The following is a 55,127-nucleotide window of genomic DNA, read 5'->3' as shown; positions in this document are numbered from 1 at the left end:
GTTTCTACGAACACGGAGCCGTCGACCTCAAGGGCATCCTGCGCGCGGTCAACCGCAACGCGCAGGAGGGCGGCGCGGCGCAGGGCGCCTCCACGCTGACCCAGCAGTACGTGAAGAACGTGTTCGTCGAAGAGGCCGGCGACGACGAGACCAAGGTGCGCGAGGCCCAGGAGAAGAGCCTCGGCCGCAAGATCCGCGAGCTGAAGTACGCGATCCAGGTCGAGGAGGAACTCGGGAAGAAGAAGATCCTCGAGAACTACCTCAACATCACGTACTTCGGCCAGCAGGCCTACGGAATCGAATCCGCGGCCCAGCGCTACTTCAGCAAGCCGGCCAAGGACCTGACCCTGGAGGAGTCCGCGCTGCTCGCGGGCGTCGTGCAGTCGCCTAGCCGGTACGACCCGGTGAACGACACCCAGGAGGCGATGAAGCGCCGCAACACCGTCCTGCAGCGGATGGCCGACACCAAGGACGTCTCGCAGGCCGAGGCGGACGCGGCGAAGGCGAAGCCGGTCACCCTGAAGGTGACGAGGCCGAGGAACGGCTGCATCACGGCGGAGAAGGGCGCGGGCTTCTTCTGCGACTACGTGCGCAACACCTTCCTGACCGACGTCGCCTTCGGCAAGACGCGCGAGGAGCGCGCGAAGGTCTGGAACCAGGGCGGTCTGACCGTGCGCACGACCCTGGACCCGCAGTCGCAGGACTCGGCCAACGAGTCGATCAAGGACCACGTCTACCAGGAGGACTCGATCGCCACGGCGGTGACCATGGTCCAGCCGGGCACCGGCCGGGTGCTGGCGATGGGTCAGTCCAAGCCGTACGGCTTCGGGAAGAACGAGACGCAGATCAACTACTCCGTGGACAAGCGGATGGGCGGCTCGAACTTCGGCTTCCAGGTCGGCTCGACCTTCAAGCCGTTCATCGCCGCCGCCGCGCTGGAGCGGGGCCTGCCGCCGACGAAGGTGTACCCGGCGCCGAACAAGCTGGACTACCCGAGCGGGATCCCCCGCTGTGACGGGTCCCAGTACGTCAACGTCAAGAACGAATCGGCGGAGAACGAGACCGAGGACGAGATCGGCCCCTACGCGCTGCGGACGGCGATGGAGAAGTCGATCAACACCTACTTCGTCGAGATGATCTCCGAGATCGGCCTGTGCCCGGTATCGGAGATGGCGGCGAAGCTCGGCGTGGTCCCGGCGAGCGGGGCGAAGCTGGCCGACGGCCCCGCCATCGCGCTCGGCTCGGAGGAGATGTCCCCGCTGACGATGGCCAACGCGTACGCGACCTTCGCCAACCGCGGCGTCTACTGCACCCCGGTCGCCATCGAGTCGATCACCGACGCGCACAACAAGGCCCTGACGGTGCCGAAGAGCAAGTGCGACCGGGCGATGTCGGAGACGACGGCCGACACCATCAACACCCTGCTGGGCGGAGTGATCGACTCCGGCACCGGTGAGCGGGCCGGTCTGACCGACCGCGAGAGCGCGGGCAAGACGGGTACGACGGACAACCGCTACAACGCCTGGTTCGTGGGCTACACCCCGAACATCTCCGGCGCGGTGTGGGTCGGCTCGGGCGGAGCGAAGAAGATCACGATGGAGAACATCGTGATCGGCGGCAAGCCCTACCTGAAGGTCTTCGGCGGCGGCCTGCCCGGCCCGATCTGGAAGGACGCGGTCACGGGCGCGCTCGACGGCCGCGAGGCCCTGCGTTTCGTCACGGTCAGCATCCCGGAATCGAACCTTCCGTCCGGCGGTCCCCGCGGCAACAAGCCGCCCACCACCACCCCGAGCCGGCCCGGCAAGCCGGGCGGCGGCGACGGAAAGCCCGGCGGGCGGCCCGGCGGCCAGAGCGCCGGAGGCGCCCAGGGCGCCACGGGCGGCGGCAATCCGCCGCCGCCGTTCCCCGGGATCACGATCGACCCGGGCGCCGTGATCGGCGGCCGCGACGACCGGTAGCGGTCGGCGCGCCACGCGAGGGAGGGCCCCAGCCGCAACCGGCTGGGGCCCTCCCTCTTTCTTCGTTCCCGGATCTAGGAGAGCTGCTGCTTGACGACGGCGGCGACGCGCCCGCCCTCCGCCAGCCCGGCGACCTTCGGGTTCACGATCTTCATGACGGCGCCCATGGCCCGCGGCCCCTCGGCACCCGCGGCCTTGGCCTCCTCGACGGCCTGCGCCACGATCGCGACGAGCTCGTCGTCGGTGAGCTGCTTGGGCAGGTAGGTGTCGAGGAACTCGCCCTCCGCGGTCTCCCGCGCGGCCTGCTCGGCACGGCCGCCCTGGGCGAAGGCCTCCGCGGCCTCGCGGCGCTTCTTCGCCTCCTTGGCGATCACCTTGAGGACTTCCTCGTCGGAGAGCACACGGGCCTCCTTGCCGGCGACCTCCTCCTTGGTGATGGCGGAGAGGGTCAGGCGCAGCGTGGACGAGTGCAGCTCGTCACGCGCCTTGATGGCGGTCGTGAGGTCTTCCTGGAGCTTGGCCTTGAGCGTGGTCATGGATGTGAGTCTGCCAGGTACGGGGGCAGTGGCGCTCACCGGTTTTCCGGGTCTGCGACGATGGGTCCATGCGTGCGCGTTACGGAGTACCCCTGAAAGCGGCTGCCGGAATCGCTGCGGTGGGGGCCGCGGGTGTGGCCTACGCCGCCGGTTTCGAGGCGAGGTCCTTCCGCCTGCGCCGGGTCACGGTGCCGGTCCTTCCCCGGGGGATGCGCCCGCTGCGCGTACTCCAGGTGTCCGACATCCACATGGTCGGCGGGCAGCGCAAGAAGCGCGCCTGGCTCCAGTCCCTCGCGGGCCTGCGCCCCGACTTCGTCGTCAACACGGGCGACAACCTCTCCGACACCGAGGGCGTCCCCGAGGTGCTCGACGCGCTGGGCCCCCTGATGTCCTTCCCGGGCGTGTACGTCTTCGGGTCGAACGACTACTACGGGCCGCGGCTGCGCAACCCCGGGCGCTACCTGCTGGAGAAGGCCCAGGGCCGGCACGGGCTGAACGGCAACAAGCCGGTCGTCGGCGCCGTCCACAACCCGTGGGAGGAGATGCGGGACGCCTTCGACGCGGCGGGCTGGCTGAACCTCACCAACACCCGGGGCCGGCTGAAGCTGGAAGGCCTGGAGCTGGCCTTCACCGGGCTCGACGACCCCCACATCAAGCGGGACCGCTACGAGATGGTCGCCGGCGGCCCGGACAAGGACGCGGACTTCTCGATGGCCGTGGTGCACGCCCCGTACCTGCGCGTCCTGGAGTCCTTCACCGCCGACCGCTACCCGCTGATCCTCGCCGGCCACACCCACGGCGGACAGCTGTGCATCCCCTTCTACGGCGCGCTCGTCACCAACTGCGACCTCGACACCAAGCGGGTGAAGGGCCTGTCCACGCACGAGGCGGCGGGACAGCAGGCCTACCTGCACGTCTCGGCGGGCTGCGGCACCAACCGCTACACCCCGGTCCGCTTCGCGTGCCCGCCGGAAGCGACGCTCCTGACCTTGACCCCGCAGGCCTAGCGCCCGCGGGCCGCCCCGCGAAAACCGGATTTCGTCTCCGGCGTGAGGTCCGCTAAAGTAATCGATGTCGCCAGGACAGCAAGTGCTGCAAGGCGGCGATCGGGGTGTAGCGCAGCTTGGCAGCGCGCTTCGTTCGGGACGAAGAGGTCGTGGGTTCAAATCCCGCCACCCCGACAGAGTAAGACCAGGTGAGAGCCGGTACAGAGCAATCTGTACCGGCTCTCTCTGCGTCTGGGTGACTAACTGAGTGACTACGCCTTCCGAGCGTCCTTGAAGATCTCGTCCATGGCCGTTGCCCCGGTCTGGATCACGGGCCTGATCTGCTTCCGGTAGACCGCCTCGGTGACGGCCGTCCCGGAGTGCCCGACCAGCCGGGAGATCTCTTCGAGCGGGACGCCCTTGTCGGACAGCAGCGACACGAAGCTGTGCCGCAGCTCCCTCGGCGTCCACTCACTCGCGTCGATTCCCTCGGCCCCAGTGATCGCCTGCCGGAAGGCACGCCGGACGTTGGTGGAGTCCAGCTCGGTCCCCGTCGCGGAGGAGAAGACGAGCCCCTTCTCCGTCCACTGATCACCGGCGGCTAGCCGGTCCCACCCCTGCTCCTCGAACTGCTGCCAGAGTGCGTCCACGCAGCGCGCCGGCAGAGCGATCGTTCGGCGAGACTTCTTCGTCTTGGTGTCCCCGGTGGAGCGGACCGACCGCCACACCGCGATGTGCGGCGGCACGGGCGGCACCGCGTCCGGGTCCCCCTTCAGGAAGACGTGATCCCAGGTGAGCGCCCGCATCTCCTCCGTCCGGGCGCCGGTGAGCAGGGCCACCACGATGTACGCGTGAGCGGACGTCCCTTCGGCGGCCTTGAGCACCGCCTCGGCCTCGGCCAGCCGGAGCGCTTTCGACGGCCGGCCCGGCTGGCCCGTCGGGATGGCGCACAGCTCCACGATGTTCCGCTTCACCTTGTCCCGGACCATGGCCCGCTTCACGGACCGGTTCAGGCACGAGTGCATCGCCTGAAGCGTGCGGGTGCTAAGCGTCTTGGCCTTCTCCGTCAGCCACTTGTCGACGTCTTCGCCGCTCAGCTCCCGAAGCTTCCGGGCGCCGAGGGCGGGGATCACGTGGATCCGGCTGAGGGAGGTGCAGGTGGCCACGGTCCGCGCGTCGCGGCCGGCCAGCCCGTACATGAGCCAGTCCTCCACAGCGTTGGCCACGGTGTAGTTGGTCGGCGCGACGGCCAGCCCGTCCTCGTGATCGCGGAGCACCTCCTTGAGCTTGGCCTTGGCCTCGGTCTTGGTCTTGCCACTCCCCTTCCGCACGACGCGCTTCCCGCTCGCGTCGAACCCCAGGGTCACGGTGGCGATCCACCGCTGCCGCTTCTCGTCCCAGTGCAGACCGCCGTCTCCCCTGCTGCGGCGCTTGGTCACTTGGTCTCCCCTGCCTCGCGCTCCAGGAGCGCGACGTACTCGTTGATGGCGGATCGGGTGATACGTCGGGCCCGGCCCTCGTTGACGGTGCGAAGGCGGCCGGATCGGATCAGTTCGTAGATGACGGATCGGCTCAGGCTCAGGGCGTGTACAGCGGCTTCGACCTTGAGCAGGACGGGTTCTGCGGGCGGCGTGGTCGTGGCGCTCACTGGTTCTCCTCCGAGGCGTGCGGGCCCGCGGTCCTGCTGGCCGCAGGCGTCGCGGTGCTGGGGCAGGTGTCGTATGTGTCCGAGGCGCGGATTTCTGCGTCATCGCGTCGTCTGTGTCATTCGCCGGTCTGACCTGCGGTTTTCGGTGACGTACCGGGTGGTGGCGTGTCACCCGCCTGTGTCACCCCCGTCCCCGGGTGACGTGGGCAGGTGACGTGGATGACGCGCGGTGACGCAGTCGTGGGCCGTCTGCGTCACCGCTGTGTCCGCACGTCAGGGGCGGTGTGTAGCTCGGGGGTGACACGGGTGACGCAGGGTCTCTTCTTTTAGGAAAAGGAGAGGGTGTTTGTGTTGTGGTGGGATGCGTCGTCGAGCGAAGAGCGGGGCCGCTGCGCGGCACGTCCCTTGCAGCGGCGGCAAGCCGCCGGAACAGCAAGAGGAGCACGCATCCCCGGGTGGCGGGTGCTCTTCTTGCTTGTGCCGGCACCGGTAGCGGTGGCGCCGGTTAGAACGCGGCCTGTTGCTCGCCGGGCGTCGGGGCGGCGGGCCGGATCATCTCGATGTAGCGAGCCGTCCGGGTACGACCCCAGTCGACGAGGACGCCCCGCGCGGCAAGGGTCGGCTGGAGCCGCTTGAGGCGGTCGGAGAAGACCTTCCCGGTGGTGGGCCACCCCTTGGGCAGGGCGCGGAAGTCCTCGCCGCTGTAGAGCTGGGTAAGGACGTGCAGCCACTCGGTAGAGGTCATCCGCGCTTCCTCGCCGGGTTCGAGACCGGCGGCGTGCTTGAGGACGGTCTGGGCGAGGAGGTCGCCTTCGATGACGTCGTCGTTGAGGTCGTCGAGGCTGGCCCGGTAGGCGTCCAGCGCGCCGAGCCCGTCCGCCGCGTCGAACTGGGCGCAGAGGTGGGCGAAGTCCGCCATCCGCAGGTCCGTGGGAATCTCGGCCGCGGTGGCCCGCACCTTCACCGTGAGGTCCAGCAGCGAGCCGAGGATGACCGGCAGCACCTGAGCGAACTCCGCCCATAGCTCCGCCTCCGTCCGCCGCACCCGGGGCCGCACCAGCCGCAGCGGCAAGAGCCGTTCGGCAAGGTCGGGGCGGATCACCCCGACGTCGATGCCGGTCAGCAACAGGGGGCGGCGGTAGCGGGAGCGGACGACGTCGCCATCGGTGAACAGGGCCCGCTTGATGCTCTCGGCACCAGTGACGATGCAGCACATCAGGTCGGACAGGTCCGGCGGCAGGTGCGACAGGTTGTCCAGCGCGGTGACCCATCCGGCGGCCACGGCCGTGATCAGGTTCTCCTCGTCCTTCGGAGCCCGGCGCAGGTCACCGGTCATGCCTTCAATGATCCTCACGAGCATCCGCCCGGCGGTGGATTTGCCGGCGCCCTGGGGGCCGGTCAGGAACGGTGCGGGGACGGGGACGGACGGTTCCAGGCAGCCGATCAGCCACGCCACGGCCAGGCACTCGCTCTCGGCGTTGGCGAAGTTGCACAGCCGCAGCAGAGCGTCGATGCCCTTGCCGTCGGTGTCCTTCTCGGGCAGGGGAAGTTCGCCGGTGAGTTGGGTGCGCCTCCAGCAGACCTCGCGGGGGTCGGGGGTGAGGATGTCCCAACCGGTGGGGTGGATGCGGACGGACTGGCCGTCGTTGCGGCCCAGGTCGAGCCAGGTCGCGCCGTCGAATCCGGGGGCCACGCGGATGTGGGTGGCCTGTACGTCCTGGCTGAGCGCGAGTGCTTCGATCAAGTCCAACGCCTCCTTGAGCGCACTGCCGTTGAATACGCCGAGCCCGTCGTTGAAGAGCCCGACCATGAGTTCCTGCCGGTGGCTGCCTGTCGTGCCCTGGGAGCGGATCGGGCGGGCGACGGGGTGGCCGTTCTTCTGGGCGTAGACGGTGCCTTCGGTGGTGCGGAAGTACCGGAAATGTGCCTGTGCGTAGTCGGTGATGATCTGACGGGCCGGGTTCTTCTCGTCCTCGGGCATCGCTACATCCCCAGCTTCATGCGGGCGTTGGTCCATGCGATCTCGCAGTGCCGCAGGGACTCGCCCTTGGCCTGCGCGGCGGTGAACAGCCGGATGATGTGCGTCTCGGTGAGGCAGCCGCACCAGCCATGCGCGGACAGCACTGCGAGGAACGTTCGGTACACGGTGGCGTGGACCGCGCTTGTGGCCTCGGTGATGCGCTGCTCGGCCATGGCGATCCCGCGTTCCAGGTAGGCGGGCGAGCGGTGGCGACACACCGCATCCCCGGGCCGAGCGGGCACCACAACGGCGGACGGTGCGGGCGCGGCTGCGGCGACCTCCTTCACGGCGAGGGCGCGCACGACATCGGGCAGCAGTGCCATGCGTCCTGTGCCGGGGCCGAGCCAGCGGGCGTAGGACCACGCGGACTTGATGTCCACGCCGGGCCGGATGCCGTTGTGGGAGGTCATGGTGCCGAGGTAGATCCAGTGCTCCCCCCGTGTCGTCGGCACGGTCTTGGTCGCGGGGAGGGTCTGGCGGGCCCACTCAACCGCGTCCGGGTTGTCGAGGTCGACGACGGTGAGCGCGCCGCCGCCGGGGTGATAGGCGACGGCCGCAGCCTGCCGCCATGCTCCGGCCCACGCGGGCGAGGTGAGGATGTCCGGGTCGGTGGTGGCGGCGGCCCAGCCGTGGCAGGGGGCAAGGCACTCGCACGGCCCGCCGGCCTTCATGTGCGGCCTGTCCCCACACGCCGAGCGGGTGCAGGCACGGCAGTTCCCGAAGGGGAGCTTGCCCTCCCGCAGCGGCATGGCGGGCAGGCCCAGTTCGGAGAGCTGGAGCGCGGTACGCAGGTGAGCGGGTAAGGCCTGACGCTTGTGGTCTCGCGGGATGTCGGTGGTGTGGGTCATGCTGGTCTCTCCAGTTCTTGGCGTTCTGGACGAGAGCGGCCCTGGTCTTGGCGGATGTGGGGCCGCTCTTGGCATGTCCGGGCGGATGAAGCGGAATCCCTGCCTCTCGGTGGACAGGGAGGCTGGGGCACCCCCTGTCGGGGTGCGTGTGGAGGGGGTTTCGGGCGTCTGACCTGCGGCGCCTCCCTGCCTCCCTGGTGGATCATTTCCGCAGGTCAAGCCCAGGGAGCCAGGTCGGGGAGGTGGTCAGGGAGTTCTCCCTGCCTCCCTGGCCTGATCCGGTAAAGGCTCCCTCTACTCGGCGGCGGAAGCGGAACCCTCGTCCGGCCGGTTGGCAAGGACGCGGGCGACGCGTTCGCGGCCGATGACCATGCGGCCGTCCGACTTGTACGGCTCGGCGCCGGTGCCGTCGAGGACGCGCTTGAGGTCGATGAACGACCAGCCGCCGTAAGCCTTCTCGTTCAGTGAGGCGAGCCGCTTGAGGACGTCCTGGGTGAGCACGCGCGGCGCGTCGCCGAGGACGGTCAGGATGTCCGCGAGCGGGTCGACCGCCGGGCCGTGGGCGATGGTGTGAGCGGTGGTGACCCCGTCGCGCTGGGCCTTCGCCCGCTCGGCGACCTGGGCGGCTTGCTCGGTGTCGATGTAGTGCGTGCGGACGGTGATGGAGGCCTGTCCGGCTGGGATGGCGATGCCGTCGGAGGCGACGACGACGGTTCCCTTGTCGAGGCCCTGCCGCAGCTGGTGTGGGGCGGCGCCGCCGTCGACGGCCTTGTCGCCCAGCGCCATGCGGGCCTGAGACTCGGTGCCGAGGACGAGGGAGGCCCGCGTGTGGGCGCCTTCGCGGACGAGCTTGGGAAGGTTCTGGTCGGTGGGGTCCTGCGTGCCTTCCCACAGGACGACGTCCACGGCTCGGCCCTGGTTGTGAATCTTGCGGACGGCCATGAAGTAGCGGGAGGTGGCCTTGGAGCCGCCGTAGGGGCGCTTGTCGTCGCCGACGGCCGGGCACATGAACGCGACCTGTGCTTCGTCCACGATGCCGACCAGCGGCGGGAACACGGTGCCGGGCGGCGCCTGGATCCGACGCTCCATTTCCGCGACCAACCCTTCGACCATCTCGGTCGCCTGGATCACGTGCTCGTCGGTCGGGCCCTGGATCAGGGTGGTGGCGAGCCCGTCGAACATGCCCCAGTCGCCCACACCCTTGAGGTCGGCGATCCGGAACTCCACCGTGCGGTCGAGGGCCAGCCAGAGGGCGAGCGCGCGCAGGGCGGCGGTCTTGCCCTGGTTCGACAGGCCGGTCACGAGGACGTGGCGCTGGTACAGGCTGATCAGTGCTGCGTCACCACGCAGGTCCTGACCCCACGGCGCCTTCCCCGTCTTGTAGTTCGCGGTCGCGGTCTCGTCGGTGACCAGCGGGGACGGGCCGATCGGCTCATCCAGGGCGCCGGAGTCGGCGATCCACAGCCGCACCGTGCGGGCGGCGGCCGGGAGGGTGATGAACACTTCGTGCTCGTGCCGGACGAGATTCTCGGCGAGCTTGCGCCGGCGTCCCTGGACCTCCTCCGTCGAGACGCCGGACGGGAGCGTGACGTCGACTTCCACGCCGCATCCGGCGATGCGGATCGGGCCGAGCATGGCGGCGCCGGCGTCGCCCATCTCCTTGATGGCCTTGCGGAGCGGAGCGATCCCCAGGTCGCGCAGGGCCATGACGACGATCGACGGGGTGATCGGTGCTCCGGCGTCATCCCGCTGCTGGGCAGGGAGGGCCCACTGCGGTGCGGTCTGCTGGTGGCGGCCTACTCCCCACAGAGTCAGTAAGGCAAGCCACGGCCCGACGGTGACGGCCGGTCCCCAGACGACGGTGGCGACGTAGACGACTGCTCCGATCGCGTCGATGACGGAGGCGATCGGGGCGAGGATCCAGGAGGCGTCCTTGTTGGCTATGGCCAGCACGACCCCCAACAGGAGCAGCCCACCGATGGTGAGGCCGGTGCCGTAGGCGGCGCTCTTCACCGCGTCCTGCGGGGCCTTCAACAGGTCCATGCGCCGGTGATGGCGGGCTGCCCGGAAGCGGGTGAGGCGGTCCTCCCACTCCTTGGCCTCCTCGAAGTTCCCCGCGGCTTCAGCCGCTCGGATCATCCGCTCGTAGCGGGATCCGGTCCGCCCGTCCCACGCCCGCTTGGCCGTGATCCGGGTACCGCCGATCACGTACAGGCCGTGGCGGGCCACCAGCCGCGCCGCCGTACGGGTCCGCTCGCTGGTGACGGCCGCACGCAGGCCGCGTGCGGAGCGCTTCCACACCCGCACCGGCCGCACCGCCCCCGGGGCAGCGGCAGCCGGGGCGGCCGGGGTGTCGCCGGGGAGTGTGTAGGTGCCGGTGGTGGGATCTTTGAAGAGGGGGACGACGTTGTCGGTCATGCTGAGAACTCCTGCTCTCGCTGACAAGCGGGTGGGTAGGGCCCGGGGCGGCCTGATTCCTTGGCCGGGACGGCCGCCCCGGGGCACAGCTACTTGGTCTTGAGGTTCTTGGCCCTGGCCTTACGGGCGGCCTTCTCGGCCTCCGCCACATCAGCGGCCTGCTGGGCTTCCCGTTCGCGGGCGCCGTCGATGATCCGATCGACCTTCTTCTGCAGGTCGCCGAGGTGGACGTTCTCCCCGGCGATACCGCGCTTGGCCATCCGGGCCGTGTACCAGCCGATCTGCGTGATCTCGCGAGCGGTGAACTTCGGGTCCTTCGCCATCACAGAACTCCTCGAAGAGCTGGGGCTTTGCGGGTCAGCCGCGCTTGCGGCGTGCCTTGCGCACGTTCTTCACGGCCGCCGTACCTTCCGGGCTGCCGACCGACTTCACGACGGTGTGGACGCCCCATCCCAGGACCAGGGCGAGGAACGCCAGGAACGCGAAGTTCGCGGCGATGGAGGTCAAAGCGGCCACCAGCAAAGGGCCGAAGTACACGCCGGCCGCGACCGCGCCGGCACCGACGCCGGAGCCGAGCGCGATGCGCTGCACGGTCTTGTCCGGGGCCGCCTGGTGGATGTGCTGGTACACGACCTGCGGCCCGGCATACGGGGCGGGCAACTGGTCGGGGGTGACGTAGACGTGGCGACCGTCGGGGAGCTGCACGACGCCGGACGGTCGGATGGGTTCGGGCAGGTGGTTCACGGGTGTCTCCCTTCGGAGCACGGTCAGGTCATGCACCAGCCGGAGTCACATCCGGGGTCGTTGTCGTCAAAGGGCAAGGTGTCGACGCCGTCCGGGATCGCGGCCCGCAAGGGCCGGCCGAACCGGGTCAGGTAGACGTGGTCCTTACCGAGGGCGTCGCGGCGTTGGTTGAGGATTTCTTCGAGCTGGCATGCCTTCTCGAAGAGTTCGGGCTGCTCTCGGCGCATGTCGTGCCAGGCCTCGGGCCGGTGGAAGGGACAGAACCAGCACGATGACTTGGGCGGGACGGGGAGGCCGGCGGAGCGGATGATGCGGGCGCAGTCGATGCGGCGGATCCCGTGTTCCAGCAGCGGGTATTCGATCTGCTCGTACGGCTCGCAGCGGCGCTTGTTGGCACGCCCGATCTCGTCCAGGCTGATGCCGATCCCGACCGTGGCCGGCTGGTCCTTGGTGGCGCCGCGACGCTTCAGCTCACGGCCGATGACCTTGATCTTGTAGTCGGCGGTGCAGGAGCGGGTGCCGGGGGCCCCGTTGCTCATCCGCACCGGGAGCTTCAAGGACTTTGAGCCCTCTCGGGTGAGCTCCCCGTAGAGGGTGCGGGTCTCTTTGGAGCGGACCATGACCCGGTCCAGGAGGACAAGCTCAAGCCCGTGCTCGGCGGCGTAGGGGCGGGCGTACTGGTCGAGGTAGGCCATGGTGCCGGGGTTCTCGGAGTCGTCTCCGACGTTGGCCATCAGGAACGTCCGGTAGTCGATCTCACCGGTTGCGGCGAGGACCATGGCGGCCATGGACTGCCAGCCGCCCCCGAAGCTGAATGCCTTCACCTGGGGTGTAGCGGCGGTGGTCATGAGACCACCGCCTGCGCCGTGGCGTTGGCGGTCCGCTCGGCCTTCAACGTCTCGCGCAGCACCCGGGCCTTGGCCGGCGAGGTGCGCAAAGCCTTGCGAATTGCCTCACCGGTCAGATCCTCGATCGACCACGACTCGGTGATGCTCCGAGCCTCGGAGAGAAGCTCCTCCGGGGTGCGGCTCGGTCGGGCCGATCGGGCGGCTACGGGCACTCGACCTGTCGCCCGACGAGGACGCGTCACCTCAGCCGCCGCGATCGGTGACCGCGTCTCGACGACGTCGATCGGATCGGCCGGCACCGGCGCCAGTGTGGGCACCGGGATGGGCGGCTCGATGAACGCTGCGACCGCCGGTTCACCCAGCTCACCACTCGATCGATTTACGACGATCTGCGGCGATTCGGGTTCGATCGAGTCGACCGCCGGACGGTGGTGGAGAACCTTGGCGACGAGATCGGAGCCGAAGTAGATCGACCCAACCGGCAGCGACGTCGCCAACAGCACGAGCGCCCAGTTCGTGAAGTCCCCGTCAGCCAGTCGACTCCAGCCGATCGACTCGGAGTGCAGCTCGGGCAGCAGTCCGTGCACGTAGTTCAGGACCAGCGACGCGAGCGTGTACCCCGCCAGGACCCGCAGCGCGAACCTGCGGGCCTCGTCGGTCAGCACGAGCGCGGCGACGAGCGCGAGAGCCATCAGGCCGTCGACGACGAACGGGTACAGCGTCGCCGCCATGTCGTCTGCGCCGATGGCTGTCGCGATGTCCCGAAGGGCATTCCAGGAGACCCGGAAGGCCATGGCGACCACGACGACCAGCGCGAGGACGAGCGCGGCTTTCGCCTTGCGGTTCATGCCGCGCCATCCGAGGAGGGAAGGTGGGCGGCCCGGTTCTCCAGAGCGGTCCGTGCGGCGAGCACCTGCCGGCGGGCCCGCCGGAGACGCTGCTCGTCCACCTCGGTCGGGGTCCGGTCCAGCGTCGTGATCTCCGCGTCGAGGAGGTCGCGTTCCGCCAGGATCAGCGGCAGCTCGATCTCGATCGCGTTCAGTTCCGCGTCCGTCGGCTCAAGGCCGTCGGACCACGGGGTAACGAGGTTTTGAAGTGCAGCGATAGACTTCACGGGTCTTGCTCCTTCGGTAGAGGAACGGGACCCAACAGCAGCCCCCGGCGTTCGAGCGCCGGGGGCTGCACTGGCGTTGGGGGTGAAGCGGAAAATTCCCGGCTCCCCTCAACCCCGCCCGTGCGAGACGGACGGAGGAGGCAACCGGCCGCGCCGAGAACGGCACGGAAGGTTGAGCAGTACGCATGTCTCCTTCAGGTCTGGGACCTGGCGTAGGCGTATGGAGACGTGACCTTTCGGTCTAAGCCCTCCGGTGAATGACCAGGACCCGGGTGCCCTCGGCCCGCTCTATCCCGGGCCCCTTGTGGGTTCAGGCAGGCCAAATACGCCTGCCGAGGGTGGCTTCTGTCCTAGGACTGGCTGCACCCAGGAAGACCATGACACTTCAGTCCTAGGACTGTCAATGTCCTAGGACTGTGGGAAACTGGCTCTGTCGAGAGGAGTGCCCAGTGGCACCGAAGTGGCGAGAGCTGGCCGACAGGCTGGCTGAGCAGATCAAGAACGGCGACTACACCCCTGGCCAACTACTGCCGCAGATTCGCGACCTAGTCGAGGCGGGCGAGGGTTCCAAGGCCACTGTCAACGCTGCCTACAAGGCCCTGGAGGCCGAGGGGCTCGTCACGTCTTCGCGCGGTGTGGGGACGATGGTTCGCGCACAGACGCCGCTGAAGCGCATCGGCATCAGCCGCTACGACAAAGCGAAGTGGCGCGACGGGGACGAGGTCGCCTTCATCGCGGACCGCGTCGCCTCCGGCCGTACGTACCGGCGCGGCGAGCAGACCCAGTCCGTCAGCCTCATCGATGCACCCGCCCCTGCGGCTGAGGCACATGGCCTGCCCGCCGGCGCCCAGGTGTACGCACGCGCTCGCCTCGTGAAAGAGGGTGAGCAGCCGACGCACACCCTCACCAGCTACTACCGCCCCGAACACGTCGAGGGAACGCGCATCGTCGATCCCACCCCGGGGCCCGCAGGCCGGGGCGGCGGCTTCCGGGTCCTCTACGACGCCGGATACGAGATCGACCACATGAAGGAACGCATCTTCGCGCGCGTCCCCACGGCCGACGAGGTCAAGCTCCTCAAGCTGCCGACGGGCGAGCCCGTGGTGGAGCTCCACCGCACGACGTACACCGCGGACGGAACGGTCGTCGAGTTCGCCATAGGGGTCCACGCCGCGTCGCGCTTCGCCTGGGAGTATGAGTTCAAAGTCCCGGACTCGGCCGAGGGTGGCAAACAGCAGTGATCTCTGAGCAGGCGTGGGCGGACGCGGAACTCATCTGGGATTTCCACCAGATGCACCACGAGCCGCGCCCCTGCTCAGTCGCGGTCGGCCTCGGAAGCCACGATCTCGGCGTGGCCGACGCGACCGTTGACCTTTACCAGCGCGGCATGGCGCCCCTGATCGTCTTCACGGGCGCCACCAGCCCGACAACCCGCGCCCGGATGCCGCGCGGTGAGGCCGTGCACTACCGCGAGCGGGCGCTGGAGCTGGGAGTCCCGCCCGAGGACGTCCTGGTGGAACCCAACGCCCGCAACACCGGCGAGAACATCCGACTCGTCCGGGCCCTGCTGGAGGACGCCGGCCGCCCCATCGAATCCGTGCTGCTGATTAGCAAGCCGTACGAAGAGCGGCGCGCGTACGCCACAGCGCGGAAGCTCTGGCCGGAGGTGGAGGTCATCAGCGCGTCCACGCCGATGACGCTCGCGGAGTACGTCGATTCCATCGGCGACCCAAAGCTGGTCATCGACATGCTGGTCGGCGCTCTCCAGCGACTCCAGCTCTACCCGGATCAGGGCTTCATGGTTCACATGCCGGTGCCAGCTCCGGTTCTGGCCGCCTATCACCGCCTGCGGGATAAAGGCTTCACCAGCAGACTGGTTGACACCCCCGCCTCGCAGTCTAGTTAGACCTACCCACCCGAGCCAGGTGCTCAGCGAGGCCAGCGGGGCGGTGTGAGGTTCATCCAACACGCGGCAGCGCTCCATCCGAAGAAAGTCTGCCCACTGCCAGTGGGCCGGGGCGATCAAAGATCGCCAACAGCATGGGCCGCCATAGTCCAGCGCCAGTTGGTTCGGAAAACACGCCCAGAGACCTGTCATGGAGTCCTATATTTGCGCCAACTCGAGAGAGAGGGCGGCTATGCAGGACTTCGAGGTCCACGGTGAGTGGTGGCTCCCCGGCGAAGATCACCACAAGGTGCCCGGCACTCTCCGTCACGACGAGAACGGAACCCTTCTAACACTTCTCGGAACGCTTCGTCCAGAAGTAGACATCATCACCAGTGACGACGACGTGACATATCCCCGCCTTCACGGCTACGCCGGCGGGCGCCCGTTCACTCTCGAGGACTGCTTTCAGAAGCAGATGTCAACGCAGGGAAGTTTTACCTCCGGCACGGTATTCGTCAATCAGGTCTTCAAGAATTTCCACTTCAACAAAGATGAAGAGATCCAAGCGGAGGGGATCACCTTCATGCCTCGCTACCTGAATTATTGGGTAAATCAGTACGGAATATCGCTCACCCGCCGTCCACCCAATAGCGAGAACTTGAACCCGGAAGGCCCCTACATAACTCTCCAAGGGCGAGAGATTCCACCCCAATCGATCCCGCTGTTCGACGGATCCCTGGAACTACGGCATCGATTGCTTCTGTCCGGCGACGGGATCTCGTCACGCAAGATCAAACAGCGTTTCTACTTCCGTTACCAGGCACCTAAGCTGGTGCCCGCGGAGGAACTCTTGCACATAGCGAGCTACGTACAGGATCTCGTCTCCATAGGCACAAATCGCATCGCGCAGCACGAGGGGGTAACCTTCCTCCACCCCGCAGCACGCCACTCTGGACCGAAATCTCCACAGCTTCCTATCGAATTCTTCGCCCGATGGCACGCCTGGAGGAGTGAACCTCGGAAGCCACCGGCGACTAGCCTGTTCGACCTAGCAGACATGGGCGGCATGACAGGCGTGGCGGAATGGGTAAAAACTTCATCTCGCCATCGGCTCGCCTTGGCGCGAGTCATGGGCAGTCGCTATATGAAATCCATGCCACTTAGCGATCGAATCCTAAATGCCGCAGCAGCACTAGAATCCTTCGACAGACTGAAACATCGAGACATCATTGAATTCAGGAGCAGAATGGCGCGGTGTGCCAATTTCGCAGGCGCTGAGTTTACGCGGATGATCGGTCGCGACCGAGCAAAATGGGCCAAGCTGGTGAAAGAGGCTCGCAACGAAGTGGCGCACAACTTGGGCGCCAGCAGCGAGACAACGACACAACTGTTCCTCCATGAATCCCTACACTGGCTCTTCATCCTCTGCCTACTCAAAGACTCGAAAGCCCCCGCAGAGGTATTTCGATCAATTGCCAGAAACTCTGAGTTCGACTGGCTGTGCCAGAAGGTCAGGTCGGTAGTGACCACCGCTTAGACGCCGCCGGTGGGCATGGGAGCTCCACCCTTCGCTGGCGGAAGCTCTGCCATGCTCGTCGAAGGGAGAGCGGTTCGGGTGGGTGTCTAACTGGGTGACAACCGGTGCGGAGGCTGGCGGACGTCCACGGACGATCACGGACCTTCGTTGCAGGTCAGCACGGTAGACTGGGCAGTTCGCCCGTCGACCCGGAATGCTTCGGGACGAAGAGGTCGTGGGTTCAAATCCCGCCACCCCGACTTCGTAAGACCAGGTCAAGGGCTTGATCCGCATCGCGGGTCAGGCCCTTCCTGCGTCCCCGGCGGTTGTCCGGGGGGACCTGCAAGAAGGGCTTGGCCGGCTCTTCCGGGAGCCCCCGGCGACCTCGCCCTTCGTGTCTTCTCCGCGTGCCCGCCTGCCTGTTCGGGTGTGCCCGAGCCCGAGGTCCGTGCCCGTGCCTGCTTCTCCCGCGTCCATATCCGTGCGGCTGCGCGACGTCCTTCGTCCGACGCGGCCGGTCTGGCTCTCGCCGAAGGTGTTCCGGACCGAGGTGCTCGCTGGCCTGGTCGTCGCGCTGGCGCTGGTCCCCGAGGCGATCTCGTTCTCGATCATCGCCGGAGTGGATCCGGCGATCGGGCTGTTCGCCTCGTTCACGATGGCCGTGGTGATCTCCGTGGTCGGCGGGCGACCCGCGATGATCTCCGCCGCGACGGGCGCCGTGGCTCTCGTGATCGCCCCGCTGAACCGGGAACACGGGCTCGGCCACCTGGTCGCCGCGGTGATCCTGGCCGGCTTCTTCCAGATCGTCCTCGGCGCGCTCGGCGTGGCGAAGCTGATGCGGTTCATCCCGCGCTCGGTGATGGTCGGCTTCGTCAACTCGCTGGCCATCCTGGTCTTCGTGGCCCAGGTCCCGGAGATGTACGGGGTTCCGTGGGCGGTCTATCCGCTGATCGGGGCCGGGCTGGCACTGATGGTGTTCTTCCCGAAGGTCACGAAGGCGGTCCCGGCACCGCTCGTGTCCATCGTCATCCTCACCACGATCACCGTGGCGGCGGGCATCGCCGTCCCCACCGTCGGCGACAAGGGCGCCCTGCCGTCCGCGCTGCCCGCGCCCGGCCTGCCGGACGTACCGCTCACGCTGGACACGCTGACGCTCATCGCGCCGTACGCGCTGGCCATGGCGCTCGTCGGGCTGATGGAGTCGCTGATGACCGCGAAGCTGGTCGACGAGATCACCGACACCCGGTCCTCCAAGACCCGGGAGTCCATCGGCCAGGGCGTCGCGAACATCGTCACCGGACTCTTCGGCGGCATGGGCGGCTGCGCGATGATCGGCCAGACGATGATCAATGTGAAGGTGTCGGGGGCGCGGACGAGGCTGTCGACCTTCCTCGCCGGCGCCTTCCTCATGGTGCTGTGCATCGTCTTCGGGCCGGTCGTCTCCGAGATCCCGATGGCCGCCCTCGTGGCCGTCATGGTCATGGTCTGCCTGGCGACCTTCGACTGGCACTCCGTCGCGCCGAAGACCCTCAAGCGGATGCCCGCCGGTGAGATCACCGTCATGGTCGTCACCGTCGTCTGCGTGGTCGTCAGCCACAACCTCGCCGTGGGCGTCGTCGTCGGCTCGCTCTGTGCGACGGTCATCTTCGCCAGGCGCGTCGCGCACCTGGCGAACGTCACCTTCGTGCTCGACCCGGACGGCGGGCAGGTCGTCTACTGCGTGACCGGTGAGCTGTTCTTCGCCTCCTCCAACGACCTGGTAGGGCAGTTCGACTACGCCGGTGACCCGGACAGGGTGGTCATCGACCTCTCGGCGGCCCACGTCTGGGACGCCTCCTCCGTGGCCGCGCTCGACGCGATCGAGCACCGGTACGCCCAGCGCGGCAAGAGCGTGGAGATCACCGGACTGAACGGCCCCAGCGCCCGCCTGCACGGCACGCTCAGCGGGGAACTCTCGCCGGGGCAGTGACCCCGGAGCCGCACGGCCGGGACGACGGCGGGGCGGCGGCGTCGGCGGCGGGGCGGTCAGTACGGGCGGGGCGCCATGTCCTGGGGTCCGGCGGCCGCGCTCTCGAAGACGCACGCGGGCACCGGGCGGGCGGTCGCGCGCACCGACACGGGCGTGGGCGGCTCCGTCGGCAGCTCGATCTGGACGGTCACGGGCTGGTCGGCGTGCGTCGTGGCGTAGCCCGTCTCCTTGCCGTCGACGAGCACCTCGACGACGGCGGTGTGACCGGTCTGGACCGTGGCACTGACCGAGTGCCCGGCGTGGTCGATGTGGAAGTGATGGCGCCGCCTCATGAGACCGCCTCCCGCCGTGACCCCCTGACGTCAAGCGTAGGCACGGGAGCCGTGCACGGCCCGGCGGAACGTACCGGGGTCCGCGCTAGGGGGCGTCGGGTGCGGAGAGCGCCGAGAGTTCGCTGCGCACGAGGGCGAGGAAGGCCGCGGAGGGCAGGGCCTCGACGGCGCGCTGCGCGGCCAGGGCGTCGAGGTGGTCGAGGACCGCGCCGACGGTGGTGAACGGGCCGATCGGGCGGAGCAGCCAGAGGCGTCCCCCGGGGCGGGGCGGGAGGCCGAGGCCGGCGAGGGCGGCGTCGGCTTCCTGGTCGAGGCCGTGCAGGTCCGGCTCGGTGAGCGGGGCGCACTCCACACCGGTGATGTGGCCGCGCCCGTCGAGCGCGGTGTCCACCGCCCAGTGGGTGGAGCGGTCGGGGATCCAGGTCCGGGCCGCCGGAGGCCACACGTACGGGAGGAACACCCAGCGCAGCTCCTCGGGCGCGGGCTCCCAGCCGAGCACCTCCAGCTCCCGGATCTCGGGCAGCCGGTCCGGCTCCAGTTCGCTGCGGCCGGTGCGGCGCAGTGCGAGCGGGTGCGGCGTTCCGTCCTCGTCCCACGACATGCGGGCACGCTATCCGACCCGGTGGCGGATCTGCGTGACCTCGGCGGCCCGGAAGGGCGACCCGGCTGCCGTGTCACGCCCCCAAAGGGTTGGCCGCGATGCGGGTTGCCGCGCCGCCGGCGACGTAGGCGGCTGCCGCGCAGTCGGGCTTGCGCTTCGCCTGGTCCTCGACCAGGGCGGTGAAGGCGGCGCCGAAGCCGGCCCGGGGGTGGGCGGCGAGCAGGGCGGCCGTGAAGGACGGGTCGAACTCGGACAGGCGCAGGCCCGAGACGTCGGCGCTCGTGCCGACCTGCAGGAGGTGGCTCTCGACGTCCTCGGCCGCCGTCACGTCGTCCCGCATGTGCAGGACGATGACCTCCTCGGCGCGGGCCCGGCGGGCGGCCGGCCAGCCGAGCCCCGCCGTCAGGACGCGCGTGACATGGCCGCCGGCCTCCTCGAAGGGGAGGGTGTGGCTGTCAAAGGGGGCGGTCAGGCCCAGGTCGTGGAGGAGGGCCGCCACGTAGAAGAGCTCCTGGTCGTACGCGAGGCCGTGCTGGTCCGCGTACTGCGCGCCGAAGGCGTAGGAGCGTACGGAGTGGTTCAGCAGCGCCGGGTCCGCGTACTCCGACGCGATCAGCAGGGCGGTGCGGGCCGAGTCGGTGTCAAGTGTCCACGTCATGGGGCGTCAGCGTAGGCGGCGGCTGAAGTCCACCTCGGACGGGGCCTCCCCCGGCCAGTTCAGCCGGGCCGGGGCGGGCGGGGTCTCGGCGAGTACGGTGCCGCGCGAGACGACGTAGCGGGGGCGGACCTGACGGCGGATCGCCTCCTCGGGCGACGGGGCCGGGAGCAGGACGAAGGAGGCGGGGGCTCCCTCCGTGATGCCGTACTCGGCGTCCGACAGGCCCAGGACGCGCGCCGCACGGTCCGTCACCATCGAGAAGGCCAACGGGATCTCGTCGGCGCCGGTGAGCTGGGCGGCGTACAGCCCGACGAGGGCGGTCTGGAGGGGGTTGGCGGTGCCGAGGGCGTTCCAGGGGTCCATCACGTCGTCGTGGCCGAAGGCCACGTTGACCCCGGCCGCCAGCATCTCCTTGACCTGGGTGAGGCCGCGCCGCTTGGGGTAGGCGTCGAAGCGGCCCTGGAGGTTGAGGTTGGCGAAGGGGTTGGCGACCAGGTTGACGCCCGAACGGGACAGCAGCCGCTGGAGTTTGAAGCTGTACGCGCCGTTGTAGGAGCCCATCGCCGTCGTGTGGGAGGCGGTGGCGCGTTCGCGCAGGCCCGAGCGCAGGGCCAGCGTGGCCAGCACCTCCACGAACCGGGACTGCTCGTCGTCGATCTCGTCGCAGTGGGCGTCCACCGGCAGCCCGTGTTCCTCGGCCAGCGCGAAGGCCGTCCGCAGCGAGGCGACCCCGTCCTCGCGAGTGTCCTCGAAGTGCGGGATCGCGCCGACGACGTCGGCCCCGCGGGCGATCGCCTCCTGCAGCAGCGCCTCGCCGTCCGGGAAGGATGCGATGCCCTCCTGCGGGAAGGCGACGATCTGCAGGGTCATGACGTTCCGCACCCGGTCGCGCACTTCCAGCAGCGCGTCCAGGGCGGTGAGGGCCGGGTCGGTGATGTCGCAGTGGGTGCGCACGTGCAGCACCCCGTGGGCCGCCTGCCACCGCAGCACCTCGGTGGCCCGCGCGATCACGTCCTCGCGGGTCAGGGTCCGCTTGCGTTCGCTCCAGCAGGCGATGCCCTCCCAGAGGGTGCCGGAGACGTTGGGACGCGGCTCCCCGGCGGTCAGCGCCGTGTCGAGGTGGATGTGCGGCTCCACGAACGGCGCGGTCAGCAGGGCGCCGTGGGCCTCGACGAGGATGCCGGTGGCCGGCGGTTCCTTCTGGTCGTCGTGCGGGACCACGCGGGCGATCCTGCCGTCCTCCGCGACCTCGACGTCGGACAGGCCTGAGGTGTGCAGCAGCCGGGCGCCCCGGACGATCATCCGCATGGCGCCAGCCTACGGATCCGCGCGGGGCCGCGGGCTCAACCGCGCTTGGCCTGGGCCTTCTGCTGCATCCCGCGGGTCTTCGCGGCGGACGACTGCACGTCCCTGGTCGCGGCCTTGGCCCGGGCCTCGGCGGCCGTGTTCTTCGCCAGCGCCCGCTCGGAGTCCTGGTGGATGTGGTGGCCGGTGTGCGCCTTCTTGGCCATGATCGTTCCTCCCTTGGGCTACGGGTCCACTCTGCGCCCGTTCGGAGCAGTCGGCATCCCGGGGACCACTGCGGCCACAATGGGGCGCATGACCAGCGACAGCGAGATCACCGCCGAGACGCCCGACTGGGAGAAGCGGTTCCGGGCACCGCGCGTCGGACTGCCCGACTGGGCGGAGGACGCCCCGGACCGTTCGCTCTTCGTCTCCAACGCGACCGGAACCTTCGAGCTCTACGCCTGGGACCGCACCACCGGCGTCCAGCGGCAGGCCACCGACCGCCCGAACGGCACCACCGACGGCGCCCTCTCCCCCGACGGGGCGTGGATCTGGTGGTTCTCCGACACCGACGGCGACGAGTTCGGCACCTGGGTGCGCCAGCCCTTCGAGGGTGGCCCGGACGAACCGGCCACCCCCGGCCTGGAGCCCTCGTACCCCGCAGGTCTGGCCATCGGCCGCGACGGCACCGCCGTCGTCGGGCGCTCCACGGACGAGGAGGGCTCGACGGTCCACGTGGTCCGCCCGGACGGCTCCGCGCCCACCGTGATCTACCGGCACCGGGAGTCGGCGGGCGTGGGCGACCTGTCCTACGACGGCACGCTCGTGGCCGTCGAGCACACCGAGCACGGCGACGCGATGCACTCCTCCCTGCGCGTGCTGACCCTCGACGGGTCCACGGTCGCCGAGCTGGACGACTCCCGCGGCGCCACGCGGGAGCTCGGCCTGGAGGTCCTCGGCTTCGCGCCGCTCGCGGGCGACACCCGTCTCCTCGTCGGCCACCAGCGGCGCGGCCGCTGGGAGCCGATGGTGTGGGACGTGGCCACCGGCGCCGAGGAGGAGCTCGCGATCGACCTGCCGGGCGACGTCGGCGCCGAGTGGTACCCGGACGGATCCGCGCTGCTCGTCGCGCACAGCTTCGAGGCGCGCAGCGAGCTGTGGCGCTACGACCTGGCCGCGCGGGAGCTCGTACGGGTGGACACGCCGCCGGGGACGGTGTCGGGGGCCGGCGCGCGGCCCGACGGGAGCGTGGAGTACCTGTGGTCCTCGGCGGCCGAGCCCTCGACCGTACGGTCGACGGCGGGCGGGGTCGTCCTGGACCCTCCCGGCTTCAAGGCACCCGGGTCGGTGCCGGTGGAGGACGTGTGGGTGGAGGGTCCGGGCGGCCGGATCCACGCGCTCGCGCAGCGGCCGGCCGGCCACGGCGAGGGCCCCTTCCCGACGATCTTCGAGATCCACGGCGGGCCCACCTGGCACGACAGCGACGCCTTCGCGGCGACCCCGGCGGCCTGGCTGGACCACGGCTTCGCGGTCGTGCGGGTCAACTACCGCGGCTCGACGGGCTACGGCCGCGCCTGGACGGACGCCCTCAAGCACCGGGTCGGCCTGATCGAGCTGGAGGACATCGCGGCGGTCCGGGAGTGGGCGGTGGCCTCCGGCCTCGCGGACCCGGCACGCCTCGTGCTGTCGGGCGGCTCCTGGGGCGGGTACCTGACGCTGCTGGGCCTGGGCACGCAGCCCGACGCCTGGGCGGTGGGCCTGGCCGCCGTACCGGTCGCGGACTACGTGACGGCGTACCACGACGAGATGGAAGCGCTGAAGGCCCTGGACCGCACCCTCTTCGGCGGTACTCCGGAAGAGGTCCCGGACCGCTTCGAGGCCTCCTCGCCGCTCACCTACGTCGACGCGGTGAAGGCACCCGTGCACATCGCGGCGGGCGTCAACGACCCGCGCTGCCCGATCCGGCAGATCGACAACTACGTGGACCGGCTGGTGGCGCGCGGCGCGGAGCACGAGGTGTACCGGTACGACGCCGGGCACGGTTCGCTGGTCGTGGAGGAGCGGATCAAGCAGGTCCGGATGGAGCTGGAGTTCGCGCTGAAGCACCTGCCCCGCTAGTCCCGCGCCGGTGCACCCCCCGTACGGTGGTGGGGTGCACCGGTTTCTCCTGACCCCGCGCTGGTGGGGGATCAACGTCTTCGTCGCGCTCGCCGTCCCCTTCTGTCTGTTCATGGGGTCCTGGCAGCTCGGCCGGTTCGAGGACCGTGTCGACAGCCACCGGGAGGCGACGGCCCAGCAGCCCGCCGACCAGGTGGCCGAGCCCCTGGACTCGCTGCTTCCGGTGGACACGAAGACCTCCGGAAGGCTGGCTTCCACCGCCGGGGAGTACGCCGATCAGATGCTGGTGCCCGAGCGCCGGCTCGACGGCGCTTCCGGCTTCTACGTCCTGACCCTGCTGAAGACCGACTCCGGCAAGACCGTCCCGGTGGTCCGGGGCTGGCTGCCGGGGGCGGCGGACGCGGCGAAGGCCCCGGCCCCGCCGAGCGGCCGGGTCGAGGTCACCGGCGCCCTGCAGGCCCCGGAGAACTCCGGCACGAAGGGGGTCCACTCCCAGGGCGGCCTGCCGGCCGGGCAGCTCGGCGTGATCGGCGCGGCCTCGCTGGTCAACCTCGTCCCGTACGACCTGTACGACGCCTGGCTGACCGTGCAGACCCCGTCGGACGGGATGATTCCGGTGCCGGCGCAGGCACCGGCCAACACCGGGCTCGACCTGAAGGCCTTCCAGAACCTCGGCTACACCGGCGAGTGGTTCGTCTTCGTCGCCTTCGTGCTCTTCATGTGGTTCCGGCTCTACCGCCGCGAGGTGGAGAGCCTGCGCGATGCCGAGGCGGGGCTGCTCGAACCCGCCGCGTAGGGCGGGCGAACCGGGCCCCGCTCGACGCTCGACGCACCGCTCGCCCGACCGTTCGCCTCGTCGGGCTACGCGCCGAGCGGGATCGCACCCGTCCGGTAGACCGTTCCGCCGCAGGCCTCGGGAAGGGTCGTCCGCGTGGTCGCGGATCCCGGCTGCGGGGTGTGCGAGACCGAGACGCCGGCCGTCACCGGGGGCGCCCCCGTCTGCGGCTCGGTGGCCGCCCCCTGCGCCGGAGCGCCCGAGCTGCCCGCGGAGTCCGTCTGCGGCGGCTTGCCTCCCGCGTCCGGTTTCGTCGGCGTACAGGACTCCTTCGAGGGCACCCACGCGAAGCGGACCTCGTACGCCGTGTTCGGCGGGAGCACCAGCACCGGCGCCTCCGCCGACGGGTCGGGCAGCAGCCCGCTCGCCGGGTCCCCCGCGGTGTGGCCGACCACCGCGACCGAGGAGCCCTGGCCGGCCGACGCACCCGGCGCCGGGGCGGCCGAGACGGCGTCCTGGCCGGTGACGGCGCAGCCCTGCGCGGAGACGTTGGTGACCCGGAAACTGCCGTACACCCGGCCGTCGGTCTCCGGGGCGCGGGCCGAGCCCACCACCCCGAGCTGGTCCGCGCCGCATCCGGGCACTCCGGGCGCGGCCACCGGCGGCATCGGACCGGAGCCCGGCACCGAACCGGCCGTGCCGGCGGACGTGCCCGCGGCGCCGGTGGGGCCCGCCGTCAGACCGCCCACCGGGGAACCGCCCAGCGTGGCGTCCGGGTGCCCCGTGGCGCCGCCCACGGCCGGGGAGCCCCCGGAGGAGCGGGTGGACCGCGGCTGGTTCCCGTATCCGTTCTGGTGCGGGTCGGAGGCGACCGCACCCGGCTTGTCGCCGGTGTGCTCACCGTGCCCGGCCATGGCCGGGTGGTCCGTGGCCCCGCCCTCACCGCCCGCCAGGTGCATGAGGGCCGGGATGGCGGTCCCCGCGAGCAGGGCCACCGCGGCGGCGCCGACCAGGGCCTGGCGTTTGCGGGCGCGGCGGGCGGGCACGGCGTGCCGCAGCCGCTCCAGGGCTCCCGCGGCGGGCTGGAGGCCTTCGACGGCCCCGTGCAGCAGGCCCCGCAGCGCCTCTTCCTCGCTCGCTCCGCGCGGCGGAGTGTGGTCGTCCATCATGACTGCGCAGCCTCCATCGCCACCCGCAGCGCGGCAATGCCCCGCGATCCGTACGCCTTGACCGAGCCGAGCGATATCCCGAGCGTCTCGGCGACCTGGGCCTCCGTCATGTCCGCGAAGTAGCGCAGCACCAGCACCTCGCGCTGGCGGCGCTGGAGTCCGCGCATCGCCTTGATCAGATCGTCCCGTTCGAGCTGGTCGTACGCGCCCTCTTCGGCGCTCGCCATGTCCGGCATCGGCTTCGACAGCAGCTTGAGGCCGAGGATGCGCCGGCGCAGGGCGGAGCGCGAGAGGTTCACGACGGTCTGGCGCAGGTACGCCAGGGTCTTCTCCCTGTCGCGCACCCGGTTCCGCGCCGAGTGCACGCGGATGAACGCCTCCTGGACCACGTCCTCGCAGGAGGCGGTGTCGTCGAGGAGCAGGGCGGCCAGGCCGAGCAGGGAGCGGTAGTGCGCCTGGTAGGTCGCCGTCAGGTGGTCGACGGTGGTCCCCGCCACCACCTCGACCGTCACTTCGGCCGTCGTCCCGGCCGTGACCTCGGACGGCTCGTTCCGGCTGCTCCCCGCCGCCTCAGCGCTGTCGCGCGGCGCGGGCACGAGACCGCCGGGGATCGGTACGGCCGTCAGTACGGGCGCCTCGGACGGCCCCGCCGGCGGGACGGGCACGATCACGGGGAGACCGCCGCCGGACGCGCGCAAGCCCCGGCGCGACGGGATGATCCCGAGGTGCGCCGGGAGGAGGGTCGGTTCGAGCAGTGCCTCTGCCACGCCTGTAGGACACGCGTCCCCCCGTCAGGGTTGTACGCGCGAGGCAGCCTCACCGGCCATATCCCCATTGCCCTCATGCGTACCCGCTCTTCCCGAATTGCCCCGTCTTATCGAGACGGCAGTCGGGCCATCACCTTGATCAAGGGATCGGCACCGATCCTACAAAGCGAATTACGCAAATTCACCTGCGATCAGTTCCGCGATGAGCGTGGCATTCAGCGCGGCGCCCCTGCGGAGATTGTCGGCGCACACGAAGAACTCCAGGGCGCAGGGGTCGTCGAGCGAGGTCCGCACCCGCCCCACCCAGGCCGGATCCGTTCCGGCGGCGTCCGCGGGGGTGGGGAACTCCCCCGCCGCGGGATCGTCCACGAGCACCACGCCGGGCGCGGCCTCCAGGATCTCGCGGGCGTGCGGGGCCCCCACTTCGTTGGCGAACCGGGCCCGCACGGTCAGCGAATGCCCGGTCAGCACCGGCACCTGGACACAGGTCACCGACACCGGGAGCTGCTCCAGCTGCAGGATCCGGCGGGTCTCGGCCCGGACCGCCAGCTCGTGCGAGGACCAGCCGTCCTCGCGCAGCTCTCCGGACCAGGGCACGACGTTGAGGGCGAGGGGACCGGCGAAGGGGCCGGTGTCCTCGCCCACGGCACGGCGGACGTCACCGGTCTGCTCCCCGAGGGCGGTCCCCGCGACCAGCGACAGCTGGCGGCGCAGCGCCTCGGAGCCGGGCCGGCCGCCGGCGCTCGCCGCCTGGTACGAGGAGACCACCAGCCCGGTGAGGGAGTACGCGGCGTGCAGCGCGCCCAGGGCCGCGATCATGGCGGCGGTCACGCAGTCGGGGCCGGCGACGATCCCGCGCGGCCGGTTCCGTACGGCGTGCCCGTTGACCTCGGGCGCCACCAGCGGGACCTCGGGGTCCGCCCGGAAGGCGGCGGACTGGTCGACGACGGCGGCGCCGCGCGCGGTGACGACGGGCGCCCACCGGGCCGAGACCGCGGCGGGGGTGAGGAAGAGCGCGACGTCGCCCGGACCGAAGCCGTCGAAGGCGTCCTCGGTGAGGGCGAGCACCTCGGTCTCCTCCGCGCGGACGGCCAGCGTGCGGCCGGCCGAGCGCGCGGAGGCGATCAGGCGGATGTCGCCCCAGACGTCCGCCCGCTGGGACAGGATCTGGAGCAGGACCGAACCGACCGCTCCGGTCGCCCCGACCACGGCGAGTGCCGGGGCGGAGGACCGGGTCGCGGTCATCGTCCGGTGCCTCCGTAGACGACGGCTTCGTCGCTGTCGGAGTCGAGGCCGAAGGCCGTGTGCACGGCGCGGACGGCCTCGTTGACGTCGTCCTGGCGGGTGACGACCGAGATGCGGATCTCGGAGGTGGAGATCAGCTCGATGTTGACGCCCGCGTCGGACAGGGCCTGGAAGAACGAGGCGGTGACGCCCGGGTTCGTCTTCATGCCGGCGCCGACCAGGGAGATCTTGCCGATCTGGTCGTCGTAGCGCAGGGAGTCGAAGCCGATCTGGCCCTTCGCCTTCTCCAGCGCTTCGATGGCCTTGTGGCCCTCGGCCTTGGGGAGCGTGAAGGAGATGTCCGTCAGGCCCGTGGACGCGGCGGACACGTTCTGCACGATCATGTCGATGTTGATCTCGGCGTCCGCGATGGCGCGGAAGATCGCCGCGGCCTCGCCCGGCTTGTCCGGGACGCCGACGACCGTGATCTTGGCTTCGGAGACGTCGTGAGCGACTCCGGAGATGATGGCGTGCTCCACCTGCTCGTCCCCTTGCGGATTCTCGTTGCTGACCCAGGTGCCCGGCAGTCCCGAGAAGGACGAGCGGACGTGGATCGGGATGTTGTATCGGCGTGCGTACTCGACACAGCGGTGCAGCAGCACCTTGGAACCGGAGGCGGCGAGCTCCAGCATGTCCTCGGAAGAGATCCAGTCGATCTTCTTCGCCTTCTTCACGACGCGGGGGTCCGCGGTGAAGACGCCGTCGACGTCGGTGTAGATCTCGCAGACCTCGGCGTCCAGGGCCGCCGCGAGCGCGACCGCCGTGGTGTCCGAGCCGCCCCGGCCCAGGGTGGTGATGTCCTTGGAGTCCGCGGACACGCCCTGGAAGCCGGCGACGATGGCGATGTTGCCCTCGTCCAGCGCGGTGCGGATACGGCCCGGCGTGACATCGATGATGCGCGCTTTGTTGTGGACCGAGTCGGTGATCACGCCTGCCTGGCTACCGGTGAACGACTGGGCCTCGTGGCCCAGGTTTTTGATCGCCATGGCCAGCAGGGCCATGGAGATCCGCTCTCCGGCGGTCAGCAGCATGTCGAATTCGCGCCCGGCAGGCATCGGCGAAACCTGCTCGGCGAGATCGATCAGCTCGTCCGTCGTGTCGCCCATCGCGGAAACCACGACGACCACCTGGTGGCCGTTCTTCTTGGCGTCCACGATCCGCTTGGCGACACGCTTGATGCCTTCGGCATCGGCTACGGAGGAGCCTCCGTACTTCTGCACGACAAGGCCCACGTGCGCTCCTCGCTCAGTCCGTCTCATTGCTGGTGCAGTGTAACGAGCGACCGGGATCCGACCGCTTCGTACCACATCATGAGACGAAAAGATCAAAGAACGGGTTCCCGCGCCGAGGCTCTATTTGCCGTGCGCCCGCGGCCCCGCCGGCCGCGGCGGCCGCGGCGTCACTTGCGGCCGAGGCCGCCCAGCTCCTCCGCCATGACCTGCCCGGCCTGCTCCGCGAGGTCCTCCTCCGTCAGGTCCTCGTCCGTGTCCAGGCCGTCCAGGGCCGCCAGGGGCTGGTTCAGCCGCACGTGCGCGATCAGCGACTGGAGGGCGCGAAGCGTGGCCGAGGCCGTCGGACCCCAGTTGGTGAAGTACGAGAACTGCCACCACCACAGGGCCTCCGTGATGCGGCCCGACTGGTGGTGGATGAGCCCGTGCCGCAGGTCGGCGACCACATCGGCCAGGTCGTCGGAGATCCGGTGCGCCACCGGCGTCTTGCGCGGCTCGTACGGGTCGAAGACCTCGGAGTAGACGTCCACCGGCTCCAGCATGATCGCGAACCGCTCGCGCAGGTCGTCCACGTCCGGCTCCGGGCCGAGGTCGGGCTCGTAGCGCTCCTCCGGCATTACGTCCTGGTACGCGCCGAGCCGGCCGCCCGCGAGCAGCAGCTGCGAGACCTCCAGCAGGAGGAAGGGCACCGCACTGTCCGGGTCCTCGCCCTTGGCCACCTCGGTCACCGCAACGATGAACGACTCGATCTGGTCCGCGATCGAGGCGGCGAAGTCGTCCGGATCCTGGCCGAGGGCGTGCAGCGTTGCGTCAGACATCGAGAAGTCGCCTTCCTTCAAAGGCCCGCCCGAGCGTGACCTCGTCCGCGTACTCCAGATCTCCCCCGACGGGGAGCCCGCTGGCCAGGCGGGTGACCTTGAGGCCCATGGGCTTGATCATGCGGGCGAGGTAGGTGGCGGTCGCCTCGCCCTCGAGGTTCGGGTCGGTGGCGAGGATCAGCTCGGTCACCTCGCCGTCCGCCAGCCGCGCCAGCAGCTCACGGATGCGCAGGTCGTCGGGACCGACGCCCTCGATCGGGCTGATCGCGCCGCCGAGGACGTGGTACTTGCCCCGGAACTCGCGCGTCCGCTCGATCGCGACGACGTCCTTCGGCTCCTCGACGACACAGATGACCGTGAGGTCGCGGCGCGGATCGCGGCAGATGTTGCACCGCTCCTCCTGCGCCACGTTCCCGCACACCGCACAGAACCGGACCTTGTCCTTGACCTCCAGCAGCGCGTGCGCGAGGCGGCGGACGTCGGTGGGCTCGGCCTGCAGGATGTGGAAGGCGATCCGCTGCGCGCTCTTGGGCCCGACGCCGGGCAGCCTGCCCAGTTCGTCGATCAGGTCCTGAACCACGCCTTCGTACAACGGACTGCCTTCTCTCTGTGTGGGGTGCTGCGGGTACTAGAACGGAAGACCGGGAATGCCGCTGCCGCCGCCCAGTCCCTGGGCCAGGGGGCCCAGCTTCTGCTGCTGGAGCGCCTGTGCATTCTCGTTGGCCGCCTGGACCGCCGCCACCACCAGGTCGGCGAGCGTCTCGGTGTCCTCGGGGTCCACGGCCTTCGGGTCGATCACCAGGGCGCGCAGCTCGCCGGAGCCCGTGACGGTCGCCCTCACCAGGCCGCCGCCGGCCTGGCCCTCGACCTCGGTCTGTGCAAGCTCCTCCTGGGCAGCGGCGAGATCCTGCTGCATCTTCTGGGCCTGCTGGAGCAGCTGCTGCATGTTGGGCTGGCCACCACCGGAAATCACAGGACATTCACTCCGTTCATCGGGACCGTCGGGCCTTCGGGACCTCGCAACGCGTGGTCAATCCGAGCCTACGTGCTCCCCGCGCGCTGCGCCCTACGCCGTGAGGACCAACTCTTTCGAGTGAGAGACGGGGCGTACGCGTACCTGCTGGAGACCTCCTTGTGAGCGGAAATCCCGGGATTCGGCGCCCACCGCCCGTCATTCGAAGGTAGGAAGAGCATGCGCATCATTGCGCACACGCGCACCACCACACGTCAGCGCAGGCAGAGGGAGTGCCGGGTGAGCCAGCCGGAGATGCAGCCCGAGGGGCCACCCCGGGATCCCCGGGAGGAAGGCGGCGGACCGATGGCGGCGGGCGATCTGACCGGCCGGCCGTTCCCCCTCGGGGACTGGGGCGAACCCGCGGAGCGGCTCGACGAGCTCTACCGGCGGGTCGAGGCCGATGCGCTGCGCACCGCGGAGTGGTACCTGTCCGACCGGGCGTGGAAGCGCCGGGGCGCGCGGGTGCTGCGCGTCGCCGCTGCCGTGGGGGCCGTCACGGGCGCCGCGATGCCGCTGCTGGAGCTGACGGGCTCGGCGCCGGGCGCCTCGACGTACGGGTACCTGGCGCTGCTGCTGGGCGCGGCCGCGCTGGCCTGCGACCGGTTCTTCGGTCTGACGTCCGGCTGGATGCGGGACGTGGCCACGGCCCAGGCGGTGCAGCGGCGGCTGCAGACCCTGCAGTTCGACTGGGCGTCGGAGAACGTGCGCGAGGTGCTCGGTCCCACCGAGGGGACGGCCAGCGAGGCCGCGGAGCGGTGCCTGACCGTGCTGCGGCGCTTCTCGGAGGACGTCACGGAGCTGGTGCGCTCGGAGACCGCGGAGTGGATGGTGGAGTTCAGCTCGGGCCCCGCCCCCCTGGTGATGCAGTCCCTGGGCGCCTCCGGGGCACGCGCGGACACGAACTTCCCCCCGGCCCGCTTCCCCCTTCCCCCGGGCACCCGCCCGAACATGCCGCGCCAACGCCCGCCGGAACAACCCCGCTGACGGGTGCGCGGCGCGGCGCCCGGGGCACGGCCCCGGGCACCTCGCCGCGCAGCCCCGGGACCACGCGGCGCAGCCCCCGGACCCCGCCGCCGTCAGCTGAAGATGATCATCGAGCCCTGGCCGAGACTGCGGGTCGCCGCCGCGTGCAGCCCGAGCCACACGTGCCGCTCGCGGGCGAAGGGACTGTCGTCGTACGGAATCGGCCCCGCCGGTTCCTCCAGCGACGTCGGGCGCCCCGGCGGAGCCGGCGCGGCGGGCGGGTTGCCCGGGTCTATCCCGATCGCGGGAGCCACGAACGCCAGCTCCCGCAGCAGCCCCTGCGCGGACCCCAGCGGACCACCCCCGGCCAGCAGCTCCTCGTTCGCCAGCGGAGCCGTGAAGTCCACCGGCACGTACGCGCCCGCGTGGTCGTAGTGCCACACCAGGTGCGACTGCTGCGCCGTGGGCTCGAACATCTCCAGCAGCTGCTCGTAGTCCCCGCCCAGCTCGTCCACCGGGGTCACCGGCAGCCCGCAGAGCTGGAGCAGGTACGCCCGCCTCAGGAAATGCAGGGCGTCGTAGTCGAAGCCGGCGACCGGGGCGACGTCCCCGCTCAGGCCCGGCATGTAGGCGAACACGGGCACGGACGGCAGTCCGGCCGCGCTCAGCGCCTTGTCGTACGAGGCGATCTCTTCCGCGAAGGGGTTGTCGGGGCTGTGGCACAGCACGTCGACAAGGGGGACCAGCCACAGGTCACAGGCCACTCGGCCTCCGATCAGTCGTTGTCGCCGATCCGGCCAGCGTAGTGCGCCGAACACCCTCCGCGAAGGGGTGCGCAGAACCTCGGGGGTCAGAGGCCGGCGGCCCAGGCCAGCGCGTGCTCGTTGTGACCCTGCACGATGCGCCGCACCGTGTCGGCGTCCGCCAGCGTCACCGCGTCGACCAGGTCGCTGTGACCGTCCCACAGGGCGTCCCGCAGCTGCGGGGCGCGCTGGAGGTGGGGGACGGCGAACACCCAGCACTGCACGCGGATGCGGTGCAGGAACTCGGTGATGTAGGTGTTGGCGACCAGCCCGCTCAGCTCCCGCCAGAAGCGCAGATCGTAGCCGATCAGCACTTCGAGCGAACCGCTCTCGGCGGCCCGCCGCGCCTCCTCGGCCCGGCGGCGCACCGACACCAGCATCTCGCCGGTGCCGGGGGCCGGGCCGCACTCGGCGAGCCGGCGGAAGATCCCGTCCACTACGAGCGCGCGGGCCTCGATCATTCCCCGGAAGTCGTCCACGGACAGGATGCGGACGCGGAAGCCGCGGTGCTGGACCAGTTCGAGCAGTCCCTGGGCCGAGAGGTCCACGAGCGCCTCGCGCACCGGCGTCGCGGAGACCTCGTACTGCTCGGCTATCTGCTTGACGGTGAACTCGGTCCCCGGGGGCAGGCGTCCCGCGAGCACCTCGTCGCGCAGCGCGTCCGCGATCTGCTGACGAAGTGTGTTGCGGGTGACAGCTCCGCTGCCTGGCATAGGGGTCCGTCTCCTGTCGTAGAGCTCCGGACACCATAGGCCAGACAGCGAGGCTGAAACCGAGTGGTTCGTGATCGTTATGTGGAGGTCAGGACCGTTATGCGGACGAGGGCCGCGCCTAGGCGGTGGTGTGGCGGTCGGCGACCGTCAGCGCCTCGTCGAGCAGGGCCAGACCCTCCTTCGCCTCCGCCTCCGTGATGGTGCACGGGGGGACGACGTGGGTGCGGTTCATGTTGACGAACGGCCACAGGCCGGACGCCTTGCACGCGGCCGCGAATTCGGCCATCGGCGCGTTGTCCGCACCGGCGGCGTTGTACGGGACGAGCGGCTCGCGCGTCTCCTTGTCCCGTACGAGCTCCAGCGCCCAGAAGGCGCCGAGGCCGCGGACCTCGCCGACCGAGGGGTGCCGTTCGGCGATCTCGGCGAGCGCCGGTCCGATCACGTTCTCGCCGAGGTGGGCGGCGTGCTCGACGATGCCCTCCTCCTCCATGGCGTTGATCGTCGCGACGGCCGCGGCGCAGGCCAGGGGGTGCCCGGAGTAGGTGAGTCCGCCCGGGTAGGGGCGGGTGGCGAAGGTCTCGGCGATGGCGGCGGAGATCGCGACGCCGCCGAGCGGCACGTAGCCGCTGTTCACGCCCTTGGCGAAGGTGATCAGGTCGGGGGTGACGTCCCAGTGCTCGGCGGCGAACCACTTGCCGGTGCGGCCGAAGCCCGCCATGACCTCGTCGAGGACGAAGACGATGCCGTGGCGGTCGCAGAGTTCGCGCACGCCCGCGAGGTAGCCGGGCGGCGGGGTCATGATCCCGGCGGTGCCGGGCACGCTCTCCAGGATGATCGCCGCGATGGTCTGCGGCCCCTCGAAGGCGATGGTGTCGGCGAGGTGGGCGAGGGCGCGGGCGCACTCCTCGGCCTCGGTGGTGGCGTGGAAGGCCGAGCGGTAGAGGTACGGGCCCCAGAAGTGCACGACGCCGGCGGCAGCCGTGTCGGAGGGCCAGCGACGCGGGTCCCCGGTCAGGTTGATCGCGGCGGCGGTGGCCCCGTGGTACGAGCGGTACGTGGACAGCACCTTCTGCCGGCCCGTGTGCAGACGGGCCATGCGGACGGCGTTCTCGACGGCCTCGGCGCCGCCGTTGGTGAAGAAGATCTTGTCGAGGTCGCCGGGGGTCCGCTCGGCGATGAGGCGTGCGGCCTCGGAGCGGACGTCCACGGCGAAGCCGGGTGCGAGGGTGCAGAGCCGGGCGGCCTGCTCCTGGATCACGGCGACGACCTTGGGGTGCTGGTGGCCGATGTTCGTGTTGACCAGCTGGGAGGAGAAGTCGAGGTAGCGCTTGCCGTCGTAGTCCCAGAAGTACGACCCCTCGGCCCCCGCGACGGCGAGCGGGTCGATCAGGGCCTGGGCGGACCAGGAGTGGAAGACGTGCTTCCGGTCTGCGTCCTTCACTGCGGCAAGGGTGTGCGAGGAGACATGAGGGGTCATGGCGTCACGCTAGAAGTGCGCAGGTGGGGAGGGATATCGGCGGACTGTATGCGCGTGGGGGGCCGGTCTCGGCAGTCTGTCGGCCCGTCCGCTCCCACGGACGCGCCGGCCGGATCATTGACAGCATCCTGTCGTCATGACAGCCTCTTGTCATAAGGGCTCGCCGGGCGGGCCCACCGGAGCAGCCGGATTCGACGCTGGAGGGCGACCACCATGAGCGAGACCCCGCGCACGCCAGTCCACCTCGCGGTCTACGACACGTACGCGGACTGGGAGACCGGACACACCACCGCGCACCTCACCCAGCGCGGCCACGTCGTCCGCACGGTCGGCCTCGCCGCCGACCAGCCGGTCACCACCATGGGCGGCGTCCGCGTCCTGCCCGACCAGGCCCTGGCCGACCTGCGGCCGGAGGACTCCTCGCTGCTGATCCTCACCGGCGCCGCCCTGTGGGACACCGGCGAGGACCTGGCGCCGTTCGCGGCGAAGGCGCGGGAGTTCCTGGCCGCCGGGGTACCGGTCGCGGCGATCTGCGGGGCCACCGCCGGCCTCGCCCGCGCGGGCCTGCTGGACGGCCGGGCCCACACCAGCGGAGCCTCCTTCTACCTGGCCTCGCAGCCGGGCTACGGGGGCGCCGAGAGCTACGTCGAGGCCGACGCGGTCACCGACGGAGACCTGATCACGGCGGGGCCGACGGAACCGGTCGCCTTCGCCCGCGAGGTCTTCGCCCGCCTCGACGTCTACAAGCCGGACGTCCTGGACGCGTGGTACCGGCTCTTCCACGACTCGGACCCGAGCGCGTACCCGGTCCTGATGGCGGCGGCGGAGGCCGGCGATGCCTGAACCGCAGCCGGCCGGCACCATCCGGGCCCGCCAGGACCTGCTGAGCCGCACCGCGCTCGGGGTGTTCCGGCTGAACGGCCAGTTCCTCTCCGTCTCGGAGGAACTGGCCCGGCCGGCCGGGCTGACGGCCGCCTGGTGGCAGGTGCTGGGGGCGGTGCTGCGGGAGCCGCTGCCCGTCGCGGGCATCGCCCGGACCATGGGGATCACCCGGCAGAGCGTGCAGCGCGTCGCGGACCTGCTCGTCGCCAAGGGCCTGGCCGAATACGCCCCGAACCCCGCCCACCGCCGCGCGAAACTGCTGCGCCCGACGCAGGAGGGGTACGCCGCGGTCGCCCGCATCGGCCCGGGGCACGCCTCCCTGGCCACCCGCCTCGCGGCAGAACTGGGCGACACCGCCTTCGCGGAAACGGTCCAGGTCCTGGAACGCCTGGCCCAGGCCTTGGACACGCTGGCCGCGGACCCGGCCGCACCCGCCGGGCCGGTTGAGGCTTGAGGCGGGGGCCCGGGGGTCGGGGCGGGGGGCGGGGGGAGTTGGGGTTCGGGGTTCCGGGCGGGGCCTGATCCTTGAGCCGCGCCGGCCGCCGCCCGGATCGGGCCCGGGCCTGATCCGGGCGGCGACACCCCGGGCCCGAGCAACCGCCCGGCACCCCCAACCGTCTTTCCCTGCGGAGCCGTTCGGCCAGTGCACGGCACGGGAGGGACCCCGGCATGGAACAGCTGCATCCGTACGACCCCCACCACGTCGGCCCCTACCGTCTGCTCTCCCGCCTGGGCGCCGGCGGCATGGGCCAGGTCTACCTCGCCCGCTCCGACCGCGGCCGCACCGTCGCCGTGAAGCTGGTCCACCACGAGCTCGCCATCCGCGAGGAGTTCCGCATCCGGTTTCGCCACGAGGTGGCCGCCGCCAGGCGCGTCGGCGGCGAGTGGACCGCCCCGGTCCTCGACGCCGACACCGAGGCGGCGACCCCCTGGGTCGCCACCGGATACGTCGCAGGGCCGAGCCTGCGCGAGGTCGTGGCCCGTGACTTCGGCCCGCTGCCGGCCCGTTCCGTACGGATCCTGGCCGCGGGCCTCGCGTACGCCCTCCAGGACATCCACCGCGCCGGCATCGTCCACCGCGACCTGAAACCGTCGAACGTCCTGCTCACCCTCGACGGCCCGCGCGTCATCGACTTCGGCATCGCCCGCGCCCCGGCGGAGCCCGGCGACACGGCGGGCGGCGGCCTGACCCGCGTCGGCGAACTCATCGGCTCCCCCGGATTCATGGCGCCCGAGCAGATCCGCGGCGAGCCCGTGACCGCCGCCTGCGACGTCTTCTGCCTCGGCGTGGTCCTCGCGTACGCGGCCACCGGCCGGCTGCCCTTCGGCGACGCCGAGCAGCCCGGCGGCCTTGCGGGGCTCCTGCTCCGCAGCACCGAGGCGCCGCCCGACCTGGCCGGCGTACCGGCCGAACTGCACGACCTCGTACGGGACTGCCTGCACCGCGATCCCGCCGCGCGGCCGGGGCCCGCCGAGGTGCTGGCGCGGGTCGGCGCGGGCGACACCGTGGCCGACGGCAGGGCCCTGGAGCCATGGCTTCCGGGCCCGCTGGTGGCCCGGCTCGGACGACACGCCGTACGGCTGCTGGACCGCGAGGACGCCGGCCCGGACCGGCCGACGCCCGCCGCCCCGGCGCGGATGCCGATGGCGGCGCCGATGCCGCCCGCCTACTCCGCGTACGCGCCGGCGGCGGTGGAGCCCGCGCCCCGGCCCTGGACGGCGTCGACCGCCCTGCTCCTGGCGGTGGCCGCGGTCGTCGCCGGCCTGTCCGCCGGCACGGTGTACGCGGTGATGAGCGGGGCCGACGATCCGCGACCGCCCGTCGGCAGCACCCGTAAGCCGACCGCGCCGACGCCCGTCCCCACTCCCGCTTCTGCTTCCGCTTCGGGTTCCGGTTCCGCTTCGGGTTCCGGTTCTGCGGCTGACGGACTGCCCGAGGCCTACCTCGGCACCTGGTACGCCACCCACGGCAGCCAGACCTGGCGGCTCACCCTCACCCGCGGCGCGGTCGGCGACCCGGTGATGTCCCTCGCCGTCGAGGACCCTGGCTTCGCCTGCGCCTGGACGGCGCTCTTGCGCAGCGCCCCCGATCCCGTGGAGCTCGACGCCTCCACCGTCACCTCCGGCGCCCCGCCGACCTGCACGGCGGGCACGTGGAGCCGGCTCCGGTTACTGCCCGACGGCACGCTGCGGCGGGAGCTGGCGGGCGGCGACACCCCTGCGCTCAGCTACCGCCGGCAGTGACGCGCGGGGGTCATGTCCGGGTCGACAAGCCGCTGCGACCGGCGGCTGCGTCGAACCCCCTGATGGCAGACTGAGCCGCGTGCTCACCGCTCTCCTCGGCGCGACCGGGGTCCTGGCGCTCCTCACCCTCGTCCCCGGCCCGGACATGGCGATCGTCACGAAGCGGGCCGTCACCCGCGGGCGCGGCGACGGCCTGCGCACCGTCGCCGGCATCGCCGTCGGGCTGCTGATCTGGGGCGCCCTGACCGTGGCGGGGCTCGCAGCGCTGCTCGCCGCATCGGCCGAGGTGTACCTGGCGGTGAAGCTCGCGGGTGCCGCGTACCTCTGCTGGCTCGGGATCCGCTCCCTGTGGCGACCGGGCGCGGAACCGGAGGCCGAACTCCCGGAGGGGGAGCGGCCGGGGGCGCGTCGCACCGGCGGGGCCTGGCGGACCGGTCTCGTCGCCAATGTGCTCAATCCCAAGATCGCCGTCTTCTACACCGGCCTGCTGCCGGCCCTCGCCCCGCCCGGCCTGCGCCCGGCGGCGGGGATGGCGCTGCTGGTCGGGGTCCACGTGCTGCTGACGCTGGCCTGGCTGGGCACGTACGTGTACCTCCTCTCGCGCGCCCGGCGGTTCTTCGCCCGGCCGCGCGTGCGGCGGGCACTGGACCGGGCGACGGGGGTCGTGCTGATCGGCTTCGGCGTGCGGGTGGCGACGACCTGACCCGGGGAGGAGAGGTCGGAGGGCCGACCTTGACCGAGCGCCGTTGCAAGGCTGTTCAGCACTGCCCGCCCCGCTCGGGTCACCCATGTCATACCTGAGAGCTACACGCGGACACGGCTCCATGGCGTGACGACGACCACGGGGTCGAATTTCTAACTTCGGTATCGGAGAAGGGCCCTGACGGCTCTTCCGGATAGCGGGGGAACACACCATGCAGACGGGGACGGCGGGGACGGGCGGCACGACGGGCGCGGGCGCGGCAGGCGCGGGCGACACGGCGGGGGTGGCGGGCTCGGCCGTCGGGGCGGGGGCGGCTCTCGCCATAGGGACGGGCGGGGCCGGAGGCGTTGGCGGGGGCGGCCGGAGGCGCCGCACCCTGCTGGCGGCCCTGGTCGCGGTGGCCGTGGCGTTCCCCATATCCGCGGCCGCCTCCGCCGAGGCCCCCGCCCCCGCGCCGGTCACGTTCGCGGAGGACGCCGCGCCCCAGGTCCGGTATGCCGCCAACCGCGCCAATCTCGCCGAGGCGGCCCGCATGGCGCAGGAAGGCGACCGCACCGGCCGGGCCGCCAGGCTCCGCACCATGGAGGCAGCGGGAGCCGCACAGTTCCTCGCCTTCGACGGCCGCGGCAAGGGCCGGGCGGTCGAGGTGTTCGGCGAGTTGGAGACCACCGACCGCGTCGCCGTCCTGGTGCCCGGCTCCGACACCACGCTCGACACCTACGAGAGGTTCCGCGCCGGCGCCATCGCCCTCCAGGAGCGCCTCCAGGCCGGGCATCCGCACTCCGCCGTGGTCGCCTGGCTCGGGTACGACACGCCCGGCACGGTCAGCACGACCGTCCTGACCGCCGCCCGCGCCGACGTGGCCGCCACCGAGCTGGCGCCCTTCCTGGACCGGTTGGGGGCCATGGCGGCGCCGGGCGCCCGGCTCTCCCTGCTCTGTCACTCCTACGGTTCGGTGGTCTGCGCCCGGACCACGACCGGGCCGGCGGTCAGTGACGTGGCCCTCTTCGGCAGCCCCGGTACGGGGGCCTCGGCCGCCCGGGACCTGCCGACCGGCGCCCGGGTCTGGGCGGGGCGGGGCAGCGGCGACTGGGTGGCCGACGTCCCGCATGTCCGGCTCGGCGGGCTCGGCTTCGGTACCGACCCCGTCGACCCGGCCTTCGGCGCCCGGGCCTTCACCACCGGCGGCGCCGGCCACAGCGACTACCTCAAGCCCGGCACCGAGTCCCTGGAGAGCCTGGCGGCCATCGTCGTCGGCACCACCCCCGCCTCGGAGGCCGGTCATGCGTGAGCTCCGCGCCCGCTGGTCCGCCCTCGCGACGGGCATCGACGCCGCCACCCCGGCCGGCCGGGACCGGACCGTGGACGCGCTGCGGGCCTTCGCGATCCTCGGCGTGGTCCTCGGGCACTGGCTGGTCACCGCCCTCACCGCAAGCGACGGCCGGCTGAGCACCACCAGCCCGCTGGCGCACATGCCCTGGCTGGCACCGGTGTCCTGGCTGCTCCAGACGCTCGCCGTCTTCTTCCTCGTCGGCGGGCACGTCGCGGCCCGCGGGTATGCCGCGGCGCGCGAGCGGCAGGTCTCGTACGGCACGTGGGTCCGGCAGCGGCTGGGGCGGCTGTTCCGGCCGGTGGCCGCGGTGCTCGTCCTGTGGGCCGTCGTGGCGGGCGGGATGCTGGTCGGCGGCGCGGCGCCGGACACCGTCCGGGCGCTGGTCGAGCTGGTGCTGTCGCCGATGTGGTTCCTGCTGGTGTTCGCCGCGCTCACCGCCGCGACCCCGCTCGTGACCCGGCTCAACCCTCTGTGGTCGCTGGCCGTGGTGGCCGGCGTCGACGTGTGGCGCTTCGGCCTCGGCGGGCCCCAGTGGGTCGGCTGGGTCAATGTGGCCGCAGGCTGGCTCGTTCCCTTCACCCTGGGTGCCGCCTGGTCCCGCGGGGCCTTCGCCCGGCGCCGGCCGGCGCTGCTCCTGCTCGGGGCGGGGACCCTGGCCACGGCCGCGCTGGTCCTGTGGGGCGGGTACCCGGCGTCCATGGTGGGTGTCCCCGGGGCCACGGTCTCGAACCTGAACCCGCCGACACTGGCCGCGGCCGCGTTCGGTCTGGCCCAGTGCGGGCTGGCCCTGGTGGTCCGCGCCCCGCTGGCCCGGGCCATGCGGCGGCCTTCGGCCTGGGCGAAGGTGGCCCTGGTGAACCTGTCCGCCATGACGGTCTTCCTGTGGCACCAGACCGCCATGATGGCCGTCACCGCGCTCGGGCTGCTGCTCTCGACCGACCTTCCGGGGCTGCACACCGTGCCCGACTCCGCGGACTGGATAGCGGCCCGGCTGCTGTGGCTGCCGGTGTTCGCCGCCGCGCTGACGGTGTGTTGGGCCGCGTTCCGCACGTACGAGAAGGGCTCCCGCCGTCCGAAGCCCGAGGGCACCGCCCGCATCCTCGTCGGCTCGCACCGGACTTCGGCCCCCGAGGAGGAGATCACCCATGCCTAGGCTGGAGCCCGTGAGCGATGCGAGCGAGTCCCCGGTACCCGACGCCAGAGAACGCCGCGCCGGCCGTCCCGCGCAGCGCGGCCTGGCCCAGGAGTTGTTCACCCTTAGGCGGGATCCCCTCCCGAGGATGTCCCGGCCGCGCTGGCTGGCCCGGCTGCCGCATGTGGTCCTCGGCTACGTGGCCATTCCCTGCGGTGTCCTGACGGGGATGCAGCTGAACGACCACTACGGGGTCACGGGCTCGGCCGTGCTGGGGCTGTCGCTGCTGACGTCCGCGTCCGTCCTGCTCAGCATGTTCCGGCCGATCGCCGCCTGGTGGCTCGGGCTCGTCACGACGGGTCTCGTCGCCTGGGCCATCCACGACCACGTCGGTCAGGGACAGTCGTGGCTCTGGACGCCCTCCGGGCCGTTCACGTTCGCGCCCCTCATCCTGATGGTCGCCCTGCGGGTGCCGCCCCGGGTGACCGTCTGGGTCATCGGCATCACGCTCACCCTCTCCGGACTGGCCGACGTCGTCCTCAGACCGCCCCACAGTCAGACGGTCATCGGGGGCGTCGTCATCCTCTTCGGCTTCGTCGGCGTCCTCGGCTACGCCCTCCGCGCGACGCGGCTGACCCGCGGCAAGCTCGTCGAGCAGGAAACCCTCACCGAGGAGGAGCGGGCCCGGCGCACCCTGCTGGAGGAGCGCAGCCGGATCGCCCGCGAGCTGCACGACGTCGTCGCACACCACATGTCGGTGATCTCCATCCAGGCACAGGTCGCCCCGCACCTGGTGGAGAACCCGTCCGAAGAGCTCAAGGAGAACCTGGCCGGCATCCGGGCCAACGCGTTGGAGGCCCTCACGGAACTGCGGCGGGTCCTCGGGGTCCTGCGCTCCGAGCAGCCCGACGATCCCGCGACGCTGCAACATCCGCAGCCCACCCTGGCCGAGCTGGACGCCCTCGTGGACAACGTCCGGGGGGCCGGGCTGGACGTCACCACCGAGACGGCGGGCATCCGGCGGGCGTTGACCCCGGGCGTGGAGCTCACCGCGTACCGGATCGTGCAGGAGGCGCTGAGCAACTGTCTGCGCCACGCGCCCGGTTCACGGGTGGAGGTCGGCATAGCGTACGGGCCGCGCGAGCTGCACCTGTGCATCGCCAACAGCGCCCCGACCCGGCCGGTCCTGCCGTCCCAGGGTGCGGGACACGGGCTGCTGGGGATGCGGGAGCGGGCAGGCATGCTGGGAGGCGAACTGGCCGCCGGCCCGCGCCCCGACGGCGGGTACGAGGTCAGCGCCGTACTGCCGATGGACCCGCAACACCCGCCCGCCGGCACCGCCCCCGAGACGAAGCAGGCTTCATGAGCACCCCGATCAAGGTGATGATCGCCGACGACCAGATGATGGTGCGGCAGGGCTTCACCGTCCTCCTCAACGCACAGCCCGACATCGAGGTCGTGGGCCAGGCGGTGGACGGGGCCGACGCCGTGGCGAAGGTCGCCGAGCTGGATCCGGACGTGGTGCTGATGGACATCCGCATGCCGGGGATGGGCGGCATCGAGGCCACGTCCGTCATCACCGGCGTCCCCGACGCCACCGTGAAGGTGCTGGTGCTGACCACCTTCGACCTCGACGAGTACGTGTACGAGGCGCTGCGGGCCGGCGCCTCCGGGTTCCTGCTCAAGGACGCCTCGGCCGACCAGCTCGCCGAGGCGGTGCGGGTGGTGGCGGCCGGCGAGGCGCTGCTCTCGCCGAACATCACCAAGCGCCTGATCACGGAGTTCTCCCGGTTGGGGGCGCCGCGGGCGCCGTCGCGGGCCCGGATCGACGAACTGACCGAGCGGGAGACCGAGGTCCTGTCGCTCGTGGCCCAGGGCCTGTCGAACGCGGAGATCGCTTCCCATCTGATGGTGGCGGAGCAGACGGTGAAGACACATGTCGGACGGATCCTGGTGAAGCTGGGCCTGCGCGACCGCACGCAGGCGGCGGTGTTCGCGTACGAGACGGGGCTGGTCCGACCGACGGGGTACTGAGGTGGCCCGGGTGGTCTCTCGCGGCCCTCGTAGTACTTGAGAGGGATGCCGGTATATCCCCTTCAGCGGCGACGCGGACGACGGGACCACCGCCCTACGGTGGGGGTATGACCGAGACGACCACCGGGGGGACAGCCCGGCCGCCTGAGTTCCGACTCGCTTCGGGGCTCTTCAAGAGCCTCCGCGACGACCTGATCACCGATGCGTTCGCCTACCGGCCGCTGCCGCCGATTCGTACGGACGGGCGGCTCGCACGCTGGGTGCCGCGGGCGCTGCGCCCCAGGACGGCGTTCCTGCCGCATGCCGTGGTGGTCCTGCTGTCGGTGATCACGGTGTTCGTCACCATCGTCAACAACAGGATGGTCCCTTCCGGGCTGTCGCTGCTGCTGGGGTTGCTGGCCGCGACGCCGGTGCTGATGACGCTGGTGCGGCCGATCGGCGCCGTCTGGGTGTTGCTCGGTGTGACCCTGCCGCTGGCCATGGTGGAGAGCACGGGCATGACCTGGCCGTGGTCTCCGGGCACCTTCTTCGCCCACCTCGCCGTGATCACCATCGTGGCGTTGCGGAGCCGGCCGCGGGTGGCCGGCTGGCTGTGGCTGATCACCGTGGCGACCGGGTCGTTCCTGCCCTCGCTGATAGGCCAGCCGCTCGAACCCGGACCGATGGCGTTCCTGTCCGCGGTCTCCCTCCTCGCGGTGACCGTCCGCAACACCCGCAAACAGGCACGGCAGGAGGTGACGGCGCAGCAGGAGGTCACGGCCTTCGAGCGGGACAAGCGGACGCTGTTGGAGGAGCGGACGACGATCGCGCGGGAGCTGCACGACGTGGTGGCCCACCACATGTCGGTGGTGGCGATCCAGGCGGAGGCCGCGCCGTACCGGGTGAAGAACCCGCCGCCGGAGCTGGAGGCGGCGTTCGTCACCATCCGGGAGAACGCCGTGGCGGCCCTGACGGAGCTGCGGCGGGTGCTGGGTGTGGTGCGCTCCGCGGACTACGAGGCTCCGGACGCCCCGCAGCCGACGCTGGCCTCGCTGGACGGGCTGCTGGGCAATGTGCGGGAGGCCGGGCTGAGCGTGGAGAAGACGATCACGGGGGCGGTGCGGGAGCTGCCGCAGGGCGTGGAGCTGTCGGCGTACCGGATCATCCAGGAGGCCCTGAGCAACACGCTGCGGCACGCGCCGGGAGCGGCGGCCGGGGTGGAGGTCTCCTACGTGCTGGGCGGCCTGGGGATACGCGTCGTCAACGGGCCGGCGACCGACGATGTGCGGCCCTCGCCGGGGGCCGGGCACGGGATCACCGGAATGCGGGAGCGGGTGGCCATGCTGGAGGGGGAGATGACGGCCGGGCCGACGGCCGCGGGCGGGTACGAGGTGGCGGTGTTCATACCGGTGCGCAGTCGCCAGGAGCCGCAGCCGCTGGCGGCGGAGGGGGCGGCATGACGATCAGGGTGCTGATCGTCGACGACCAGATGATGGTGCGGGAGGGGTTCTCCGTCCTGCTGAACGCCATGGACGGCATCGAGGTCGTGGGCGAGGCGGTCGACGGCCGGGAGGCCATCGCGCAGGTGGCGGCGTTGCGGCCGGACGTGGTGCTGATGGACATCCGCATGCCGCAGATGAACGGCCTGGAGGCGACGCGGGAGATCGTCGCGGCGGACACGGACGCGAAGGTGCTGGTGCTGACGACCTTCGACCTCGACGAGTACGTGTACCAGGCGCTGCGGGCCGGGGCCTCCGGGTTCCTTCTGAAGGACGCGTCGGCCCGTCAGCTGGCGGACGGGGTAAGGGTGGTCGCGGCCGGGGAGGCGCTGCTGGCCCCTTCGGTGACCAAGCGGTTGATCGCGGAGTTCTCGAAGATCTCCGAGACGCGCAGGCCGGCCGATCCGGCGGGAGTGGGCGAGCTGACGGAGCGGGAGACGGAGGTGCTGGTGCTGATCGCACAAGGGCTGTCCAATGCGGAGATAGCGTCCCGACTGATCGTCGCGGAGTCCACGATCAAGACCCATGTGAGCCGGATCCTGGTGAAGCTGGGCCTGCGCGACCGCACCCAGGCGGCGGTGTTCGCCTACGAGACCCGACTGGTCACACCGGCCTAGGACTTAGGGTGCGGGGATGGGCTTTGATCCGTGGGATGCCGCCTTCGTCGCCGATCCGTATCCGGCGTACCGGGAGTTGCGGGAGCAGGGGCGGGCCGTCTGGTGGGAGGCCACCGGGCAGTGGCTGGTGCCGCACTACGCCGATGTGAGTGCGCTGCTGCGGGACCGGCGGCTGGGGCGGACGTATCTGCACCGGTTCTCGCACGAGGAGTTCGGGCGGGAGGCACCGCCGCCGGAGCACGAGCCCTTCCACGTGCTCAACGGCAACGGCCTGCTGGACCTGGAGGATCCCGCGCACGCGCGGGTGCGCAGGCTGGTGGCGAAGGCCTTCACCCCGCGGACGGTGGAGCGGCTCGTGCCCGCCGTGCGGCGGATGGCCGAGGAGCTGGTGGGACGGCTCCTCGCGGACGGGGGCGGGGACCTGCTCGCGACCGTCGCCGAGCCCCTGCCGGTGGCCGTGATCGCGGAGCTGCTGGGCGTGCCGGAGGCGGACCGGGGGCTGCTGCGCCCGTGGTCGGCGGACATCTGCGGGATGTTCGAGCTCCGGCCGGACGAGGAGACGGCGCGGCGCGCGGTGCGGGCGAGCGTCGAGTTCAGCGCCTACCTGCGGGAGCTGATCACCGAGCGCCGCACGCGCCCCGGTGAGGATCTGATCTCCGGTCTGATCGCCGCCCACGACGACGAGGGCCGGCTCAGCGAGCAGGAGATGATCTCCACCTGCGTGCTCCTGCTCAACGCCGGCCACGAGGCCACGGTCAACACCACCGTGAACGGGTGGTGGGCGCTGTTCCGCCATCCCGCGCAGCTCGCCGCGCTCCGCGAGAGCCGGGATCCCGAAAAGTTGTCCACAGCTGTGGATGAACTCATGCGGTACGACACACCTCTGCAGATGTTCGAGCGGTGGGTGCTCGACGACATCCGGATCGGGGACACCGACGTCCCGCGCGGCGCCGAGGTCGCGCTGCTCTTCGGGTCCGCGAACCGGGATCCCGCGCGGTTCGCGGAGCCCGACGCGCTGGACCTCGTACGGGCCGACAATCCGCACCTGAGCTTCGGCGCGGGGATCCACTACTGCCTGGGGGCTCCGCTGGCGCGGCGGGAGCTGGAGGCCTCGTTCGGGGCGCTGCTGGCGGACGGGGTCCCGCCACTGCGGCTCGTCGAGGAGCCGCAGTGGCGGGAGGGGTACGTCATCCGGGGGCTGGAGCGGCTGCTCGTGGAGTTCTAGCCCGGAGACCACTCGTACGGTGATGCCCTCACGCACTCACGCGGTCAGGGCGAGCAGCGGGGTCGGGGCCAGGGCCTCCACGCCCGGGAGTTCGGGCAGGTGGGCGAAGGGTGACAGGTTCAGGACGGCCTGCGGCAGGTTCAGCGCCGGGCCGAGCCGGCCCAGGGCCAGCGCGGTCCCGGCCACCGCCCGGGCGGCCGTCGCGTCGGCGGGCACCGCGCCGTACAGCAGGGTCGCCGGCGCCCCGATCAGCCATACCGCCGGGAGCTGGGCGAGCGTGGCGCCGACTGCCGCCCGCCGCGGCGGCGGGCAGGACGGGCGCGGCCCAGGCCGCCGGAGTGCGGGGCCCACAGGACTCCGCCCGTCGCCGGGTCCCCCGCCAGGTGCACCACCAGCCCCGACGCGGCCGGTGCGGCCGGGTCTGCCGGCGCCGTGCCGGGCCACGGGCGCGGCGGCAGCACCCGCCGGCCCAGCACGCCGAGGGTGAGCGCGTACCGCCCGTCCGCCAGGACCAGCACCGGCGGGCGCCACCGCGCGCGGACCACCACGGCCTCGTACGGGGTCCAGCGCACCGCCGGGTCCCGCAGCGCGCGCCGGGCCCGCCGGACGGCGTGGAGCTCCCGCACCCCCAGGAGCACCGGGCTCAGCAGCACCACCAGCACCGGCGGCCGGGTGAGCACGGCCGCGACCACCGCCGGCCACCAGAACACCGGCAGCAGGCAGAGCAGCAACCCGTCCCGCCGCCAGTCGCCCAACGCGCCACCCAGCACCTCGCCCGACGCGTCGCTCGGCGCGGCGCTCGGCGGCTCCTCGTCCGTCGCCTCCGTCACCGCGGCAGGGTGAGCGTCCATGCCGCGGGCCGCAGGGTCCACGTACGACGGCGGACCGGCCCGGTCATCGCCGCGTCGGCCCGGTAGCGGAAGTCCGCGCCCGACACCGACACCGTCTTGGCCCGCGCCGTCACCGTGGCGCCGGCGCCCGCGGCGGAGCCGGCGCCGGCCGGGCCGGTGCCGCCCGTGCGGACCACGACCTCCGCCGGACCCCCGTCGTCGCACGTGCGCACCGACACGTCCTGCACGGGCTGGTCCACGTCCGCCAGGAGCACCCCGTCGGCCTCGACCCGCAGCCGGTGGTACCCCTCGCCCCCGCCCGCGCCGCCGCTCCCGCCGCCGCCCGCCGCCACCGGGCGGACCAGCGTCCGCACCAGCGAGCGGTAGGCGCTCCACACCGACGGCCCGGCCGGCCGCGGTATCCCGCGCACCGGCGGGATGCGCAGCCCGCCCAGCACCACCCCGTCGCTGTCGTCGACCAGCAGGTCGCACGTCCGCACCGCCCCGTCGAGCACCGCCCGGGCCGCGGAGACGGTCGAAAGCGGAACGCCGAGGGAACCCGCCAGCCCGAGGGACGCCACGGGTCCCACCGGGACCAGCGCGAGGGCGCCCTCGCCCAGGGCCCGCTCCCGGTACAGCAGCCCCACGGCCCGGATCAGCGACCGGTCGTCGCCCACGATCACCGGCTGCCGATGACCCCGGCGGGCCAGAGCCCGCGCAAATTCCTCCTGCGAATCCGGGAGGCAGATTTTCGCCGCCGCGCCCGCTGACAACACATCTTTCGCGATCCGCACGGACTCGCCGTCAAGACGGCGGGCGACCGGGTCGACGAGCACGAGCAGACCGCCTACCGGCGCGCCCGCATGGCTCATGGTGGGCTCTGGAGCCGACACCTCGGTCCTTCCTCGGGTAGCATCTTTGTGCAAGAGGCCCTTGCGCTATTGCGCCAGGGCCTTCGTCTATTCCGGGGTACCGGTCCGACGGCTCAGCATGCGTACATCGTCGTACGCCCCCCTGACCTTGGACATGCCCCATCCGGAAGAGGTGTACGCCTGTGCCCGCTCTTGTGCTGCTCGGAGCTCAGTGGGGTGACGAGGGCAAGGGAAAGGCCACCGACCTGCTCGGTGGATCCGTTGACTATGTAGTGCGCTACCAGGGTGGCAACAACGCCGGCCACACGGTCGTCGTCGGCGACCAGAAGTACGCGCTGCACCTTCTCCCGTCCGGCATCCTCTCCCCCGGATGCACCCCGGTCATCGGTAACGGCGTCGTCGTCGACCCGGCCGTCCTGCTCTCCGAGCTGCGCGGCCTGAACGAGCGCGGCATCGACACCTCCAAGCTGCTCATCAGCGGCAACGCGCACCTGATCACGCCGTACAACGTCACCCTCGACAAGGTCGGCGAGCGCTTCCTCGGCAAGCGCAAGATCGGTACGACCGGCCGCGGCATCGGACCGACCTACGCGGACAAGATCAACCGCATCGGCATCCGCGTCCAGGACCTCTACGACGAGTCGATCCTCATCCAGAAGGTCGAAGCGGCGCTGGAGGGCAAGAACCAGCTGCTGGCGAAGCTCTACAACCGCCGCGCGATCGACGCCGCGCAGATCGTCGAGGAGATGCTCCAGTACGCGGAGCAGATCAAGCCGTACGTCGCCGACACCACCCTGATCCTCAACAACGCCCTGGACGAGGACAAGGTCGTGCTGTTCGAGGGCGGCCAGGGCACCCTGCTCGACGTCGACCACGGCACCTACCCCTTCGTCACCTCGTCGAACCCGACCGCGGGCGGCGCCTGCACCGGCACCGGCGTGGGCCCGACGAAGATCAGCCGTGTCATCGGCATCCTCAAGGCCTACACGACCCGCGTCGGCGCGGGCCCGTTCCCGACCGAGCTGTTCGACCAGGACGGCGAGGACCTGCGCCGCATCGGCGGCGAGCGCGGTGTGACCACCGGCCGTGACCGTCGCTGCGGCTGGTTCGACGCGCCGATCGCACGGTACGCCACCCGGGTGAACGGTCTGACCGATTTCTTCCTCACCAAGCTGGACGTGCTGACCGGCTGGGAGCAGATCCCGGTGTGCGTCGCGTACGAGATCGACGGCAAGCGCGTCGAGGAGCTCCCCTACTCGCAGACCGACTTCCACCACGCGAAGCCGATCTACGAATACCTCCCCGGCTGGTCCGAGGACATCACCAAGGCCAAGACCTTCGAGGACCTGCCGGCGAACGCCCAGGCCTACGTCAAGGCCCTGGAGGAGATGTCGGGCGCCCCGATTTCCGCGATCGGCGTCGGCCCCGGCCGCACCGAGACGATCGAGATCAACTCCTTCCTGTAGGCAGGAGACGCACCACCGCAAGGGCGGGACGCGCAGCCGGCGCGTCCCGCCCTTCGTGCTGTCCGGGGCGCCGTCGCACTCCGGCAGCTCAGGGCTTCCGGGCAGGTCACAGGGCCCTCCGTGCCTGCGGGAGAAGAATCTTTCCGGATCCGGTCACATCTGCACGGGCCCGCCCGTCAGTGCTGTGGAGACGCCGACGCAGCCTGAAGGAGAGCAGTCATGACCACCACCTCGACCACCTCGAACACGTCGAACACGTCGAACTCCTCGAACTCCTCCGCCGCCCTCTCGCGGATGCCGAACCCGGCGGAGTTCGTGCCCGAGCTGACCGACATCAGCGCCGCCCTCTTCCGGGCGACGGGCAACCGCTCGGTGCCGCGCACCACGATGAGCCTGGTCCACCTGCGGGCCGGGCAGATCGTCCACAACACCTACCTGACCGTCCTGAACACCGGTTTCCTGCGCAAGGCCGGGGAGTCCGAGGAGCGCATCACCGCCGTCTCCTCGTGGCAGGACGCCCCCTACTTCACCCCGGCCGAGCGCGCCGCGCTCGCCCTGGTCGAGGCCACCCTCCAGCCCGCCACGCCCGGCCGGGAGCGGGTCAGCGACGAGCTGTACGCCGAGGTGGCGGAGCACTACGACGAGAAGGCGCTGGCCACCCTCACCATCGCGATCGGCCAGATCAACTTCTTCATCGCCCTGGCGGTCATCGGCAAGCCGCAGCCGGTCGCCTCGCTGGCCGACAGGCAGTGGGACTGAAGCCGCCGGGCCCGTCTCGGGGGGCGCGTTCCGGGTGGCCGGAAATATGATGTGCACGGGCTCGCGAACGGAGCGGAAGCAGGGACGATGGGTGCACTTCGGAGCGTTCCATGAGCCCGCGCCGCCCCCCGCGCGTGGCGAGCGCCGACCTCCTCAGCATGCTCGGACGGCTCACCGCCCAGGCGCGGCAAGGGGTCGAGCTGCAGCAGGCCCGGGTCGAGCTGGCCGAGGCCCTGCAGCGCGAGATGCTGCCCGCCACCCTGCCCGGGCTGCCGGGGCTGCGCGCCGCGGCCCGGTACGCGCCCGCCCGGCACGGCCTGGACATCGGCGGCGACTGGTACGACGGCTTCCAGCTGCCCGAGGGCGCCCTCGCCTTCTGCATCGGCGACGTCCAGGGACACGACGTGGACGCGGCCGCCTTCATGGGGCAGATCCGGATCTGTCTGCGGGCCGTGTCGGCCGTGGTCTCCGATCCGGGTGAGGTGCTCGGCCGGGCCAACGAGGTGCTGCTCTCCATGGACCGCGATCTCTTCGCGACCTGCAGCCTGCTCCGCTTCGATCCGCGGACGCGGGAGCTGGAGAGCTCCCGCGCCGGGCACGTGCCCTCGGTCTGGGCCACCGTCGACGGCCGGTACGGGATCACCGAGGACGACGGCGGACTGCCGCTGAACCTGCAGTCCGGATCGGGGTACGGGGTGACCCGGCGCCGTCTGACGACGGCGGGATCGATCGTCCTGCTCACCGACGGCGTCGTCGAGGGCCCGAGGTTCCCTATCGAGGTGGGGCTGGAGCGCGTCCTGCGCGTCGTGCGGGAGGCGGCGGGCACCGATCCCGACGAGCTGGCCGCCGAGGTGATGAAGGTGGCCGACTCCACCGGCCACGCCGATGACGCCGCAGTGCTCGTCCTGACGCACGACCTGACGCACGACGCGGCGCGTCACGCCCCGCCGGGGCGCGGGCCTGTTGTCTGATGCTGTGGTGCGCACCGAGGAATGGCGACGTCTGTCCACAGCTGTCCTGCTGATCCTCGCCGTCGCCCTCGCCTACTACGTGGGCGGACGGGTCGGCCTGCACCAGTCCGTGGTCGTCAACGGGGCCGAGGTCACGCCCCTGTGGCCGCCCACCGGCATCGCCCTCGCCGCCCTGCTCTGGCTGGGTCTGCGGACCTGGCCGGGGATCGCCCTCGGCACGTACCTCGCCATCGAGCGGATCGGCGACTTCAACCTCTCCGGCCTCGGCATCGTCGCGGGGAACACCCTCGCACCCGTGTGCGCGTACCTGATGCTGCGGCGGGTGGGCTTCCGCAGCGAGGTCGACCGACTGCGGGACGCCCTGGCGCTGGTCTTCCTGGGCGGTCTGCTGCCGACGCTGATCAGCGCCACCGTCGGGACCTGGACGCTGGTGCTCAGCGGCGACCTGCCCCTGGACCGGTTCTGGCCGGTGTGGTCCGCCTGGTGGGCCGGCGACGCGATGGGCGTGCTCGTGGTGACGCCGCTCCTGCTCGTCCTGCGCCGGATCCGTCGGCCCGGGGAGGGCGGCTACCGCGTGCCCGAGGCGTCGGCGCTGGTGCTCACGTCCGTCGTCGTCACCGTCGTGGCCACCCGCAGCCCCCTGTCCCTGCTGTTCCTCGTCTTCCCGGTGATCATCTGGGCGGCCGTGCGATTCCAGCTGGCCGGCACCGCGCCGTGCATCCTGCTCGTGTCCGTCCTGGCGATCTCGGCGGCGAGCGACCGCACCGGGCCGTTCGACGGGCAGGGCCTCCTGGCCATCATGATCAACCTCCAGGCGCTCAACGGGGCGGCGGCCCTGACCGGGCTGCTCCTGTCGGCGATGGTCACCGAGCAGAACAACGTCCGCCTGAAGATCGAGCAGGTCTGCGAGGACCTCGCCGAACTGGTGGAACACCTCGCCCGGGGCAGGCCCGAACGCTGAGCGCCCCGGGGACGGCGGACCGTCCCGGGGCGCTCAGCGGTGGATCACTTGGACTCGTAGTAGCCGAAGATGTCGACGACGAGGTCGACGTCCTCCCAGCCCTGGTTCCAGTAGTCGACGATGCCGTTCTTGCCGGAGCTCGCCTGGACCAGGTTCGGGACGGTCTTGCCGGCCGTCCAGTTCAGGGTCGAGGCGCCGGGACGCTCCGGGAAGACCGCGGTCTTGTCCCTGTACTGCTGGAGCGAGTTCGGGTCCGGCGCGACCGACAGGAAGCCGGTGCCGCGCGTGTTGGTCACGGTGGTGTTCAGGACGTACCCGTCGATGCCCACCTCGTCGGGCGAGATGCCGTTGTAGATGTAGCTCCGGGCCCTCAGCGGGCCGTGGGGCCAGACGGGGTCACGGGTGTCGATCATGCGGCCCGGCTTGAGCGGCATGAAGGACGCCTTGCTGTCCTTGCTGTAGTAGCCGACGACGTCGACGATCACGTCGGTGGCCGCCCAGGCGCCGTTGAAGACGCTGATCCTGCCGTCCGCGCCGACGGGCACGATCACCGAGTTGGCGATCGTCTGACCGGGGGTGAAGTTCAGGTTCGACGCGGTCGGGGTGGCACCGCCGCCCGGGAAGACCGACAGGTGGCCGGCCTCCTTCGGGTTGGTGACGGTCACGTTCAGCGCCACGGCGGTAATGCCCTCGGGCACGTCGCGCAGGCCGCCGATCTGAGTGGAGAAGGTCTTGCGCCCGCCGAGCTGGCCCCTGTTCGTGCCGAGGCCCTCACGGGTGTCGACGAAACGGGCCGGGGTCATCGGCGCGTAGCCGCTCGCCTCGGTCCGGGTGAAGTAGCCGGTCACGTCCGCGATCAGGTCGACCGGGTCCGCGCCGCGGTTGGCCAGCTCGACGTAGCCGTTCTTGCCGACCGGCACGATGACCAGGTTCGGGACGGTCTGACCCGCCTCGAAGTTGACGTTCGAGGTGGTCGGACGCTCGGTGCCCTCGGGGAACGCCGTGACGTGCCCGCCCGCGGTGGTGTTCGTGACGGTCAGGTTGAGGACGACGGCGGTGACCCCGGCGGGGATCGTGCCGTTGCCGCCGACCTTCACGCGGGTGGAGCCGTACGGGGCGACCTTGCCCTTGACCGCGCCGGTCCCGTCACGGGTGTCCAGCAGGCGGGTGGGGGCGTACGGGACGAAGTCCGAGCCCGCGGTCATGACCTGGAACTCGTTGACGACCTCGGCCTGGTTCGCCGGGTCCGTCACGGTGACCTTGACGGTGTACTCGCCGAGCTCGGCGTAGGTGTGGCTGCTCTTGAGGACGGTGGAACCGTAGGCGTCCATCCCGTCCGTGTTCCCGTCGCCCCAGTCGACGGTGACCTTCAGCGTGGAGTCCGCGCTGATCACGGTGGTCTCCAGGCCGAGTGCGTGCGCGGAGGTGCTCGCCGCGTTCAGCACGAGGGCCAGGTCCGGGTTGCCGGCGGCCTGCGCGGCACCGGCCCCGGTCTTCCCGCCGGGCAGGCCCTTGCGGACCGAGCGCTCGGCGGGGCTCTTGAAGGTCTTGAAGTTCGGCGCCGCGGCCTTCCCCAGATCCACGGCGGGAGCGGCCACGCCCTGCGCGCCCGGTGCGACGGGAGCGACGGGACCGGCCGCGTGGGCCATCCCCGGGACGAGACCGACCGTGGCCGCGATGACGGCAACGGATATTACGAGACGGCGACTGCGCACCGTTCCCCCCAATTTTGAACATGCTCAGGAACTGTCCGGGCCACAGTACATAGATCTTCGTCGCATGATCAGCCGATATCACCGCGAGGAGGGGGAGTTGGCGCGATCCGACCCGCGATCCGACCCGCGATCCGGCCCGCGCTCCGGCCCCCTGCAGGCCCGCTCGTCAGCCCGCGCTGTCGCTCAGCTGCTCCGCCACCGTGAACCGGCAGTGGAAGACCTGCCAGCGTCCGTCCAGGACCAGCAGGAAGGAATCGCCGTCCCGGTACAGCACCCTTCGCTTCGGCCTGTACGGGTGCTGGGGTTCGTGGTTTTCGGCGTGTTCCCGCAGTGCGGCGACGGCCTCCTCGCGCGTCCCGTCGACGTGCCCCAGCACCTTGACGGACCACTCCCGGCCCTCGCCGCTGCCCATGTGCTGCTCGACGAGCAACCCCCACCGGGCCATTACGCGCGCTCCCCGAACCACCGCTGGATGCCGCCGCTCATGTCCGCCCTCCCGCCGACCGGTCCGCGCCCCCTGGATCCACCGGGGCTGGGCGCCTGTGCGCGGATCCTCGCACACCGCCGAAACAGCCGGGACGGGCACCCCGCCACGGTCCCCACCGGACCGCGGACCACTGAAAAGCAGCCGCTACCAGGCCAGTTGCGCGATCTCCTCCGACACCACCGCGCACGCGTCCGCCGCCGGGTCGATGAGCGGGAAGTGCCCGATCGCGTCGAGGAGCGTCAGCCCCACCATCTCGCCCGCCTTCGCCGCGGCCGCCACGTACGCCTCGGCCACCGGCTGCGGGACCACGATGTCGTCCCGTCCCTGCACGACCGCCGTGGCGATCCCCGTCGGCAGCAGGGCCGCCGGGTCGGCGTACGACAGACGGTCCGCGAAGTACTCCTCGCCGCCCAGCAGCTGCGCGCTCGCGCCGCCGCACACGCCCAGCTCCTCCGCCACCGCGAGGTCCGCGATCGGCGCCAGCGCCACCACGCCGCGCAGCATCGGCGGCGACGGCAGCCGCCACGGGGAGTCGTACGGGAGCACGTGCCGGGCCGCGGCCCACAGCGCGAGGTGCCCGCCCGCCGAGTGGCCGGTGACGACGAGGCGGCGCACGTCGGCCTGCGGGAGCGCGGCGGCGGCCAGCTCCGGAAGGGCGTCCATCGCGGCGGCGACGTCGTCGAAGGTCTCCGGCCAGCGCCCGGCGACCGGCCCGTCGGCGTGCTGGTGCGGCAGGGAACTCCCGCGCCGGTACTCGACGTTCGCGACGGCGAAACCCCGCCGGGCCAGGAAGTCCGCGAAGGGGGTGATGTGCCGCCTGTCGTACGGGGCCCGCCACGCGCCGCCGTGCAGGACGGCCACCAGCGGGACCGGGCCGCCCGGGGTCTCGGCGCGCGGGGCGTAGAAGTCGACGACC

At 71.3% G+C, this 55,127-nt stretch carries 56 protein-coding genes and 1 tRNA gene (2 of these 57 running past the window's edge); 25 read left to right on the top strand and 32 right to left on the bottom strand.

All coding sequences use genetic code 11. The features are described from left to right. Positions 1 to 1,958, top strand: the 3' portion of a protein-coding gene (locus ACFYP3_RS04410) for a transglycosylase domain-containing protein (RefSeq protein WP_388826546.1). The gene continues 325 nt to the left of window position 1, outside the view; the window shows 1,958 of its 2,283 coding nt (coding positions 326-2,283); its start codon lies beyond the left edge, outside the window; the stop codon is at positions 1,956 to 1,958. 74 nt (positions 1,959 to 2,032) lie between these two features. Here the strand turns inward: ACFYP3_RS04410 and ACFYP3_RS04405 are convergent, their stop codons facing one another. Next, positions 2,033 to 2,494 (bottom strand): GatB/YqeY domain-containing protein, encoded by a 462-nt coding sequence (locus tag ACFYP3_RS04405; RefSeq protein ID WP_319722136.1) that lies wholly within the window; start codon positions 2,492 to 2,494, stop codon positions 2,033 to 2,035. A 68-nt stretch (positions 2,495 to 2,562) separates the two neighbouring features. On the opposite strand from ACFYP3_RS04405, the gene ACFYP3_RS04400 reads away from it, so the two are divergent. Both ACFYP3_RS04400 and ACFYP3_RS04395 read left to right on the top strand, forming a co-directional pair. Then, a complete protein-coding gene (locus ACFYP3_RS04400) occupies positions 2,563 to 3,501 on the top strand; it encodes a metallophosphoesterase (protein WP_388826543.1) in 939 nt (312 codons plus the stop codon). A 100-nt stretch (positions 3,502 to 3,601) separates the two neighbouring features. Continuing rightward, positions 3,602 to 3,675 (top strand) — tRNA-Pro (locus ACFYP3_RS04395). A gap of 77 nt (positions 3,676 to 3,752) precedes the next feature. Here ACFYP3_RS04395 and ACFYP3_RS04390 read toward each other — a convergent pair. From ACFYP3_RS04390 to ACFYP3_RS04345, 10 genes are all read right to left on the bottom strand, one after another. Further along, entirely contained in the window at positions 3,753 to 4,919 is a 1,167-nt protein-coding gene (locus tag ACFYP3_RS04390) for a tyrosine-type recombinase/integrase (protein WP_388826540.1), read from the bottom strand. Next, complete coding sequence (locus ACFYP3_RS04385) at positions 4,916 to 5,128, bottom strand: helix-turn-helix domain-containing protein (protein ID WP_388826537.1); 213 nt, start codon at positions 5,126 to 5,128, stop codon at positions 4,916 to 4,918. Before ACFYP3_RS04385 ends, ACFYP3_RS04390 begins: the two co-directional genes overlap by 4 nt. Before the next feature lie 505 nt (positions 5,129 to 5,633). Beyond that, a complete protein-coding gene (locus tag ACFYP3_RS04380) occupies positions 5,634 to 7,109 on the bottom strand; it encodes an ATP-binding protein (protein ID WP_388826534.1) in 1,476 nt (491 codons plus the stop codon). A 2-nt stretch (positions 7,110 to 7,111) separates the two neighbouring features. Further along, positions 7,112 to 7,996 carry a DNA primase gene (locus tag ACFYP3_RS04375; RefSeq protein WP_388826531.1) on the bottom strand — a complete coding sequence of 295 codons (885 nt, stop codon included), beginning with the start codon at positions 7,994 to 7,996 and terminating at the stop codon, positions 7,112 to 7,114. 294 nt (positions 7,997 to 8,290) lie between these two features. Next, entirely contained in the window at positions 8,291 to 10,414 is a 2,124-nt protein-coding gene (locus tag ACFYP3_RS04370; protein WP_388826528.1) for an FtsK/SpoIIIE domain-containing protein, read from the bottom strand. Between the two features lie 89 nt (positions 10,415 to 10,503). After that, positions 10,504 to 10,737: a DUF6257 family protein gene (locus tag ACFYP3_RS04365; RefSeq protein WP_388826525.1), complete on the bottom strand. Its 234-nt coding sequence runs from the start codon at positions 10,735 to 10,737 to the stop codon at positions 10,504 to 10,506. A gap of 34 nt (positions 10,738 to 10,771) precedes the next feature. Beyond that, positions 10,772 to 11,158 (bottom strand): DUF6251 family protein, encoded by a 387-nt coding sequence (locus ACFYP3_RS04360; protein ID WP_388826522.1) that lies wholly within the window; start codon positions 11,156 to 11,158, stop codon positions 10,772 to 10,774. Between the two features lie 23 nt (positions 11,159 to 11,181). Next, positions 11,182 to 12,006, bottom strand: coding sequence for a phosphoadenosine phosphosulfate reductase (locus ACFYP3_RS04355; protein WP_388826519.1), 825 nt, complete (start codon positions 12,004 to 12,006; stop codon positions 11,182 to 11,184). Next, positions 12,003 to 12,854 (bottom strand): DUF2637 domain-containing protein, encoded by an 852-nt coding sequence (locus ACFYP3_RS04350; protein ID WP_388826516.1) that lies wholly within the window; start codon positions 12,852 to 12,854, stop codon positions 12,003 to 12,005. Before ACFYP3_RS04350 ends, ACFYP3_RS04355 begins: the two co-directional genes overlap by 4 nt. Beyond that, positions 12,851 to 13,120 (bottom strand): DUF6284 family protein, encoded by a 270-nt coding sequence (locus ACFYP3_RS04345; protein WP_388826513.1) that lies wholly within the window; start codon positions 13,118 to 13,120, stop codon positions 12,851 to 12,853. The genes ACFYP3_RS04350 and ACFYP3_RS04345 overlap by 4 nt, the downstream gene beginning before the upstream one ends. A gap of 449 nt (positions 13,121 to 13,569) precedes the next feature. Here ACFYP3_RS04345 and ACFYP3_RS04340 point away from each other — a divergent pair, with 449 nt between their 5' ends. The 4 genes from ACFYP3_RS04340 to ACFYP3_RS04325 all read left to right on the top strand — a co-directional run bounded on the left by ACFYP3_RS04340 (position 13,570) and on the right by ACFYP3_RS04325 (position 18,493). After that, complete coding sequence (locus ACFYP3_RS04340; protein WP_388826510.1) at positions 13,570 to 14,361, top strand: GntR family transcriptional regulator; 792 nt, start codon at positions 13,570 to 13,572, stop codon at positions 14,359 to 14,361. Beyond that, entirely contained in the window at positions 14,358 to 15,026 is a 669-nt protein-coding gene (locus tag ACFYP3_RS04335) for a YdcF family protein (protein WP_388826508.1), read from the top strand. The genes ACFYP3_RS04340 and ACFYP3_RS04335 overlap by 4 nt, the downstream gene beginning before the upstream one ends. Positions 15,027 to 15,258: 232 nt before the next feature. Further along, on the top strand, positions 15,259 to 16,545 hold the full coding sequence (locus ACFYP3_RS04330; protein ID WP_388826505.1) for a HEPN domain-containing protein: 1,287 nt from the start codon (positions 15,259 to 15,261) through the stop codon (positions 16,543 to 16,545). A gap of 433 nt (positions 16,546 to 16,978) precedes the next feature. Beyond that, positions 16,979 to 18,493, top strand: coding sequence for a SulP family inorganic anion transporter (locus ACFYP3_RS04325; RefSeq protein ID WP_388826502.1), 1,515 nt, complete (start codon positions 16,979 to 16,981; stop codon positions 18,491 to 18,493). A gap of 56 nt (positions 18,494 to 18,549) precedes the next feature. Here the strand turns inward: ACFYP3_RS04325 and ACFYP3_RS04320 are convergent, their stop codons facing one another. From ACFYP3_RS04320 to ACFYP3_RS04300, 5 genes are all read right to left on the bottom strand, one after another. Continuing rightward, complete coding sequence (locus ACFYP3_RS04320; protein WP_388826499.1) at positions 18,550 to 18,825, bottom strand: hypothetical protein; 276 nt, start codon at positions 18,823 to 18,825, stop codon at positions 18,550 to 18,552. An 85-nt stretch (positions 18,826 to 18,910) separates the two neighbouring features. Next, on the bottom strand, positions 18,911 to 19,426 hold the full coding sequence (locus ACFYP3_RS04315; RefSeq protein WP_388826495.1) for a DUF5956 family protein: 516 nt from the start codon (positions 19,424 to 19,426) through the stop codon (positions 18,911 to 18,913). A gap of 73 nt (positions 19,427 to 19,499) precedes the next feature. Next, positions 19,500 to 20,084 carry an HD domain-containing protein gene (locus tag ACFYP3_RS04310; RefSeq protein WP_388826492.1) on the bottom strand — a complete coding sequence of 195 codons (585 nt, stop codon included), beginning with the start codon at positions 20,082 to 20,084 and terminating at the stop codon, positions 19,500 to 19,502. A gap of 6 nt (positions 20,085 to 20,090) precedes the next feature. After that, a complete protein-coding gene (gene codA, locus ACFYP3_RS04305) occupies positions 20,091 to 21,392 on the bottom strand; it encodes a cytosine deaminase (RefSeq protein ID WP_388826489.1) in 1,302 nt (433 codons plus the stop codon). A 35-nt stretch (positions 21,393 to 21,427) separates the two neighbouring features. Continuing rightward, the gene (locus ACFYP3_RS04300) at positions 21,428 to 21,595 is read right to left on the bottom strand and encodes a hypothetical protein (protein WP_158754341.1); all 168 of its coding nucleotides are present in this window, start codon (positions 21,593 to 21,595) and stop codon (positions 21,428 to 21,430) included. Between the two features lie 88 nt (positions 21,596 to 21,683). Between ACFYP3_RS04300 and ACFYP3_RS04295 the strand changes: the two genes are divergently transcribed. Further along, positions 21,684 to 23,489: a prolyl oligopeptidase family serine peptidase gene (locus tag ACFYP3_RS04295; RefSeq protein ID WP_388826486.1), complete on the top strand. Its 1,806-nt coding sequence runs from the start codon at positions 21,684 to 21,686 to the stop codon at positions 23,487 to 23,489. 34 nt (positions 23,490 to 23,523) lie between these two features. Then, positions 23,524 to 24,285, top strand: a complete 762-nt coding sequence (locus ACFYP3_RS04290) for an SURF1 family protein (protein WP_388826483.1) — start codon at positions 23,524 to 23,526, stop codon at positions 24,283 to 24,285. A gap of 65 nt (positions 24,286 to 24,350) precedes the next feature. Here ACFYP3_RS04290 and ACFYP3_RS04285 read toward each other — a convergent pair whose 3' ends face one another. From ACFYP3_RS04285 to ACFYP3_RS04255, 7 genes are all read right to left on the bottom strand, one after another. After that, positions 24,351 to 25,433 (bottom strand): hypothetical protein, encoded by a 1,083-nt coding sequence (locus ACFYP3_RS04285; protein ID WP_388826480.1) that lies wholly within the window; start codon positions 25,431 to 25,433, stop codon positions 24,351 to 24,353. Continuing rightward, positions 25,430 to 26,149, bottom strand: a complete 720-nt coding sequence (locus ACFYP3_RS04280) for a SigE family RNA polymerase sigma factor (protein WP_388826892.1) — start codon at positions 26,147 to 26,149, stop codon at positions 25,430 to 25,432. Before ACFYP3_RS04280 ends, ACFYP3_RS04285 begins: the two co-directional genes overlap by 4 nt. A 222-nt stretch (positions 26,150 to 26,371) precedes the next feature. After that, entirely contained in the window at positions 26,372 to 27,445 is a 1,074-nt protein-coding gene (locus ACFYP3_RS04275) for an aspartate-semialdehyde dehydrogenase (RefSeq protein ID WP_388826477.1), read from the bottom strand. Beyond that, complete coding sequence (locus ACFYP3_RS04270) at positions 27,442 to 28,716, bottom strand: aspartate kinase (protein WP_388826474.1); 1,275 nt, start codon at positions 28,714 to 28,716, stop codon at positions 27,442 to 27,444. Before ACFYP3_RS04270 ends, ACFYP3_RS04275 begins: the two co-directional genes overlap by 4 nt. Positions 28,717 to 28,883: 167 nt before the next feature. Further along, positions 28,884 to 29,531 (bottom strand): DUF5063 domain-containing protein, encoded by a 648-nt coding sequence (locus ACFYP3_RS04265; RefSeq protein WP_351584953.1) that lies wholly within the window; start codon positions 29,529 to 29,531, stop codon positions 28,884 to 28,886. Further along, on the bottom strand, positions 29,524 to 30,123 hold the full coding sequence (gene recR / locus ACFYP3_RS04260) for a recombination mediator RecR (RefSeq protein WP_030709293.1): 600 nt from the start codon (positions 30,121 to 30,123) through the stop codon (positions 29,524 to 29,526). Before recR ends, ACFYP3_RS04265 begins: the two co-directional genes overlap by 8 nt. A 36-nt stretch (positions 30,124 to 30,159) precedes the next feature. After that, positions 30,160 to 30,504, bottom strand: a complete 345-nt coding sequence (locus ACFYP3_RS04255; protein ID WP_388826470.1) for a YbaB/EbfC family nucleoid-associated protein — start codon at positions 30,502 to 30,504, stop codon at positions 30,160 to 30,162. A gap of 279 nt (positions 30,505 to 30,783) precedes the next feature. On the opposite strand from ACFYP3_RS04255, the gene ACFYP3_RS04250 reads away from it, so the two are divergent. Next, positions 30,784 to 31,530 carry an SLATT domain-containing protein gene (locus ACFYP3_RS04250; protein WP_388826467.1) on the top strand — a complete coding sequence of 249 codons (747 nt, stop codon included), beginning with the start codon at positions 30,784 to 30,786 and terminating at the stop codon, positions 31,528 to 31,530. A 92-nt stretch (positions 31,531 to 31,622) separates the two neighbouring features. On the opposite strand, the gene ACFYP3_RS04245 is transcribed toward ACFYP3_RS04250, so the two are convergent. From ACFYP3_RS04245 to ACFYP3_RS04235, 3 genes are all read right to left on the bottom strand, one after another. Beyond that, the gene (locus ACFYP3_RS04245) at positions 31,623 to 32,273 is read right to left on the bottom strand and encodes a hypothetical protein (protein ID WP_388826464.1); all 651 of its coding nucleotides are present in this window, start codon (positions 32,271 to 32,273) and stop codon (positions 31,623 to 31,625) included. Between the two features lie 86 nt (positions 32,274 to 32,359). Beyond that, the gene (locus ACFYP3_RS04240) at positions 32,360 to 33,025 is read right to left on the bottom strand and encodes a GntR family transcriptional regulator (protein ID WP_388826461.1); all 666 of its coding nucleotides are present in this window, start codon (positions 33,023 to 33,025) and stop codon (positions 32,360 to 32,362) included. A 118-nt stretch (positions 33,026 to 33,143) separates the two neighbouring features. Further along, positions 33,144 to 34,502: an aspartate aminotransferase family protein gene (locus tag ACFYP3_RS04235; RefSeq protein WP_388826458.1), complete on the bottom strand. Its 1,359-nt coding sequence runs from the start codon at positions 34,500 to 34,502 to the stop codon at positions 33,144 to 33,146. A 213-nt stretch (positions 34,503 to 34,715) separates the two neighbouring features. On the opposite strand from ACFYP3_RS04235, the gene ACFYP3_RS04230 reads away from it, so the two are divergent. The 11 genes from ACFYP3_RS04230 (at position 34,716) to ACFYP3_RS04180 (ending at position 46,150) form a co-directional block, all read left to right on the top strand. Beyond that, on the top strand, positions 34,716 to 35,345 hold the full coding sequence (locus tag ACFYP3_RS04230; protein WP_388826455.1) for a DJ-1/PfpI family protein: 630 nt from the start codon (positions 34,716 to 34,718) through the stop codon (positions 35,343 to 35,345). After that, entirely contained in the window at positions 35,338 to 35,838 is a 501-nt protein-coding gene (locus ACFYP3_RS04225) for a MarR family winged helix-turn-helix transcriptional regulator (protein ID WP_388826452.1), read from the top strand. Before ACFYP3_RS04230 ends, ACFYP3_RS04225 begins: the two co-directional genes overlap by 8 nt. A 215-nt stretch (positions 35,839 to 36,053) precedes the next feature. After that, positions 36,054 to 37,628, top strand: coding sequence for a serine/threonine-protein kinase (locus tag ACFYP3_RS04220; RefSeq protein WP_388826449.1), 1,575 nt, complete (start codon positions 36,054 to 36,056; stop codon positions 37,626 to 37,628). A gap of 79 nt (positions 37,629 to 37,707) precedes the next feature. Continuing rightward, on the top strand, positions 37,708 to 38,331 hold the full coding sequence (locus ACFYP3_RS04215; RefSeq protein WP_388826446.1) for a LysE family translocator: 624 nt from the start codon (positions 37,708 to 37,710) through the stop codon (positions 38,329 to 38,331). Between the two features lie 211 nt (positions 38,332 to 38,542). Further along, a complete protein-coding gene (locus tag ACFYP3_RS04210; RefSeq protein ID WP_388826443.1) occupies positions 38,543 to 39,622 on the top strand; it encodes an alpha/beta hydrolase in 1,080 nt (359 codons plus the stop codon). Further along, on the top strand, positions 39,615 to 40,817 hold the full coding sequence (locus ACFYP3_RS04205; RefSeq protein ID WP_388826440.1) for an acyltransferase: 1,203 nt from the start codon (positions 39,615 to 39,617) through the stop codon (positions 40,815 to 40,817). Before ACFYP3_RS04210 ends, ACFYP3_RS04205 begins: the two co-directional genes overlap by 8 nt. Before the next feature lie 10 nt (positions 40,818 to 40,827). Beyond that, positions 40,828 to 42,162, top strand: coding sequence for a sensor histidine kinase (locus tag ACFYP3_RS04200; protein ID WP_388826438.1), 1,335 nt, complete (start codon positions 40,828 to 40,830; stop codon positions 42,160 to 42,162). Continuing rightward, positions 42,159 to 42,830, top strand: a complete 672-nt coding sequence (locus tag ACFYP3_RS04195; RefSeq protein ID WP_388826435.1) for a response regulator — start codon at positions 42,159 to 42,161, stop codon at positions 42,828 to 42,830. The genes ACFYP3_RS04200 and ACFYP3_RS04195 overlap by 4 nt, the downstream gene beginning before the upstream one ends. A gap of 107 nt (positions 42,831 to 42,937) precedes the next feature. After that, on the top strand, positions 42,938 to 44,269 hold the full coding sequence (locus tag ACFYP3_RS04190) for a sensor histidine kinase (RefSeq protein WP_388826432.1): 1,332 nt from the start codon (positions 42,938 to 42,940) through the stop codon (positions 44,267 to 44,269). Then, the gene (locus tag ACFYP3_RS04185; RefSeq protein ID WP_388826429.1) at positions 44,266 to 44,925 is read left to right on the top strand and encodes a response regulator; all 660 of its coding nucleotides are present in this window, start codon (positions 44,266 to 44,268) and stop codon (positions 44,923 to 44,925) included. The genes ACFYP3_RS04190 and ACFYP3_RS04185 overlap by 4 nt, the downstream gene beginning before the upstream one ends. Positions 44,926 to 44,941: 16 nt before the next feature. Further along, positions 44,942 to 46,150, top strand: a complete 1,209-nt coding sequence (locus ACFYP3_RS04180) for a cytochrome P450 (RefSeq protein WP_388826427.1) — start codon at positions 44,942 to 44,944, stop codon at positions 46,148 to 46,150. A 36-nt stretch (positions 46,151 to 46,186) separates the two neighbouring features. On the opposite strand, the gene ACFYP3_RS04175 is transcribed toward ACFYP3_RS04180, so the two are convergent. From ACFYP3_RS04175 to ACFYP3_RS04165, 3 genes are read right to left on the bottom strand one after another with little or no spacing between them, the layout of a single operon-like run. Next, entirely contained in the window at positions 46,187 to 46,366 is a 180-nt protein-coding gene (locus ACFYP3_RS04175; protein ID WP_388826424.1) for a hypothetical protein, read from the bottom strand. 32 nt (positions 46,367 to 46,398) lie between these two features. Then, entirely contained in the window at positions 46,399 to 46,980 is a 582-nt protein-coding gene (locus tag ACFYP3_RS04170) for a hypothetical protein (protein WP_388826420.1), read from the bottom strand. Beyond that, a complete protein-coding gene (locus tag ACFYP3_RS04165; RefSeq protein WP_388826889.1) occupies positions 46,977 to 47,852 on the bottom strand; it encodes a diacylglycerol kinase in 876 nt (291 codons plus the stop codon). Before ACFYP3_RS04165 ends, ACFYP3_RS04170 begins: the two co-directional genes overlap by 4 nt. A gap of 182 nt (positions 47,853 to 48,034) precedes the next feature. On the opposite strand from ACFYP3_RS04165, the gene ACFYP3_RS04160 reads away from it, so the two are divergent. The 4 genes from ACFYP3_RS04160 to ACFYP3_RS04145 all read left to right on the top strand — a co-directional run bounded on the left by ACFYP3_RS04160 (position 48,035) and on the right by ACFYP3_RS04145 (position 52,009). Continuing rightward, complete coding sequence (locus ACFYP3_RS04160; protein WP_189971896.1) at positions 48,035 to 49,318, top strand: adenylosuccinate synthase; 1,284 nt, start codon at positions 48,035 to 48,037, stop codon at positions 49,316 to 49,318. Positions 49,319 to 49,612: 294 nt separating this feature from the next. After that, positions 49,613 to 50,077: a carboxymuconolactone decarboxylase family protein gene (locus tag ACFYP3_RS04155; protein ID WP_388826886.1), complete on the top strand. Its 465-nt coding sequence runs from the start codon at positions 49,613 to 49,615 to the stop codon at positions 50,075 to 50,077. 110 nt (positions 50,078 to 50,187) lie between these two features. Then, on the top strand, positions 50,188 to 51,048 hold the full coding sequence (locus ACFYP3_RS04150; RefSeq protein ID WP_388826417.1) for a PP2C family protein-serine/threonine phosphatase: 861 nt from the start codon (positions 50,188 to 50,190) through the stop codon (positions 51,046 to 51,048). Between the two features lie 4 nt (positions 51,049 to 51,052). Continuing rightward, entirely contained in the window at positions 51,053 to 52,009 is a 957-nt protein-coding gene (locus ACFYP3_RS04145; RefSeq protein WP_388826883.1) for an MASE1 domain-containing protein, read from the top strand. A gap of 44 nt (positions 52,010 to 52,053) precedes the next feature. Here the strand turns inward: ACFYP3_RS04145 and ACFYP3_RS04140 are convergent, their stop codons facing one another. From ACFYP3_RS04140 to ACFYP3_RS04130, 3 genes are all read right to left on the bottom strand, one after another. After that, positions 52,054 to 53,658: a PKD domain-containing protein gene (locus ACFYP3_RS04140; RefSeq protein ID WP_388826414.1), complete on the bottom strand. Its 1,605-nt coding sequence runs from the start codon at positions 53,656 to 53,658 to the stop codon at positions 52,054 to 52,056. A 232-nt stretch (positions 53,659 to 53,890) separates the two neighbouring features. Next, positions 53,891 to 54,169 (bottom strand): hypothetical protein, encoded by a 279-nt coding sequence (locus ACFYP3_RS04135; protein WP_388826411.1) that lies wholly within the window; start codon positions 54,167 to 54,169, stop codon positions 53,891 to 53,893. Between the two features lie 186 nt (positions 54,170 to 54,355). Beyond that, positions 54,356 to 55,127, bottom strand: partial view of an alpha/beta hydrolase gene (locus ACFYP3_RS04130; RefSeq protein WP_388826408.1) — the 3' portion only. 110 nt of this gene lie beyond the right edge of the window; the window shows 772 of its 882 coding nt (coding positions 111-882); its start codon lies beyond the right edge, outside the window; the stop codon is at positions 54,356 to 54,358.

This window comes from Streptomyces sp. NPDC005533 (assembly GCF_042871845.1).
In the GTDB taxonomy this organism is placed as follows: domain Bacteria; phylum Actinomycetota; class Actinomycetes; order Streptomycetales; family Streptomycetaceae; genus Streptomyces.
The sequence above is the reverse complement of the archived record's forward strand: the minus strand, read 5'-3'. Positions and strand labels throughout refer to the sequence as shown.

What these genes read in the sequence shown, in the direction of transcription:
- ACFYP3_RS04405 (WP_319722136.1), bottom strand. Translation starts at nt 2,494, where the DNA reads ATGACCACGCTCAAGGCCAAGCTCCAGGAAGACCTCACGACCGCCATC.
- ACFYP3_RS04400 (WP_388826543.1), top strand. Translation starts at nt 2,563, where the DNA reads ATGCGTGCGCGTTACGGAGTACCCCTGAAAGCGGCTGCCGGAATCGCT.
- ACFYP3_RS04380 (WP_388826534.1), bottom strand. Translation starts at nt 7,109, where the DNA reads ATGCCCGAGGACGAGAAGAACCCGGCCCGTCAGATCATCACCGACTAC.
- ACFYP3_RS04375 (WP_388826531.1), bottom strand. Translation starts at nt 7,996, where the DNA reads ATGACCCACACCACCGACATCCCGCGAGACCACAAGCGTCAGGCCTTA.
- ACFYP3_RS04370 (WP_388826528.1), bottom strand. Translation starts at nt 10,414, where the DNA reads ATGACCGACAACGTCGTCCCCCTCTTCAAAGATCCCACCACCGGCACC.
- ACFYP3_RS04365 (WP_388826525.1), bottom strand. Translation starts at nt 10,737, where the DNA reads ATGGCGAAGGACCCGAAGTTCACCGCTCGCGAGATCACGCAGATCGGC.
- ACFYP3_RS04355 (WP_388826519.1), bottom strand. Translation starts at nt 12,006, where the DNA reads ATGACCACCGCCGCTACACCCCAGGTGAAGGCATTCAGCTTCGGGGGC.
- ACFYP3_RS04350 (WP_388826516.1), bottom strand. Translation starts at nt 12,854, where the DNA reads ATGAACCGCAAGGCGAAAGCCGCGCTCGTCCTCGCGCTGGTCGTCGTG.
- ACFYP3_RS04330 (WP_388826505.1), top strand. Translation starts at nt 15,259, where the DNA reads ATGCAGGACTTCGAGGTCCACGGTGAGTGGTGGCTCCCCGGCGAAGAT.
- ACFYP3_RS04320 (WP_388826499.1), bottom strand. Translation starts at nt 18,825, where the DNA reads ATGAGGCGGCGCCATCACTTCCACATCGACCACGCCGGGCACTCGGTC.
- ACFYP3_RS04315 (WP_388826495.1), bottom strand. Translation starts at nt 19,426, where the DNA reads ATGTCGTGGGACGAGGACGGAACGCCGCACCCGCTCGCACTGCGCCGC.
- ACFYP3_RS04310 (WP_388826492.1), bottom strand. Translation starts at nt 20,084, where the DNA reads ATGACGTGGACACTTGACACCGACTCGGCCCGCACCGCCCTGCTGATC.
- codA (WP_388826489.1), bottom strand. Translation starts at nt 21,392, where the DNA reads ATGCGGATGATCGTCCGGGGCGCCCGGCTGCTGCACACCTCAGGCCTG.
- ACFYP3_RS04300 (WP_158754341.1), bottom strand. Translation starts at nt 21,595, where the DNA reads ATGGCCAAGAAGGCGCACACCGGCCACCACATCCACCAGGACTCCGAG.
- ACFYP3_RS04295 (WP_388826486.1), top strand. Translation starts at nt 21,684, where the DNA reads ATGACCAGCGACAGCGAGATCACCGCCGAGACGCCCGACTGGGAGAAG.
- ACFYP3_RS04285 (WP_388826480.1), bottom strand. Translation starts at nt 25,433, where the DNA reads ATGATGGACGACCACACTCCGCCGCGCGGAGCGAGCGAGGAAGAGGCG.
- ACFYP3_RS04275 (WP_388826477.1), bottom strand. Translation starts at nt 27,445, where the DNA reads ATGACCGCGACCCGGTCCTCCGCCCCGGCACTCGCCGTGGTCGGGGCG.
- ACFYP3_RS04265 (WP_351584953.1), bottom strand. Translation starts at nt 29,531, where the DNA reads ATGTCTGACGCAACGCTGCACGCCCTCGGCCAGGATCCGGACGACTTC.
- ACFYP3_RS04240 (WP_388826461.1), bottom strand. Translation starts at nt 33,025, where the DNA reads ATGCCAGGCAGCGGAGCTGTCACCCGCAACACACTTCGTCAGCAGATC.
- ACFYP3_RS04235 (WP_388826458.1), bottom strand. Translation starts at nt 34,502, where the DNA reads ATGACCCCTCATGTCTCCTCGCACACCCTTGCCGCAGTGAAGGACGCA.
- ACFYP3_RS04230 (WP_388826455.1), top strand. Translation starts at nt 34,716, where the DNA reads ATGAGCGAGACCCCGCGCACGCCAGTCCACCTCGCGGTCTACGACACG.
- ACFYP3_RS04225 (WP_388826452.1), top strand. Translation starts at nt 35,338, where the DNA reads ATGCCTGAACCGCAGCCGGCCGGCACCATCCGGGCCCGCCAGGACCTG.
- ACFYP3_RS04220 (WP_388826449.1), top strand. Translation starts at nt 36,054, where the DNA reads ATGGAACAGCTGCATCCGTACGACCCCCACCACGTCGGCCCCTACCGT.
- ACFYP3_RS04210 (WP_388826443.1), top strand. Translation starts at nt 38,543, where the DNA reads ATGCAGACGGGGACGGCGGGGACGGGCGGCACGACGGGCGCGGGCGCG.
- ACFYP3_RS04205 (WP_388826440.1), top strand. Translation starts at nt 39,615, where the DNA reads ATGCGTGAGCTCCGCGCCCGCTGGTCCGCCCTCGCGACGGGCATCGAC.
- ACFYP3_RS04195 (WP_388826435.1), top strand. Translation starts at nt 42,159, where the DNA reads ATGAGCACCCCGATCAAGGTGATGATCGCCGACGACCAGATGATGGTG.
- ACFYP3_RS04190 (WP_388826432.1), top strand. Translation starts at nt 42,938, where the DNA reads ATGACCGAGACGACCACCGGGGGGACAGCCCGGCCGCCTGAGTTCCGA.
- ACFYP3_RS04185 (WP_388826429.1), top strand. Translation starts at nt 44,266, where the DNA reads ATGACGATCAGGGTGCTGATCGTCGACGACCAGATGATGGTGCGGGAG.
- ACFYP3_RS04180 (WP_388826427.1), top strand. Translation starts at nt 44,942, where the DNA reads ATGGGCTTTGATCCGTGGGATGCCGCCTTCGTCGCCGATCCGTATCCG.
- ACFYP3_RS04165 (WP_388826889.1), bottom strand. Translation starts at nt 47,852, where the DNA reads ATGAGCCATGCGGGCGCGCCGGTAGGCGGTCTGCTCGTGCTCGTCGAC.
- ACFYP3_RS04155 (WP_388826886.1), top strand. Translation starts at nt 49,613, where the DNA reads ATGCCGAACCCGGCGGAGTTCGTGCCCGAGCTGACCGACATCAGCGCC.
- ACFYP3_RS04150 (WP_388826417.1), top strand. Translation starts at nt 50,188, where the DNA reads ATGAGCCCGCGCCGCCCCCCGCGCGTGGCGAGCGCCGACCTCCTCAGC.
- ACFYP3_RS04140 (WP_388826414.1), bottom strand. Translation starts at nt 53,658, where the DNA reads ATGGCCCACGCGGCCGGTCCCGTCGCTCCCGTCGCACCGGGCGCGCAG.
- ACFYP3_RS04135 (WP_388826411.1), bottom strand. Translation starts at nt 54,169, where the DNA reads ATGGCCCGGTGGGGGTTGCTCGTCGAGCAGCACATGGGCAGCGGCGAG.